The sequence below is a fragment of the Mucilaginibacter sp. L3T2-6 genome (assembly GCF_030519355.1).
In the GTDB taxonomy this organism is placed as follows: Bacteria; Bacteroidota; Bacteroidia; order Sphingobacteriales; family Sphingobacteriaceae; genus Mucilaginibacter.
Genome location: NZ_JAUMKC010000034.1, coordinates 1 through 44,800 on the forward strand (window position 1 = coordinate 1; position 44,800 = coordinate 44,800).

At 44.7% G+C, this 44,800-nt stretch carries 45 protein-coding genes; 36 read left to right on the forward strand and 9 right to left on the reverse strand.

Going from position 1 to position 44,800, the window contains the following annotated elements; all coding sequences use genetic code 11:
• Nucleotides 1-101 precede the first annotated feature (101 nt).
• Nucleotides 102-296 (reverse strand): cold-shock protein, encoded by a 195-nt coding sequence (locus Q3W13_RS24235; protein WP_302868470.1) that lies wholly within the window; start codon nt 294-296, stop codon nt 102-104.
• A gap of 390 nt (nt 297-686) precedes the next feature.
• Here Q3W13_RS24235 and Q3W13_RS24240 point away from each other — a divergent pair, with 390 nt between their 5' ends.
• From Q3W13_RS24240 to Q3W13_RS24265, 6 genes are all read left to right on the forward strand, one after another.
• Nucleotides 687-1,343 (forward strand): HAD family phosphatase, encoded by a 657-nt coding sequence (locus Q3W13_RS24240; protein ID WP_302868472.1) that lies wholly within the window; start codon nt 687-689, stop codon nt 1,341-1,343.
• Nucleotides 1,344-1,455: 112 nt separating this feature from the next.
• Nucleotides 1,456-2,223 (forward strand): hypothetical protein, encoded by a 768-nt coding sequence (locus tag Q3W13_RS24245; protein ID WP_302868473.1) that lies wholly within the window; start codon nt 1,456-1,458, stop codon nt 2,221-2,223.
• Between the two features lie 12 nt (nt 2,224-2,235).
• Nucleotides 2,236-3,285: an acyltransferase gene (locus tag Q3W13_RS24250; RefSeq protein WP_302868475.1), complete on the forward strand. Its 1,050-nt coding sequence runs from the start codon at nt 2,236-2,238 to the stop codon at nt 3,283-3,285.
• A gap of 521 nt (nt 3,286-3,806) precedes the next feature.
• Nucleotides 3,807-5,432 carry a glycosyltransferase family 39 protein gene (locus Q3W13_RS24255; protein ID WP_302868476.1) on the forward strand — a complete coding sequence of 542 codons (1,626 nt, stop codon included), beginning with the start codon at nt 3,807-3,809 and terminating at the stop codon, nt 5,430-5,432.
• A gap of 86 nt (nt 5,433-5,518) precedes the next feature.
• Nucleotides 5,519-7,309 (forward strand): beta-N-acetylhexosaminidase, encoded by a 1,791-nt coding sequence (locus Q3W13_RS24260; RefSeq protein WP_302868478.1) that lies wholly within the window; start codon nt 5,519-5,521, stop codon nt 7,307-7,309.
• 101 nt (nt 7,310-7,410) lie between these two features.
• Nucleotides 7,411-9,357 (forward strand): hypothetical protein, encoded by a 1,947-nt coding sequence (locus Q3W13_RS24265; RefSeq protein WP_302868480.1) that lies wholly within the window; start codon nt 7,411-7,413, stop codon nt 9,355-9,357.
• 60 nt (nt 9,358-9,417) lie between these two features.
• On the opposite strand, the gene Q3W13_RS24270 is transcribed toward Q3W13_RS24265, so the two are convergent.
• Both Q3W13_RS24270 and Q3W13_RS24275 read right to left on the reverse strand, forming a co-directional pair.
• Nucleotides 9,418-9,969 carry a ferritin gene (locus tag Q3W13_RS24270; RefSeq protein ID WP_302868482.1) on the reverse strand — a complete coding sequence of 184 codons (552 nt, stop codon included), beginning with the start codon at nt 9,967-9,969 and terminating at the stop codon, nt 9,418-9,420.
• Nucleotides 9,970-10,032: 63 nt separating this feature from the next.
• On the reverse strand, nt 10,033-10,380 hold the full coding sequence (locus Q3W13_RS24275) for a hypothetical protein (protein ID WP_302868483.1): 348 nt from the start codon (nt 10,378-10,380) through the stop codon (nt 10,033-10,035).
• Nucleotides 10,381-10,554: 174 nt separating this feature from the next.
• Here Q3W13_RS24275 and Q3W13_RS24280 point away from each other — a divergent pair, with 174 nt between their 5' ends.
• The 3 genes from Q3W13_RS24280 to Q3W13_RS24290 all read left to right on the forward strand — a co-directional run bounded on the left by Q3W13_RS24280 (nt 10,555) and on the right by Q3W13_RS24290 (nt 12,144).
• Nucleotides 10,555-10,857 (forward strand): RNA polymerase alpha subunit C-terminal domain-containing protein, encoded by a 303-nt coding sequence (locus tag Q3W13_RS24280; protein ID WP_302868485.1) that lies wholly within the window; start codon nt 10,555-10,557, stop codon nt 10,855-10,857.
• 30 nt (nt 10,858-10,887) lie between these two features.
• A complete protein-coding gene (locus Q3W13_RS24285) occupies nt 10,888-11,268 on the forward strand; it encodes a VOC family protein (RefSeq protein ID WP_302868486.1) in 381 nt (126 codons plus the stop codon).
• Nucleotides 11,269-11,358: 90 nt separating this feature from the next.
• Entirely contained in the window at nt 11,359-12,144 is a 786-nt protein-coding gene (locus tag Q3W13_RS24290; protein WP_302868487.1) for a class I SAM-dependent methyltransferase, read from the forward strand.
• A 7-nt stretch (nt 12,145-12,151) separates the two neighbouring features.
• On the opposite strand, the gene Q3W13_RS24295 is transcribed toward Q3W13_RS24290, so the two are convergent.
• From Q3W13_RS24295 to Q3W13_RS24305, 3 genes are all read right to left on the reverse strand, one after another.
• Nucleotides 12,152-12,925, reverse strand: coding sequence for a copper homeostasis protein CutC (locus Q3W13_RS24295; RefSeq protein ID WP_302868489.1), 774 nt, complete (start codon nt 12,923-12,925; stop codon nt 12,152-12,154).
• A gap of 202 nt (nt 12,926-13,127) precedes the next feature.
• The gene (locus Q3W13_RS24300) at nt 13,128-14,135 is read right to left on the reverse strand and encodes a N(4)-(beta-N-acetylglucosaminyl)-L-asparaginase (protein WP_302868491.1); all 1,008 of its coding nucleotides are present in this window, start codon (nt 14,133-14,135) and stop codon (nt 13,128-13,130) included.
• Nucleotides 14,136-14,274: 139 nt separating this feature from the next.
• Nucleotides 14,275-14,703: a DUF2007 domain-containing protein gene (locus Q3W13_RS24305; protein WP_302868493.1), complete on the reverse strand. Its 429-nt coding sequence runs from the start codon at nt 14,701-14,703 to the stop codon at nt 14,275-14,277.
• Nucleotides 14,704-14,760: 57 nt separating this feature from the next.
• Between Q3W13_RS24305 and Q3W13_RS24310 the strand changes: the two genes are divergently transcribed.
• The 5 genes from Q3W13_RS24310 to Q3W13_RS24330 all read left to right on the forward strand — a co-directional run bounded on the left by Q3W13_RS24310 (nt 14,761) and on the right by Q3W13_RS24330 (nt 17,620).
• The gene (locus Q3W13_RS24310; protein ID WP_302868495.1) at nt 14,761-15,723 is read left to right on the forward strand and encodes a YafY family protein; all 963 of its coding nucleotides are present in this window, start codon (nt 14,761-14,763) and stop codon (nt 15,721-15,723) included.
• Between the two features lie 51 nt (nt 15,724-15,774).
• Nucleotides 15,775-16,116 (forward strand): DoxX family protein, encoded by a 342-nt coding sequence (locus tag Q3W13_RS24315; RefSeq protein ID WP_302868497.1) that lies wholly within the window; start codon nt 15,775-15,777, stop codon nt 16,114-16,116.
• Between the two features lie 10 nt (nt 16,117-16,126).
• Nucleotides 16,127-16,540 (forward strand): EVE domain-containing protein, encoded by a 414-nt coding sequence (locus Q3W13_RS24320; RefSeq protein ID WP_302868499.1) that lies wholly within the window; start codon nt 16,127-16,129, stop codon nt 16,538-16,540.
• Between the two features lie 118 nt (nt 16,541-16,658).
• Entirely contained in the window at nt 16,659-17,075 is a 417-nt protein-coding gene (locus tag Q3W13_RS24325) for an SRPBCC family protein (RefSeq protein WP_302868501.1), read from the forward strand.
• A gap of 77 nt (nt 17,076-17,152) precedes the next feature.
• Nucleotides 17,153-17,620, forward strand: a complete 468-nt coding sequence (locus Q3W13_RS24330) for a GyrI-like domain-containing protein (protein ID WP_302868502.1) — start codon at nt 17,153-17,155, stop codon at nt 17,618-17,620.
• Between the two features lie 130 nt (nt 17,621-17,750).
• Here Q3W13_RS24330 and Q3W13_RS24335 read toward each other — a convergent pair whose 3' ends face one another.
• On the reverse strand, nt 17,751-19,085 hold the full coding sequence (locus Q3W13_RS24335; RefSeq protein WP_302868504.1) for a dihydroorotase: 1,335 nt from the start codon (nt 19,083-19,085) through the stop codon (nt 17,751-17,753).
• A gap of 150 nt (nt 19,086-19,235) precedes the next feature.
• Nucleotides 19,236-19,877: an outer membrane beta-barrel protein gene (locus tag Q3W13_RS24340; protein ID WP_302868506.1), complete on the reverse strand. Its 642-nt coding sequence runs from the start codon at nt 19,875-19,877 to the stop codon at nt 19,236-19,238.
• Between the two features lie 171 nt (nt 19,878-20,048).
• On the opposite strand from Q3W13_RS24340, the gene Q3W13_RS24345 reads away from it, so the two are divergent.
• The 7 genes from Q3W13_RS24345 to Q3W13_RS24375 all read left to right on the forward strand — a co-directional run bounded on the left by Q3W13_RS24345 (nt 20,049) and on the right by Q3W13_RS24375 (nt 27,562).
• Nucleotides 20,049-21,395, forward strand: a complete 1,347-nt coding sequence (locus Q3W13_RS24345) for a DEAD/DEAH box helicase (protein WP_302868550.1) — start codon at nt 20,049-20,051, stop codon at nt 21,393-21,395.
• Between the two features lie 100 nt (nt 21,396-21,495).
• A complete protein-coding gene (locus Q3W13_RS24350) occupies nt 21,496-21,762 on the forward strand; it encodes a hypothetical protein (protein WP_302868508.1) in 267 nt (88 codons plus the stop codon).
• A 5-nt stretch (nt 21,763-21,767) separates the two neighbouring features.
• Nucleotides 21,768-22,100: a gliding motility protein GldC gene (gene gldC, locus Q3W13_RS24355; protein WP_302868509.1), complete on the forward strand. Its 333-nt coding sequence runs from the start codon at nt 21,768-21,770 to the stop codon at nt 22,098-22,100.
• 94 nt (nt 22,101-22,194) lie between these two features.
• Complete coding sequence (locus Q3W13_RS24360; RefSeq protein WP_302868511.1) at nt 22,195-22,542, forward strand: hypothetical protein; 348 nt, start codon at nt 22,195-22,197, stop codon at nt 22,540-22,542.
• Nucleotides 22,543-22,707: 165 nt separating this feature from the next.
• Nucleotides 22,708-26,151 (forward strand): response regulator, encoded by a 3,444-nt coding sequence (locus Q3W13_RS24365; RefSeq protein ID WP_302868513.1) that lies wholly within the window; start codon nt 22,708-22,710, stop codon nt 26,149-26,151.
• A 3-nt stretch (nt 26,152-26,154) separates the two neighbouring features.
• Nucleotides 26,155-26,985: a protein-glutamate O-methyltransferase CheR gene (locus Q3W13_RS24370; protein WP_302868515.1), complete on the forward strand. Its 831-nt coding sequence runs from the start codon at nt 26,155-26,157 to the stop codon at nt 26,983-26,985.
• A gap of 37 nt (nt 26,986-27,022) precedes the next feature.
• On the forward strand, nt 27,023-27,562 hold the full coding sequence (locus Q3W13_RS24375) for a chemotaxis protein CheB (RefSeq protein WP_302868552.1): 540 nt from the start codon (nt 27,023-27,025) through the stop codon (nt 27,560-27,562).
• Nucleotides 27,563-27,574: 12 nt separating this feature from the next.
• Here Q3W13_RS24375 and Q3W13_RS24380 read toward each other — a convergent pair whose 3' ends face one another.
• A complete protein-coding gene (locus Q3W13_RS24380) occupies nt 27,575-28,057 on the reverse strand; it encodes a methylated-DNA--[protein]-cysteine S-methyltransferase (protein ID WP_302868518.1) in 483 nt (160 codons plus the stop codon).
• Between the two features lie 134 nt (nt 28,058-28,191).
• Here Q3W13_RS24380 and Q3W13_RS24385 point away from each other — a divergent pair, with 134 nt between their 5' ends.
• The 15 genes from Q3W13_RS24385 (at nt 28,192) to Q3W13_RS24455 (ending at nt 44,672) form a co-directional block, all read left to right on the forward strand.
• The gene (locus Q3W13_RS24385; RefSeq protein WP_302868519.1) at nt 28,192-29,028 is read left to right on the forward strand and encodes an ABC transporter ATP-binding protein; all 837 of its coding nucleotides are present in this window, start codon (nt 28,192-28,194) and stop codon (nt 29,026-29,028) included.
• A 1-nt stretch (nt 29,029) separates the two neighbouring features.
• Nucleotides 29,030-29,800 (forward strand): hypothetical protein, encoded by a 771-nt coding sequence (locus Q3W13_RS24390; RefSeq protein WP_302868521.1) that lies wholly within the window; start codon nt 29,030-29,032, stop codon nt 29,798-29,800.
• Between the two features lie 2 nt (nt 29,801-29,802).
• Nucleotides 29,803-30,204: a GntR family transcriptional regulator gene (locus Q3W13_RS24395; RefSeq protein WP_302868523.1), complete on the forward strand. Its 402-nt coding sequence runs from the start codon at nt 29,803-29,805 to the stop codon at nt 30,202-30,204.
• Nucleotides 30,182-30,928, forward strand: coding sequence for a hypothetical protein (locus Q3W13_RS24400; protein ID WP_302868525.1), 747 nt, complete (start codon nt 30,182-30,184; stop codon nt 30,926-30,928). Before Q3W13_RS24395 ends, Q3W13_RS24400 begins: the two co-directional genes overlap by 23 nt.
• 19 nt (nt 30,929-30,947) lie before the next feature.
• Nucleotides 30,948-31,835 carry an ABC transporter ATP-binding protein gene (locus Q3W13_RS24405; RefSeq protein ID WP_302868527.1) on the forward strand — a complete coding sequence of 296 codons (888 nt, stop codon included), beginning with the start codon at nt 30,948-30,950 and terminating at the stop codon, nt 31,833-31,835.
• Between the two features lie 21 nt (nt 31,836-31,856).
• Entirely contained in the window at nt 31,857-35,498 is a 3,642-nt protein-coding gene (locus Q3W13_RS24410; RefSeq protein WP_302868530.1) for a hypothetical protein, read from the forward strand.
• Between the two features lie 121 nt (nt 35,499-35,619).
• Nucleotides 35,620-36,303, forward strand: coding sequence for a heme exporter protein CcmB (locus tag Q3W13_RS24415; RefSeq protein WP_302868532.1), 684 nt, complete (start codon nt 35,620-35,622; stop codon nt 36,301-36,303).
• A 178-nt stretch (nt 36,304-36,481) separates the two neighbouring features.
• Nucleotides 36,482-37,705 carry a hypothetical protein gene (locus Q3W13_RS24420; RefSeq protein WP_302868533.1) on the forward strand — a complete coding sequence of 408 codons (1,224 nt, stop codon included), beginning with the start codon at nt 36,482-36,484 and terminating at the stop codon, nt 37,703-37,705.
• 4 nt (nt 37,706-37,709) lie between these two features.
• A complete protein-coding gene (locus tag Q3W13_RS24425; RefSeq protein WP_302868535.1) occupies nt 37,710-38,135 on the forward strand; it encodes a ubiquinol-cytochrome c reductase iron-sulfur subunit in 426 nt (141 codons plus the stop codon).
• A 3-nt stretch (nt 38,136-38,138) separates the two neighbouring features.
• Nucleotides 38,139-39,215: an imelysin family protein gene (locus Q3W13_RS24430; protein ID WP_302868537.1), complete on the forward strand. Its 1,077-nt coding sequence runs from the start codon at nt 38,139-38,141 to the stop codon at nt 39,213-39,215.
• A gap of 4 nt (nt 39,216-39,219) precedes the next feature.
• Nucleotides 39,220-40,593, forward strand: coding sequence for a di-heme oxidoredictase family protein (locus Q3W13_RS24435; RefSeq protein ID WP_302868539.1), 1,374 nt, complete (start codon nt 39,220-39,222; stop codon nt 40,591-40,593).
• A 229-nt stretch (nt 40,594-40,822) separates the two neighbouring features.
• Nucleotides 40,823-42,013, forward strand: coding sequence for a carboxypeptidase-like regulatory domain-containing protein (locus Q3W13_RS24440; protein WP_302868542.1), 1,191 nt, complete (start codon nt 40,823-40,825; stop codon nt 42,011-42,013).
• A gap of 144 nt (nt 42,014-42,157) precedes the next feature.
• On the forward strand, nt 42,158-42,874 hold the full coding sequence (gene ccsA, locus Q3W13_RS24445) for a cytochrome c biogenesis protein CcsA (protein WP_302868544.1): 717 nt from the start codon (nt 42,158-42,160) through the stop codon (nt 42,872-42,874).
• Nucleotides 42,875-42,878: 4 nt separating this feature from the next.
• Complete coding sequence (locus Q3W13_RS24450; RefSeq protein WP_302868546.1) at nt 42,879-43,088, forward strand: CcmD family protein; 210 nt, start codon at nt 42,879-42,881, stop codon at nt 43,086-43,088.
• Nucleotides 43,089-43,235: 147 nt separating this feature from the next.
• Nucleotides 43,236-44,672, forward strand: a complete 1,437-nt coding sequence (locus tag Q3W13_RS24455; RefSeq protein ID WP_302868548.1) for a Glu/Leu/Phe/Val dehydrogenase — start codon at nt 43,236-43,238, stop codon at nt 44,670-44,672.
• The last annotated feature ends 128 nt before the right edge of the window (nt 44,673-44,800 follow it).

The following is a 44,800-nucleotide window of genomic DNA, read 5'->3' on the forward strand; positions in this document are numbered from 1 at the left end:
AAAACGATAACTCGCCCAAACAAGAAAATATCCCTAAAATGAAAAAGACCGCATCACTTTATTTGTGATACGGCCTCTATACGTTTAATGATATATTATACTTATATAACTTTTACATTTACCGCGTTTAAGCCTTTTCTTCCATTTTCAACCTCAAATTCCACGCTGTCGTTTTCGCGGATCTGGTCGATAAGGCCTGATGAATGAACAAATACGTCCTGGCCACCTGCAGCAGGTGTAATAAAACCAAAACCTTTTGTTTCATTAAAAAATTTAACTGTTCCTTCTTTTTGCATTATTTAATTTATTAAAGGGGGCAAGGTAGGTATAATAATCGGTAAACCAAGCTTTTATTTTTTGTGTAAGCGTAAACTAAGGTTGCATTTAAAAGCAAAAACCCCGGTTAGTGTATAAATGAAAAAAAAAGCCGTTTGACAAACGCCAAACGGGCTTTGCTAAATATTAATTAATCACACAAATCGCCCCAGCGCGTAATCGTTAATTATTTAGCGACATTTTACTTATCTCAATAAAACCTATGTCTCTGTTTTAACTGACCTGTGTTGTTATAATAAATACGTGTAATGAGGCCGGGCGGATTTATGATGTGCGGTTTATTATTTTATTTTTGCCGCCTGTTGCCGTATTGATATATGTAACGCGGCGGCTGACGACAATTTTTACAAATGAAGGCTTTTATTTTCGACCTTAATGGCACCATGATAGATGATATGACCTATCATACCAAAGCATGGCAAACACTTTTAAATGATGAGCTTGGCGGCAATTTTACCTGGGAGGAAGTAAAACCGCAGATGTACGGCAAGAATCCGGAGGTACTGGTGCGGATGTTCGGTCCGGATCGTTTTACGTTGGATGAAATGAACCGGCTCTCGCTGGAAAAGGAAAGAAAATACCAGCTTGAATTTTTGCCCCATTTGAAATTATTGCCGGGTCTGGATGAATTTCTGCAAAGGGCACATCAGCAGGGCATACCAATGGCTATCGGCTCGGCAGCTATCCCCTTTAACATTGATTTTGTGCTGGATAACCTGAATATCCGTCATTATTTTAAGGCGATAGTAAGCGCCGATGATGTAGTGCTGAGCAAACCCCATCCCGAGACCTATTTAAAGGCAGCGGAAATATTGAGGGTAACACCAGCAGATTGCATCGTATTTGAGGATGTGCCCAAAGGAGCAGAGGCCGCCGCAAATGCAGGGATGAAGGCGGTGATACTTACCACTACTCACGAAAAGCATGAGTTTGGCTATCTGCACAATGTATTAACCTTTGCAGGTGATTTTGAGGATCCTACCGTAAAAGAATTGCTGGACCTCTAAAATTTATGTGAGCGTTAATACTGACAAACAATAAATCAGGTTATTAGTTAAACCAGTTGTCGGGTATTTTCTTTGCTATGCGTGACACTGCAAAAAGACCAATCATCCGCCTATGAACATCAAAAGATTTCTACCATTAGTTGCCTTCGCTTTTTCATTTGCATCCTGTTCGCATGTTTACACGCCGGCGCTTTATCACCAGGATATTGCTTATCAGCCTAAACCCGCGTCGTTCGACACCGCGAAAACATTGACTTATGTTTCAGCCGGAGTTGGCGGTTACAACAATACCAATTACAATGATTTTTTGGTAAGCGGGCAGTTAAACCTAAGCCAGGGCCACGTTTTTGATAACTTTAACATAGCCTATGGCGGATTTTTGGTTTTGGGCGATTACCAGAACGGCTCAAGCGATAAAACACAGCCTAACTATTTTAGCGACAAGTTTTTCGGTGCTGTTGGCGGACGGTTCTCTATGAATGCTTTCGTTACTTCGGGCAATGTCGATTTCAGGTTTATTGGTATGGAAATGGCCTACAGTCATGAGTTTGGCGATTACGCCACCTTCAGGAAGTCTATTGACAGGCAGGGCGGCTATTATGTTGACCCGCGTACCGATTTATTTTCTATCGGGCTAACTACCGAGGTGCTCTTTCACAACCGCAACGATAATACCTTTCAGCATGGCATACGCGGTTTTTTAGGCACAACGTTAGGTCACAATAAACTCGACGACACGTATTATACCGATAATACTGCGACGGACAAGATGTTCCGTAAGATATTCCCTAAGGCAAGTTATTTTATCACCTTTAAAAACTATTTCGGCACGTTTGAAGTGGGAAGCAATGTTTTTGTAAGGTTCGGGTATAAGTTTTAAATTTATTCCGTTTTGCCTCCCGCCAAACCCCATAATATCGATTGGATAAGTAACATCCGGCTGGTTGCGCTGTATGCCGTTATCATCCTGCATGTTACTTCCCAGCCATTGATGCAATATGGCAAGGTACCGATGAGCGATTGGTGGGTGGCCGACTTTTTCAATGCCATAGTCCGCTTTGCCGTACCTGTTTTTGTAATGGTTACCGGCGCCTTGCTATTACACCGTGAATACCAGATAGGTTCTTTCCTTAAAAAAAGACTGATAAGGGTTGTTATCCCGTTTATTTTCTGGAGCTTGGTTTATGTAGGCTATTCCTGGTATAACGAGGACATAACATTTACCGATGATGCATGGCGGAATATTGTCATGGTGCTTCGCTTGCTCAAAACGGGCAGCGCTTATCATCTGTGGTACGTTTATATGCTCATCGGGCTTTACTTCTTTATCCCGGTTATTGGCAAGTTTGTGCGTAATGCGTCTGAAAGAGAAATACTTTATTTTTTAGCGGTTTGGTTTGTGGTTATACTGTTATCACAACCTTATTTATTGCGATATAATCCATCTGTAGATATGCATTATTTTGCCGGGTTTGCAGGCTATCTGGTGTTGGGGCATTATCTTGCTTTTAAAGATTTCGCGGTCAAACGCCTGCAATTGTGGATGGTATTGCTTTTTGCGGCAAGCGTTGGGCTGATTGCCCTTGGTTCACGTCTTTTAGCCGGTGGCAGCGCATGGCCGGGGACTATGTTTTATGAGCCGGTTAGTCCGCTGGTAGTACTGTTATCGGGCAGCGCTTTTATGGCATTTAAGCTATCGAAGAGCACGCTGTCGCCGGGTATAAAGCGCGTTCGCGATTTTGCGGGGAATTTTAATTATGGTATTTATCTGGCTCATGCCCTGATACTTTTTTTGCTTGATGATTTACTGGGCATCAACTATAAACTCTGTACGCCGGTTGTTTCCATCCCTTTAACCGCGCTGATTTGTTTGTTAATTACCCTGGCCCTGGTTTGGGTGGTGAATAAGATTCCGCTTGTTGGGAGATGGATATCGGGATGATACGAACAAGCTGTAACTGTCACACTGTTTCAGTAAGAAGAATGGGACAGGCATGACAGGCGTGACAATTCCTAAAGCAGCGTATAATGATGTAATAAATAATGCAGGAATGGTACTATTTGTCACAGTTGTCACACTGTTTCAGTTCCGGTAATGTGACAGATGAGACAGGTCAACAAGACTATTCAATACATATTTTTTATTTAACAGTACAGTCCACTGTTACAAGTGTCACAGCTGTCACGGTGTTTCAGTATAAATAGTGTGACAGTGTGATAATGCCGTGGTTATTTAGGTAAAATATTAATATAAATTATAATATATATATATTAAATATAAATGATCTAAGCAATGTTATTCTTCTGAGAAAATCTTAGGAGCTTTTGTTGATTGTCACACTGTCACACAAAACATGTAGTGACAACTGTGACAGCCGTGACAAGCCGCTTTAAACAAAATCCCTGATAATTAGTATTTTTTTTGGAGATTTGCGCCTTGCAAACCCTGCTCATTTTATTTGGATGAAGAAACTTACCGAAGGCAATGCGGCGCGTTACACCGTTGCCATAATCATCATTACATTTTTTATCCGTTGCCTTATTGCCGCCTACACTGGCCTCGGTATCGGCGAATCGTACTATTATCGTGGCGCACTTAACTTTGATTTAAGCTATTTCGACCAGCCGCCTCTGTTCTTCTGGCTGAGTGGCATCAGCGTAAAAATATTCGGCTTAACCAATTTTGGATTGCGTTTTCCGGCAGTGCTGCTGTTTACAGGCACAAGCTGGCTGCTTTTTCTCATCACCAAAAGAATGTTTACAGCAAAGGGCGGCTTTTGGGCGGTCGCTTTGTTTAACCTGAGCGCTGTATTTACCATATCGGTTGGCTGCTGGTTCCAGCCCGACGCTCCCTTAATGTTCTTCTGGCTGCTGGCTACTTACTATATCGTACAACTAATGGTTGCGCCGGGCACAGAAAAATCCGAGGTGACCCGCAATACCCGCAGAACATGGCTCCTTTGGCTGGCAGTTGGCGTTAGCATGGGTTTTGCCACATTAAGTAAATACCATGTGCTGTTCTTGTTCGCCGGGGTATTTATGTATGTGGCTACCAATAAAAGCCAACGGCACTGGCTGCGCCACCCGGGGCCGTATATCGCGGTACTGATCACCATTATTATGGCATCGCCTATTCTTTGGTGGAATGCCCATAACGGATGGGTGTCATTCGTTTTCCAGGGCTCAAGGGCCGGGGCAGGCGAACATTTTAAATTACACCCTGATTGGTTTTTCCGCAGCATCGGCGGACAGGCAGCAGTAATATTGCCGTGGATATGGTTTCCCATCGTACGGCAGCTATTTATATCTTACAAACTGCGCAAACAGCTGCTGGCTTACAGTTTTAGCTTTTGGATGGCGGTATTGCCAATCGTGTTTTTTACGGTAGTTACTTTATGGTCGGATCTGCAGTTTCACTTCCACTGGCAGGCCCCAGGCTATATGATGCTGTTTATACCGCTGGGTTTCGCGACAGACAAATGCGTGAGCACTGAAGGAGCAGGATCGCGCCTGACAAGAAGGTGGGTACGGTTTTCTTTTTATTTTACCGTAATCACCATTGGCGTGCTCGGTACACACATGGTTACAGGCTTCTGGCAATCATACGGCCCGAAATGGATAGTCAATAAATTGCACGGCGATAATAACGACCCAACTATACAAGGTGTGGATTATACCGATATATTAAAAAGATTTGATAAAGAGGGCTGGACGAATAATCCGGTTGTTTTTGCCGGAAGCCCGCGCTGGTGGCTGATGGGTAAGGTGGATTGGGCCCTTAAAGGCAAAAAAGACATCGTGGTTTTCAATAGCGATCCGCGTAACCTCGCTTTCCTGGTCGACCCTAAAAAACTGCTTGGTAAGGATGCGGTGATCATTAGCGACCATGAGGAGCAGGATGTAAAGAAAGATGCGACACCGTTTTTCGACAGCATTAAGCAATTACCGGACATCTCCATCATTCGCAGTGGTATTGTAGAATACAAGCTGCAGGTATTTTATGGCAGGAATTTTCACCTGCCCGCAGAAAAGCGCATGGACTTACCCGTTTACAGGCAATTGTTAGGTTTGCCGCCGTTCGGGAATTAATAAGCGCTTTTTTAGCATCGGGCGTACTTCGCAAACAGCTGTTACAAAATTCACTACTAAAACAAAGATACTTGTTATAACCCCTGATGAATTTATTTAGGTACTGCACTTTTGAATTCCGGAAAACTCCTGTTAAAAATGCTTGTCATTCGTTTCGGTTCCTGAATTTGGTATTTTTTTTCTTTCTATTTCCATTTGCATCGTCAGCACAAAACCCCGGTATTATTCCGTTGCCTAAAACTTACACGCTAAGTGATGGCAAGTTTATGTTAGGCAACAACGCCATCATCGGCATGAATAATGCGTCGTTGCTCCCTCAGGCAAATTACCTGCAAACGGAACTGCAAAAGTCTGCCGGAATTGCTATTGCAGCCGACCAGGCTGAGGGAAAGGCGACGATTGACCTACAATTGGTTAAGCGGGATGAATTGCCCGGCTCCTACATTCTTAAAATAGCACCGGAAAGAATAACCATCGCTTCGGCAAGCAATGAGGGGATATTTTACGGGCTGGTATCGTTATTACAAATGGTACGGACGGCTTCGTCAGCAAGTGTTTTGCAACTACAGGCCTGTGAGATCACTGATAGTCCGCGGTTTCAATGGCGTGGTTTTATGCTGGATGAATCGAGACATTTTTTTGGTAAAGAAAAGGTAAAACAATTGTTGGATTGGATGGCTTTTTACAAGCTTAACAAATTTCACTGGCACCTTACGGACGTGGACGGCTGGCGGATAGAAATCAAAAAATATCCAAAGCTTACGACCGTTGGGGGCATCGGCAATAAAACGGACACGCTGGCCGAAGCGAAATTTTATACCCAGGCCGAAATAAAGGAAATTGTGGATTATGCCGCAGCCAGGTTTATCACCGTGATACCTGAAATTGACATGCCTGGCCATGCTACTGCCGCCAATAAAGCTTACCCCGAATACAGCGGCGGCAGTATAGCCAAATATCCAAATTTTACCTTCGATCCATCCAATGAAAATACTTATCAATTCCTGTCTGATATATTAAAGGAAACTAATTCTTTATTTCCATCGGGTATGATTCACCTGGGCGGTGATGAGGTTGCTTTAGGCATGCAGGCCTGGGCAGGCAGGCCGTCGATTATGGAGATGATGGCGAAGAATAATTTTACCTCGCTTGCCGACCTGGAACATTACTTTTTTCGCCGGATGACGGATTCTGTCCTTAGGATGGGTGATAAGATATTATGTTGGGACGAAGCTGCCGAGAGTGATCTGCCGGCTGGTAAAACCATCGTATTTTGGTGGAGACAGAATGTGCCATCACAATTAAAACTGGCGCTCGACAAAAAATACCAGGTGGTGCTATGCCCAAGGCTGCCATTTTATTTTGATTTTGTGGAGGACAAAAGCCATGTGTCGGGCCGGAGGTGGAGCGGCGGAACTTTCAACAGTGTGAGCAGCGTTTATAATTTTCCTTACCGGGAATTCCCCCGGGATGAGCTGAACTCTAAGCTGGTGCTGGGGATACAGGCCAATGTCTGGACGGAACTGATCGGTTCTCCCAGGCGGCTTGACTTTATGACGTTCCCCCGTATGGCAGCCCTTGCAGAGGCGGCGTGGACAGATTCGGCAAGAAAAGACGAGGCATCCTTCAACGAGCGGCTGAAGGCAAATTTCCCTTTGTACGATAAAGACAATATCTATTACTATAATCCTTTCGACCCGGGCGCGCACCCGGAGGCAATTGATTTTGCGCCAAAACCCGTCTTTAAGGCAGAGAGGTACAGCCGCCACAGCCGCATAAAGAAATCAAAGAGGCATCATAGCAAAGAGCATACAGGCAAAGCCCGTTCAAAAAAATCTCATGTAAAACCTGCACGAAAGAAACGAAAGCATGGCTGATAGGCAAATATCCGCTTACGATGTGCATAAATTTCATTAACCTTTTGGTGTGCAATACCGTTAAATTTAACCGCCGGTAAAAACAGGCCGGCCATGTTAATTTGAAAACCGTACTTCAATTCTTTTTTGCATCAATTGTTTGTCTGTTTGCGTTTATAGCTAACGTGCAAGGGCAGGCCGAACTTCAGCCATGGGGAAATATTACCGGTATTCGCAGCCATGGGCAGCTTTTTAATTTTGAGTCAAGCTTAAGAATTGTCAGCACCGACCGCAAGCATGTGACATCCACAGCTAAAGAAAAACAACAGCCGCATTACCGGCGTGTCAACGATGACGAGCAGGAGGTGACCAGCTGGATTGATAGCTTGTATTTTAAAGAGAATGTACGGGAAGATGGCAGCGGCAAGATAAAGATTACAGTAAATATAACATCCCATAAAGACACTACCCTGCAAGGTATTTACTTCTGCGTAGCGCTGCCGCACGAAATGCTGAATGCCGGATTGCGCTATAAAGATGGTGATAAGTCCGAATTTGAAAACTTTACTAAAGCCGCCGGCCCTGAATTTGACGATAATGCCAAAGAAATTGAATTTGAAACCAGCGATCGTAAGCTGAGTGTGAAGCCGGAGGAAAAGTCACTGATAATGGTACGGACGGATAGCACAGGGGGTGGGCCACGAATTATGCTGTTTATCCCCATAAACTTAGGCGGTGTAAAAACAGGTGAAATGATTGAAAAATCATTTGCTGTTAAGGTTTCCGGCGATATAGATAAATCTCCTGCGAATATCACGCTAAATACCAATACCCGGGGCAGGGCTTTTGAGGGCCTTGGCGGCAATTTTCGCCTGCAGAATCCCACGGCAGATCCGCAGGTTATCGACTATTCGCTAAAAAATCTTCGTCTCGCCTGGGGCAGGGTAGAAATGCCCTGGCGATTCTGGCAGCCAGGGATTAATATTGATCCTACTGCGGTTGCTGATTCCGGAAAAGCGCATCCTGCTGTTCTAAAAGCGATGGAAATGGCGCACCGGTTAGACAGTTTGGGAATCCCGGTTATCTTATCGGCCTGGTTTCCGCCGCAGTGGGCAGCCGAAGGTACGCTGAATATGCGCCCCGTGAATGGTATCTGGGGCAATAAACTCAATAAAGATAATATGGATGCGATCTACAAATCGATTGCTGATTACATCATCTACTTAAAAAATAAATATGGTGTACAGGTAAAGCTGTTTTCTTTCAATGAGTCTGATCTGGGAATTAACGTTAGAGTAACGGCCGAAGAGCACGATGAATTTATAAAAGGATGCGGCGCTTATTTTGCCGCACACGGCCTGCAGACTAAAATGCTGCTGGGCGATAATTCTGATGCCAATACCTATAAATTCATTTACCCTGCTTTGAATGACCCGGATGCGAAGCAATACATTGGGGCTATATCTTTCCACTCGTGGCGTGGCTGGGACACGGAAACGCTGAAAAAATGGGCCGATGCAGCAACAAAACTCAATGTGCCATTGCTGGTAGGAGAGGGGAGCATTGATGCAGCGGCCTGGGGCTATCCGGATATTTTCCAGGAGCAGACTTATGCCCTGGAAGAAATTAACCTATATACCCGGATATTAGCGATTTGTCAACCCGCATCTATCCTGCAATGGCAGTTGACGGCTGATTATTCTCCACTGATAGGCGGCGGTATTTTTGGCAACGACGAACCGTTGCATCCCGGTCAGCGGTTTTACAATTTAAAGCAATTATCCATCACACCTAAGGGATTGTACGCCATGCCGGTAAGCTGCGATAAGCCGGATCTATCCTGTGCCGCTATGGGCGACAACGGGAAAAACAGCTATGCGCTCCACATCGTTAACAATGGGGGTAAACGCAAAGTTGTTCTGCATGGCCTGCCTGCATCAGTAAAACGGATGGACGTTTACAGCACCAGTAAAGACGCCTACATGAAACAGTCTGAAATAAAAGTTAACGGAGGTATAGCAGCGTTTAACCTGCCGGAAACATGCTATACCACTTTGATAAGTAAATAAATTAAGCAGGGAGTCCGGGTCTGATTTTTCTGCGGCTTAAGACTCCCGGCCAAAGGCTGATCAAGGATTCTCGACACTCGTATCCTGGGCAAGGGTGGCATCGTCGGGTGTTCCGGCAAGCTCATTGTCAAGCACATATAAGGCGTCGTTATCCGCACTAGCTCCGCCGGCCTTTTTGATCTTCGCCAACAGGTCGAGCGCCATAGTTTCTTCTTCAGTCTGCTCTTTTACAAACCACTGCATGAAATTCCAGGTAGCCCAGTCTTTTTCGGCAAGGCTCATATCAACTATACCATATATCCTGGTAGTATTCTCCACTTCCGATTGAAATATGCGCTCAAAGCAATCGTTAACACTTAACGGGTCGGGGCCTGGCGCAGGTATTTCAGTAACAACCACTTTTCCGCCCCTTTTTAATATATACTCCAGGAACTTCATCATGTGGTTACGTTCCTCGTTTGAGTGCCGGAACAGGAAATTGGCAATACCATCGTAGCCCTTGTCGCTTGCCCAGGCTGCATAGCTCAAATATATCTGTGCGTTGTGGGCCTCGTTGGTCATCTGGTCGTTAAGGGCCCTGGCCAGGGTATCGGAAAGTCGGTTAGTATTCATAGGTTAAAATGTTTTATGCATAAAACCAATCCATCCCCAAAAAGTTTACTTATCCGGTTGATATTATTTGTAGGAAGAGATATGACCGGTTTTTATAGTAAGCATAAATGATGATCCCATGCTGATTTTTACACTCTTGTTTTGCAACATAGCTTTAACGGCATCATCAGCTTTCAGGGCGTCTACTAAATCCCGTGCTGCCCCTGTACCTGCTACATTGTTTACCACCTTACCATCTTCCAAAAGCACACTGAATGTGTTACCAGAAGCCTGACGGCCACCGGCCAATTCAAAATCAATGGCGTTTAACTTAAATTGCTGGTCTGCTCTTTCGGCAAGGCTCTTTTTTATATGCAGGCGAATTACCGGCATGTATTTTTTCCAGGTAGCTAAATATTTGCTGTTTTCCATAAGATGTCGCTGAATTGTTTAATAGTTAACAAATGTAAGGTTTATTTATGCCGATTGCCGGCTTCATTCAACAGAAAACAGATTATGGCGCAAATTGTATAGTATAATGGCGCGTTTACACCCGGCAATTGCGCTTAGTGCAGTTTATCTTTGATATAAAAACTGAAGAGATTAATGACAAGTCCAGCCAAGACTTTAAGGACCTGCAGCAACGGCCATAAATATTATAAAAGCACTGCTTGCCCAACATGCCCGATTTGCGAGCAGGCACAGAAACCTGAAAGTGGCTTTCTGTCATTATTAGGAGCGCCAGCCCGGCGTGCGCTGGAAAATCGGGGAATAACAGCTTTGCAGAAATTGTCGGAATTTACTGAAAAGGAAATCCTCTCGCTGCACGGAATGGGCCCTTCAACGATGCCTAAGTTAAGGGAGGCTTTGGCAGCGCAGGGATTATCCTTTAAGCCAAGAGGTAAATAATTACATCTGTTTATAAATCATCTATATATTATGAAATACGCAAAAACGTTCAGTAGCTTTTCTGTAAACGACTTACAAAAAGCAAAAGAGTTTTATACCAATACTCTCGGCGTCGAGGCGACGGAAAACGCAATGGGTATCCTGGACCTTAAGCTACCGGGAGGCAATGCCGTAATTATCTACCCAAAGCCAAACCACGAGCCTGCAAATTTTACAGTTCTCAATTTTGCTGTTGAGGATTTAGACAAGGCCGTAGATGAACTAACCGCGGCCGGTGTAAAATTTGAACAATATAATTTCGGCGAAATGAAAACCGACGAAAAGGGAATTATGCGCGGCAATGGACATGGCCCTGATATCGCCTGGTTTAAAGACCCTGCGGGGAATATATTATCGGTGCTGAAAGGGTGATAATTTATTTAATGTACCGTCTCCGGAACATCATATTTTACAATCGCTGACGATGTTAAGTAAAACATTGATACTTTGCATTAAGGTATTATGGAAGCGATTTACGATTCAATCGGCACAAATTATAACTCAACCCGGCGGGCTGACCCATATATCGTCAGTCGTCTGCTTCATTTTCTAAATTCCAATAAAAATGGTCACTATCTTGATATCGGTTGCGGAACAGGTAACTATACTATCGCATTAGCAGACACTGGCTTGCTTCTTGTGGGGATTGAGCCATCGGTTCAGATGCTTAGTGAGGGGAGAGCCAAGCGTAAAGAAATATGGTGGACGCAGGGATTTGCCGAACAAATACTTATCGATAATGAAAGTTTCGACGGCGTAATAGCTACACTAACTATCCATCATTGGACGGATATTTATAAAGGATTTAAGGAAGTTGCGCGGGTGTTAAAGCCGGGCAGACGGTTCGTGTTATTCACGGCTACTCCGGCGCAAATGAAAGGATACTGGCTTAATCATTATTTTCCGGAAATGCTTAGGGCGTCTATCGCCAAAATGCCGTCGCTTGAGTTGATAACCGATGCATTAAGCAGTGCTGGGTTCGGTGTTCCAATTACCGAAAAATATTTTATTCAAGATGATTTACAGGACAACTTTTTATACTCCGGTAAAAATAATCCGCGTATGTATTTGGATGAAACAACTAGAAAAGGGATATCATCGTTCGCGGCATTACCTAATGAGGCCGAAGTCATTAAAGGTTTGGAAACGTTACAGGATGACTTGAAATCTGGAAAATTTGAGTCGCTAAAAAACAGGTATGATAATTCAAATGGCGATTATCTGTTCATTATCGCTCAAAAGTTGTAATATCAGCCTATAACACCGAATTTGCCGCCTGGATGATGCTCTTAACCCTTTCCACGCCGGTTACATCAACAGCATACTCATCGCCTACGCTATCGCCCATCACAATATGATCGTTTTTATATTCCATTTTGCTGGACAAGTGCACGCGCGCTGATGAATGCACCTCGGTAACGCCGGTAAATCGCACCAGGTCTGCTACGTTGTTTTCATTCACACCGCTGCCCGGCATTATTTTTATACGGCCGGCTGCCTTGCTTACCAAACGGGCAATATTGCTGGCGCCTTCCATGGCAGTGCTTTTCCCGCCCGAAGTTAAAATTCGTTCGCAGCCCATGTCAATAATTTCTTCCATGGCGGTAAACAGGTCGGCGCACATATCAAAAGCCCTGTGAAAGGTGACGCCCAAACCCCATTGCCGGGCCAGGTTTATCATTTCGGCACAGCGTTTTCTGTCAATGGTGCCATCCGGGTTTAATATTCCTATTACAATACCGTCGCAGCCGGCCTCAATGCAGTAGCGGATATCGGCCATCATTACATTAAACTCAAGGTCGGTATACAGGAAATCACCCCCGCGCGGCCGGATTAAAACATACAATTTAATGTGAAGCAGCTTTCGCGCCATTAGTATCTCACCATAGGATGGGGTAGTGCCCCCTTCAAGCAGATTCTCGCAAAGCTCAACGCGCACAGCACCGCCATCCTGGGCTGCCACAGCCGAGGTTACCGAGTTTGCGCAAACTTCAAGAGAAACAATAGGACTGACCGTTTTATAGTTCATAGATATTTTTCATCGTTTATACCCGGCTCATGGTGAGAAAGAGCATGGGTATATCGAGTGGTAGATGTTAAATTTCCTTTTAACGGAATGTTGAAGAAAATAGTTTCAATTAGTTCCTGAAAGTCCATAGCCGATGGACCATAGCCGATAGTAGTGTTTTATTTTTTACCAAGGACCATGGTGTGTGGCACAATTATCTCTCTCAATAAAAACTTTTACCGGGAATGAGCAAATCCTGCTTTTCGGCATTACATACAGCAAATGAAAAACCTTTTTGGATAGCATAGGCGCCGTATTCGCCCTTTTTGTTGATGGCGAGAAAGCCAACCTGTATGTTTTTGGCAGTATCGGGTTTCTTTTTAATGATGCGATGAACAGCTTCTTTGCAGGCATCCTCGGGCGACATGCCTTGCCGCATCAGTTCCACTACCAGGAAACTGCCAACATTGCGGATCACCTCTTCGCCAACACCGGTTGATGTTGCGCCGCCTACTTCGTTATCAACATACAAGCCGGCGCCAATAATGGGACTGTCGCCAACGCGGCCATGCAGCTTGAACGCCATGCCACTGGTGGTACATGCTCCGGAGAGATTGCCCTTAGCGTCGATGGCCAGCATGCCGATAGTATCGTGATTGTATTGGTTTCCCGGCGCATGCTGTTTGTTTTCGATGTTGATAACCGGCGAGTATTTGGCCGTTTTAAGCCATTCCTTCCATGCCTTTTCGGATTCGGGCGTAAGCAGTTTTTCTTTTTTGAAGCCCTGTTCAACGGCAAATTGGGTAGCGCCGTCGCCAACCAGCATTACGTGCGGTGTTTTTTCCATTACGGCGCGGGCGACAGATATAGGATGTGCTATATATTCTATAGCCCCTACGGATCCACAGTTGCCGAATTCGTCCATTATACAGGCATCAAGAGTAACGTGCCCGTCACGGTCGGGATATCCTGCACGGCCAACAGTGTGATTGTTCATGTCGGCTTCCGGGATACGCACACCAGCCTCAACGGCATCGAGCGCGCGGCCGCCCTTTTCCAGCGTTTTCCAGGCCTCTTTGTTAGCAACAATTCCGAAGTCCCACGTGGATATTACTATGGGAAAACCTGCTGTTGCCGGGGGAGTGGCAGCTCTTGCAATTTTTGATGCAGACAAAGCCGCCAGCGAAGCTCCGGCAGCCGATAATTTTATAAACTTACGGCGGTTATACATAAGCGCTAATATATGAAATAGGTTTGCTTATAGGAATAAAATTACTCTCCGGGTGTTCAATTATTCTTTTATGTCCGGACGCAAATAAAAGATGGGCCAGCGATTAGGTCATACATACCCCTGGGAGGCTTTAAGATGATCATTCAAAATCCTGCAGACAATTGTTACAATGCCAGTTTTTTTGACTGGAGAAAGGATTTATTAAGTTCACAAAAGACTTCAGCATGCCCGTTTCATCTTCATCTTTCACGATGCTGCTTACATTGGTCGACGCACAAAAAGGACAAACCACATAGGTGTTTTCGTCATTATCTATTTCAAAATGGTCGTCCTCGTGCAAATCGCCTTCTGCGGCTAATATTTCACGGCAGCGTCCCAGGTCTTTTTCAAATACTTTCAGTTTAACGCCGCCTACTGCATTATTATAAAGGGGATTTGCACCAATGATATTTTCGTCGGCAATAAAACAGGGGATACCGTTTGCCTCGAGCCGGCTGCGGATAATGTGAGCCAGCATAGGGTCGTAGTAAGATTCAAAGGTTACTATTTTATCATCTCCGTCATCCATTAATGCAAAATAACAATAATAGTACAAAGGTACCACGTTTTTATTTAATTTGGGCCTATGAACCGTATCGACAGGGTTTCCGCCATATTGATCCAGCTGCAATCGCGCAGGGTGGTAAAGGCCAGCGATATTGCCGATAGATTTGGTATTAGTCTGCGCACCGTTTACCGCGATGTAAAAACGCTGGAGGAAGCCGGCATACCGATTATAGGGGAGGCCGGTGTCGGTTATTCTATTGTAGATGGGTATCGCCTTCCGCCGGTGATGTTCACCAGGGAGGAGGCCACCGCTTTTTTAACCGCCGAAAAATTTGTTGAAACGCTTACCGACGCTTCAACCAGGGAACATCACAAATCGGCGATGTACAAAATACGCGCAATATTAAAAACTGCTGAAAAAAATCTGCTGGAGGATATCGACGGTAAGATAGAGGTATTGCGCAGCCACGCCCAGTTAGAAGTAGATAATAAAGACCATATACAAAAGCTTTTGAACAGCATTGCGCAAAAAGCTGTTTTATGCCTTGAATATTTTGCCATTCACAGCCAGGAGCGCACCAGGCGTGAAATTGAGCCGGTTGGGATTTTTTATAAGTCTGGGTTTTGGCACCTTATAGCTTATTGCCATTTGAGGGGCGATTACCGTGATTTCAGAGTCGACCGAATAATCAGCATTGAGCCAACCGGCAAAATCTTCAACAGTAAGCACCCTACGTTAAAAGCATACATCGCCCAGATGGCTAAAGAGCAGGAGTTGGATATGGTTGTAATTCGTGTAAGCAAAAGCATTCACTCCTATTTAGAACATCAAAAGTATTATAGCGGCTTCGTATCAGAAAAAACGGTGGGCAACCAAATTGAAATGACATTCTTAACCGCTTCTATGGAGGGTTTTGCCCGGTGGTTTATGATGTACGGCGATGAGGCCGAAATCATCAGCCCGGAAAGCCTGAAGGACCGCGTAGGACAGATCGCTTCTGCTATAGCTCAAAAAAATCTTCAGTTAACAAATTCCTACTGACATAACGCTGTCATTCGGCCATGCTTGTTTTGTGTTACCAAACTAAACATCATGGAAATAAAAACAATCATTTTATGGGTACTCATTATAGCTTATATAATACCCGGCTTTTTGTTCGGATTTAAAAAGCTAAGCGGTAACGCCGAAGCCACCGGGCATTTTAAACGCTGGGGTTATCCGTTGTGGACTATGCACCTGCTCGGCTTTATAGAAATTGCCTGTGGTGTGCTGCTGCTTTTCGCACAGACGAGGATGTACGGGATCATTGCATACGCTATCATCCTGGCGGGCGCCTTATATACGCATATTAAAGCCCGCGATCCAAAGAATATAAGAATGAAGCCTGTTTTTGTCGGCATGATACTCCTGGGGATTTTCTTATTTACCATTTAACATTAATCTTATGAAATACTGGATCGTGGTGGTCTCGAAGGACCATATAGCCCGAGGCATAGCGGGCGGCTTTATGCAGGCTAATCATGGCAAGAAAGGCCCGCTGAAAAGAATGTCGGCTGATGACGGGCTGATAGTTTACTCACCTAAGCAAACTTATGCCGGTAAGGAAGTTTTGCAGGCATTTACGGCCATCGGACAAGTGGCCGACGACAAAATATACCAGCACAAAATGGCGGAAGATTTTGTGCCCTACCGGCGCAATATTAACTATCATCAATGTAAAGAAATACCGATTGCCCCGCTGATAAGACAGCTTGGTTTTATAACCAATAAAGCCTCATGGGGCTACCAGTTCCGATTCGGCTTTTTCGAGATACCTGAGGCGGATTTTAAATTAATTCATTCGGCAATGGTTGAATAGAAGTTTGGAAAGTCCGAAAGACATGCGTTGTGCTAAACAGGCAACATTACAACTTTTCAACCTTCCAACTAATACAACCACTGCAACATTTACAACTACTAAAACTGGAAACAAGAATATGACAACCGAAACAACAATAACATTCAAAGCCCCTTTGGCCGAAGTTTGGAAAGGGCTTACTGACCCGGCAATTGTAAAGCAATATTTTTTCGGCACTAATTTATCATCCGATTGGATGGTTGGCAGCCCGATTAAATTTACCGGAGAATGGGAGGGGATAAGTTATGAAGATGGCGGAATTATCCTCGATATTTACGTGCCGAAATTTTTAAAATACTCGTACTGGAGCAGTATGAACGGTACTGAGAACAGGCCGGAAAATTACAACAATATCACCTACGAACTTGATGAATGTTGTGATAAAACCATCCTGGTTATCACCCAGGAGGGTATAAAAAACCAGGAAGCAGCCGATCATTCGGAAGAAATGTGGATATCGGTTTTTAACGGGTTGAAAAAAATCATCGAAAAATAAGTATTAATCAATTTGTTTATACAATCTTTATAAATAATTCATTGATAATAAATTATACATCGATATAACTTTTGGTAATGATAGTCAAAGTCAAGGAATCTCATCAAAATCAATTTATTATTGCAGGAATTTCCGCTAGGACAACCAACCAAAACGGGCAATCTGCCCAGGACATCGGCGGACTATGGACAAGGTTCACGACCGAAAACCTGGGGCAGCAAATCAGCGGAAAACTTTCAGATGACATGTACTGTGCATATACCGACTACGAGTCGGACCACAACTGCCCTTACACTGCCGTACTTGGCTGTAAAGCGGACTCATCAACGAATATTCCTGATGGGTTTACCGGCATTACGGTACCGGGCGGTGATTACCAGGTTTATTATTTGCAAGGCCTTTTCCCGGCTAATATTGGGGCTGCCTGGCGGCAGATATGGGCCAGCGATATTGACAGAAAATATGCTTCAGATTATGATTGGTATAAGGCAGGCGCCGATAGTTTTGAAAAGACTGAGGCGACGATATATTTGGGTGTGAGGTAATTTTCTGTCTATTATAATTTGTTTTGTGATTGCTGTAAGAGAGGGACGAACGAAGCAATCTTGCCGGTATACATCGCGGATTATCCCGGGCAACGAGTTTGCTCCGTTCCTCAAAATGGTAATGGGATTATTAGCGGTTAAAGCTCAATCTTTGGCCATTCTCACCTTCAATCAAATTTCCATTAGCCCAGACAAGTTTACCCGATACAATGGTATAAGCAATTTTTGATTTGAAAGTGCTTCCCTCGAACGGGCTCCATTTGCATTGGTATAAAATATTGTCTTTGCTGACTGTCCACGGATCATTTAGATCAACCAGCGCTAAATCTGCCCAATAGCCTTCACGGATGTAGCCGCGCTTTTCTATTTGAAAGCAAATGGCTACGTTATGCGCCATTTTTTCGGCGATTTGTTCCAAGGTGACTTTTCCCTGGTGATACAGTTCCAGCATGGCCGGCAACGCATGCTGCACCAGCGGACCGCCTGACGGCGCTTGCAAATATGGCTGCGATTTTTCCTCGATGGTGTGTGGAGCATGGTCGGTAGCAATAACGTCGATTCGTCCGTTTAAAACGGCTTTTAAAATACCTTCCCGGTCTGCAGCTGTTTTTACAGCGGGGTTCCATTTAATCAGGTTGCCTTTGGTTTCGTAATCCTCGTCACTAAACCAGAGGTGGTGTATACAAGCCTCGGCGGTAATTCTTTTATCTTTTAGGGGGATGGAATTGTCAAACAAATAAGTTTCCTTTTCGGTAGAGATATGTAAAATATGCAGACGGGTATTATGCTTTTTAGCTAAATCAACAGCCATAGACGAAGAAAGGTAACAAGCTTCCTCGCTGCGGATCTTCGGGTGCAGTTTTACCGGGATGTTTTCGCCCAGCAATTGTTTGTAGTGAGCCAGATTGGCTTGTATGGTTGCTTCATCTTCACAATGCGTAGCTACCAAAATTGGTGATTGAGAAAATATCCGTTCAAGTGTTGCCGGATTATCCACCAGCATGTTACCTGTTGACGAACCCATAAAAACTTTAACCCCGCAGACACTGGCAGTATTGGTTTTGAGTACTTCCTCGATATTATCATTTGAGGCCCCCATGAAGAATGAATAGTTGGCAAGTGATGTACGTGCGCCTATGTCATACTTATCCTGTAAGAGTTCCTGGGTAAGGGTGTTGGGTACGGTGTTAGGCATCTCCATAAAGGATGTTATCCCCCCAGCTACTGCCGCACGCGATTCAGTGAATATTTTCGCCTTGTGAGTGAGGCCTGGCTCGCGAAAGTGTACCTGGTCGTCAATACAGCCGGGGAAAAGGTATAGACCCTCCGCATTGATTTCCTTATCGGCAGTGGAATTAATTTGCTTGTCGATACGGTCGATAAAGCCGTCTTTCACCAAAACATCAGCCACAAATTGCTGGCCTTCATTAACTACAGTTGCCGATTTTATAAGGATAGTGCTCATGGAAGCAAAGATAGGGTTTTGAGTCGGGAAAGTCCGGAAAGTCGGTAAAGTCCGAAAGTTAAAAAAACAAAAAAAGTCCGCTTAAAGAGCAGACTTCAATAATTGAATTAATAATTCCGAAATCGAAATTCCGACTTCCGAAATCTCCCTTTACTTCCTTCCCCAGAAATAATTCAAACCAAATGAAATGGCATCGTTTAAGCCAAGGTGAAAAGTGTTCTCTTTGGTGTGGTAGTCGAGATTATAAGACACGCCGCCGAAACCCAGGTTGACGCCAAGCTTTTGTGTTGGAAAGAACACAAAGTTCGGTGTGGCGCCAAGGCTGAATGTGCCATAATTAAAATATTTTGAGTTATTCAGCGTGCTGATGCCAAATTCCGGGAAAAAGCCAAATTTGTCGCTGATCATGGCATAGTAACGGGCATGAATGCCGATGCCGAGGATATCGGTGTGGTATTTGTCGCTGGCTACATAGTTTTTTGTGGGGTCTGCAGATGAATGAAAATCAGAAGTTTCAGTACCGCCGGTGCGCGAAAAAACGGGTTGAATGCCTATCGACCACTTATCACTTATAAAAAAGCCAAACTCCGGGCGGATGCTAAGCGAGTTGATTTTGCTGGTGGAATAATTGGTGTAACCGTCGGTGTAATTAATTACGCTTGACGACCCGTAGCTACTGTAATCATAAGTTAAGCTGCCGCCCAGGTAATACTGGCCTTTATGACCCTGTGCGAATGCAGAACCTATGCAGGCAAAAACGAAAAGAAAAAATGCAAGTAATGTTTGTTTCATGTGCGATTGAAATTTGTTGACCAAAGTACGTTGTTTACATTTAATTAATACGTAAAGCTTAACCGAATAGTAACAATGTACCGGCGAATTAGTCAGCAAAGTTGGCACATCAACTCATGCATCTTTCCCGACTTTACTCACTATCCCGACTCAAACAACTATCTTTGCCCCATGGGCGTACCTTTTGAAGATTTTAAATTTAACCGGCAGATTTTGAATGCCATTGCTGATGCCGGTTATACGGAAGCTACACCTATCCAGCAAAAGGCTATCCCGCCGATATTAAACGGGCAGGATGTAATGGGCATAGCGCAAACCGGCACCGGTAAAACTGCCGCCTATGTGCTGCCGCTTATCATGAAGCTTAAGTATGCACAGGGTGAGAATCCGCGTGCCCTGATAGTTTCGCCAACGCGCGAGCTGGCCATGCAGATAGAGGAAAACATCAAAACCTTTGCTAAGTACACCGACTTGCGCGTGGTGGTTTTATATGGCGGCCTTGGCCCTAAAACACAGATTGAGCAGGTTAATAGGGGAGTTGATATTATTGTGACGACCCCCGGCCGTTTTATGGATATTTACCTGGCGGGGCATATCGTTACCAAAACTTTGCAGGTGCTGGTTTTGGATGAAGCCGATAAAATGATGGATATGGGCTTTATGCCCCAGATCAACCGGATACTGGAAGTTGTGCCGGTAAAGCGGCAAAATCTGCTATTCTCGGCAACCATGTCTGATAAGGTGCATTCGCTTTCGGCGAATTTCCTGGAGTTTCCAACAGTTATCGAGGTTACCCCGCAGGCCACACCGGCGCAGACAGTGAACCAGCATTTGTATTTTGTCCCTAATGTTAAAACTAAAATAAACCTGCTGAAGAAACTGCTGGATGCTGAAGACGACGTGAAGAAGCTGATTATTTTTTGCAAAACCCGCACTTCAGCAGAAGATGTTTACAAGTTCCTGCTCAGAAAATACGGGGAAAACGGTGTAAAGGTATTACATGCCAATAAGGGGCAAAATACCCGCATTAACTCTATTAATGCTTTTAAAGCTGACGAGGTGAAGATACTGGTGGCGACTGATGTAGCCGCCCGCGGTATAGACGTAAGCGATGTAAGCCACGTAATAAATTTTGATGTTCCGGTAGTAATTGAGGATTACGTGCACCGCATCGGGCGTACGGGCAGGGCATATCAATCTGGCGAGGCGATCACTTTTTGCACGCCGGCTGAAGAATATTATTTGGACAAAATTCAAAAACTGATAAAGCAAACCATCCCGGTTAGCGATATCCCTGCCGACGTATTTGTAGAAGCCACCGGGTTTGATGAACGCCAGGAGCAGGCGAGGGAAATCGATCTTCAAAAGCGGAAAGAAAATCCCGATTTTAAAGGGGCCTTTCACGAAAAAAAAACCCTCACCCAGCGCAAAAAGTTTGATGCTGCCAAAGCGAAGAAGACGGGGCAGCAAACAGATAAAAGAAACAAATCACCAAAAGCATACAGGAAGAAAAGATAAAAAACTGGGTGTTATCCCCGGGGGCGCCCTAAGAGTAAGCTTAAAAGCCCTTACCCGCCAATACTTAGGCGCCCTCAGCATAATAGCCCGCATAAGATACATGAAACTACGAATCACCCCCTTAAACTTTGCCAGCGCATTTTTCCTGGTCGCGGCCGTTTACAGTTGGATATATGGCGTTAAAATTTCAGGAACGCATTTCAAAATGATGGACTCGGCGATAGGGTGGATTTTTATCCTGTTTGCAGTTGTAGTGTCATTTATGGATATAATGTTCCGTAATTTCTTCCCGCAAACCAAAAAGTTATGGATTGTAGAGCTAAGCTTTATAACTTTGGCGGCTATTTTGTTTTTACTTGTAAAATAATTTGAATGAAAACTGCTGAAATAAAGCTAACGATAGAACTTGACGACAATAACGTTCCGGAAAATATTATGTGGCAATCAACTGACGGCGAAAATAAGGAAGCCCTGCCGGTAAAATCGATGATGCTTGCACTATGGGACGGAAGCTACAAAAACTCGCTCCGCATCGACCTTTGGACAAAGGATATGCCCGTGGATGAAATGAAACGCTTTTTTTATGAAACCCTGCAAACTATGGGCGACAGCTTTTTACGCGCAACCGGCGAGAAGAACATTGTAGAGGACTTGCGCGACTACTGTGCTCATTTTGCCGATAAGATGGAAATCAGCCAGAAATAATATGCGTCTTAACACCTTAACCTCGTTTTGCGGCTTCGTTATCCTAATTGCTGCATTGTATTGCCCGATCTTGCGCCCCTTTCATTTATTTAACATGGACGCCTTCGGCGCTAACAGGCCATATGGCATGGTACTGCTTTTGATTGGGGTAGTAGGTATATTGGGTACTGTACTTAACCAGTTTAAACTAACCAGGTTTGTCGCATGGTTCTCACTGGTGCTGGTTGTGTTATTTTTTATCGGAGCCTTTTTAAAGGTGAATACTTCGTTCAGCTTTATACCCTTCCGCTCTATAGATGCCTTCCTGACACGGCAAATTAAGTTTAAATGGGGATGGTACCTGATTTTCGCCGGACCGTTGCTGGCGGTAGCCGGTGTTCTTTTTGAAAGAAAACGGAATTTTATTCCGCCTTCGTCTGAAAACAGTCAAACAAAAGCCTGAAAATTTTCTTTATATGTTTCAGCCCGGGTAAAATATCCGGCTGAAACGGTATTGGGGCAATTTTATAGCCAGACCAAGTTATCATAATTAATCATTTGCGTACTAATCAAATAAGTATATTAAAAATAAATTTTTAACATATTTGTATCTCATAAAATCGTCTGCATGTTAAATCTTTCCTTCCGCCAGCAGGTTTTTGCCGGTTTCGCTGTGTCAGTTTTTTTGGTATTGCTTGTTGGATTATTATCTTACAAAAGCATTAATAGCCTTGAAAATGATTCGAGCCAGGTTGAGCACACACAGAAAGTAATTAAAACCACCACTGATCTGCTCCAGTTATTAACTGACGCGGAAACCGGCATGCGCGGTTATGCCGCTACAAATAAGACAGGTTTGCTTGAACCTTATACCCAGGCGTTGCCTAAGATAAAAACCGATTTGGAACAGCTCAGGGAGTCTGTACAGGATAACCCTGTCCAGGTAAGGCGTGTGGACTCCTTGTCGAACCTGGTTAACGTCCAATTGAATATATTGAAGACGAATATCGAGGTAAGGCCTGTGCAGGGGCTTGATTATATGGTTAACAATAACATGTTTACCAATGGCAAGCATAATATGGATGACATACGCACGGTTATGAGCCATATGAAAAATACGGAAGATAACCTGCTGGCCGAAAGAAAAGCAAGTTCGGCAGCTGCGTCTTCTAAAGCTATCAACACTATAGTTGTTGGCTCGACTGTATTCCTGGTTATTATTATAGTACTGTTTTTTTATATCCAGGGAACCTTTGACCGTCAAAGAAAGATAGAAGCCGAAATAAAGGTTGCCAACACCGAGCTTGAAAAAGTATTGGATGAGAACCGCGCACAGAACTGGCTGCTTACTGGCACCGGAATTATCAATGAGCGCATGCAGGGGCAGCAAAGCGAACGGGAACTGGCGGGTAACATTCTGACCGAAATCTGCAATTATACCAAAGCGCTTACCGGTACGCTTTATTTGTTTGATGAAGAATTACAGGTGCTTAATTTGTATGCCTCGTATGCGTTCAACAATCCGGATATATTAAAAAAGACCATAAAAATCTCAGAAGGTTGGTTAGGCCAGGTAGCCAAAGACGAAAAGCCGGCGGTTGTAAAAGGTAAGCTGAACGATAAATTGGAACTCAGCTCTTCGCTGATACATCAGGACATCATCGAAAGCTTTATCGTGCCTTTCTTTTTTGATAAAAAATTGATAGGTGTAATAGAGATAGCGTTTTCGGAGGAAATTGAGGAGAAATGCAAGGACTATATGCTGGCTATTGCCGATGACATTGCCATTGCGATAAATACTGCACAGGCCCGTACAATAATGCACGAACTGCTTTCGCAGGTACAGCAGCAAGCTGAAGAGCTGGAAGCACAGCAGGAGGAAATGCGCGTTACCAACGAAGAGCTGATGACCAAAACAGAAATGCTGCAGGCATCGGAAGAGGAAATGCGCGTACAGCAGGAGGAGTTGCGTAATACCAACGCGGAACTGGAAGAAAAAGCCAGCCTGCTCGAAGAAAAAAACCAGGCGATAGAAGAAGCGCGTAAAGCCATCAATATAAAAGTGATGGAGCTGGAAACTACCGGCAGATATAAATCGGAGTTTTTGGCAAACATGAGCCATGAGCTGCGGACTCCGCTGAACAGTATATTGGTATTGGCACGTATACTTAAAGATAACAAGCCGGCTAACCTGTCGGAAGACCAGGTGAAATATGCCAGCGTAATTTTCAATGCCGGGAATGACTTGCTCACGCTGATAAACGATATTCTCGATCTGTCGAAGATCGAATCGGGAAAGATGGATATGCAGAACGATAACATTAAGGTTAGTGAAATCCTGCACGACATGGAGATGCTGTTTGCCGAGGTAGCAAGCTCTAAACAGATAAAATACAGTGTAAGCGCTGCAAAGGAGTTGCCAAAGAACATATTTACTGATAAGGTGCGCGTTGAGCAGGTGTTGAAAAACCTGTTAAGCAATGCTTTTAAATTTACGGGCGACGGCGGTACCATATCCGTAGACGCTGTTCCCGGCGAGGGAAGTAACACCATAGCGTTTAAGATAAAAGATACCGGCATCGGTATACCACTGGATAAACAGCAGATCATATTCGAAGCATTTCAGCAGGCCGATGGCTCAACCAGCCGCAGGTTTGGCGGTACCGGCCTTGGGTTATCTATCAGCAGGGAGTTGGTTAGCCTGCTCGGCGGCAAAATAACTGTGACGAGCGCGCCGGGAGAAGGAAGCGAGTTTGTTTTAACAATACCGTTGAAAGCTAAACCAGCAGGGCTTGAGGAAGAGCAGTTGCCAACTGCGGAAACTTTTGTACCTGAAAAGCAGTTTTTGAAACCCGCAGTACAGCTGGAAAAAGTTTCTGGCCGCGTGCCTTTGGTAGTAATCGTTGAGGACGACAAAAATTTTGCGGATATACTGCATGACTATGCCACGGAACATGGCTACAAATCAATAATGGTTAGCGAGGGTACAAATGCGGTGGAGATTGTGAGGGAAAATCAGCCCGATGCCGTTATACTGGATATTATGCTGCCCGGCAAAGATGGCTGGCAGATACTGAAAGAGCTGAAACAGGACGAAACCACCCTGCATATACCTGTGCACATGATGTCGGCAGGCGATGCTGCAGCTAACCGCGTAAGGCGCGAGGGTGCTATCAGTTTCCTGAAAAAGCCTATAGATACCGGTGCGCTGGATAAGCTTTTCACCGATATTATGGTGCAAACCGGCATACGTTTTACGCAGATATTATTAGTTGAAGACAACAAGACCCAAAGTGAAGCGCTGGTGGACATGTTGAAAAGCCAGGGTATTACGGTTGACCAGGCTTTCGATGGTGAATCGGCATTCCGGATGTTGCATGAAAAGGAATACCAGTGCGTGATATTGGACCTGAACCTGCCGGATATATCGGGTCTTGACTTCCTCGATAAAATAAAGGCCATTGAGAAATTCAGCAGCCTGCCGGTTATCATCAATACGGCTATGGAGCTTGACAAAACCTCGGTAAGCAGGCTGATGCAATATGCCAATGCCATGGTAGTTAAAACCAATAAGTCTGCCGACCGGTTGATTGATGAAGTTAACCTGTTCCTGAATAAGGTGCGGGCAGTAAAAGAACAGCCGGCCGAAATAAGCCAGTTGCCAAAGAATAAAATTGTAACAAACGGCAAAGACGTGATAAAGGGAAAGAAAGTATTGGTGGTAGATGACGACATGCGTAATATTTTTGCGTTAAGCAGCGCTTTGGAAGGGTATGAGATGACAGTGGAGGTAGCCGGAGATGGGCAGGAAGCGATTGATAAGCTTGAAGCCATCAACGACATCGACATTGTACTGATGGATATCATGATGCCGGTAATGGATGGATACGAGGCTACCCGTTATATCAGGAAACAAAACAAATGGGCGCGTTTGCCTGTAATAGCTTTAACAGCCAAAGCAATGATGGACGACCGCGAGAAATGTATAGCTGCCGGCGCAAACGACTATATTACTAAGCCGGTTGATATGGACAGGTTGATTTCGTTAATGCAGCTTTGGCTGGGCAGTTGATATATGAATGCATCCTTACCCGGATTAAGCACTGAACAGATTGCCGAGCTTATAGACCTGGTTAAAAAGGTCCACGGATTTGATTTTTCCAATTACTCAAAGGCCTCGTTAAAGCGAAGACTTAACAGGGTAATGATGATAAAAAAGCTCGAATTTTACGACCTCAAACATGCCCTGTTAAATCATCCGGATTTTTTCCAGGATTTTTTGGAAGAGATTACCGTGAACGTTACAGAAATGTTCCGCGATCCGTCGTTTTACAAAGCGCTGAACACGCAGGTAATCCCATACCTTTCAACTTATCAGCATATAAAAATGTGGTCCGCAGGCTGCTCCTCGGGCGAGGAAGTTTATTCGCTTGCAATTTTAATGGAACAAAACAAACTGCGCGAGAAATCATTTATCTATGGTACAGATATAAATACTGTGGTTTTAAAGGAGGCCCGGCTTGGGATTTACAGCTATCGTAATATAAAAAGTTACGCTGAGAATTATCAAATTGCCGGCCTGAAGGGCTCGCTAACGGACCATTTTACCATTATGTATGATGCTGCGACCGTTCACAGCGAATTAAAAACGAATACTTTATTTTCTGTACACAACCTGATATCGGACACTATTTTTAATGAATTTCAACTGATCAGCTGCCGCAACGTTTTTATTTATTTTGAGACGCAGCTTCAGGAAAAGATACTGGAACTTTTTTATAACAGCCTTTGCCCGCACGGTTTTTTATGCCTCGGCAGCAAAGAAACAATACGGTCTGATACGTTTAAAAAGAAGTTTAAAGCGATAAACGCAAAAGAAAATATTTACCAGAAAATTGGCACTTGATGAAAATATAATCAACCGCTGGCACAGCTCTGAAATATTGCTGATCGGTGGTTCTGCGGGGTCATTCAAACTAATGTTCAAGGTAGTACAGTTCCTGCCTGCAGATTTGAATAAATCTGTGATAATAGTTATGCACCGCAAGCGCAATTTTGCTAGTGAAATTGAAAGGCTGTTTGCCCGTAACAGCATGATGAAGCTGCGCGAGATAGGCGATAAGGATATCATCGACAAAAACACCATTTATGTAGCGCCTGCCAATTATCATGTTTTAATAGAAGGTACCGGCCATTTTGCGCTGGATGTTTCAGATCCTGTTTGGTTCTCAAAGCCTTCCATAGATATTACTTTTGAAAGCGCAGCTGAAGTATTTAAGAACAAGTGTACCGCCATCCTGCTTTCAGGCGCTAACCAGGATGGGGCGGCCGGGCTTCTGAAATTGCGCGACGCGGGTTCATTAACCATCGCCCAGGACCCTGATGATGCCGAGCTTCCGGAGATGCCCAGGGAAGCTATCAATATGAAAGCTGCGGATTATGTGTTGAATACAATAGAGATAATAGAGCTTTTAAGAAGTTAAAATGATACGGTGCTAAAATAGCGTAGTTTGCCCGACACCCATCACCCTTGCTTCATGTTCCAATAACCATTTCTTGCGCCATATACCCGCTCCGAAGCCGGTTAAGCTGCCATCTGAACCGATCACCCGGTGACAAGGCACCACAATCAATAAATGATTTTTGCCGTTTGCCGAGGCAATGGCCCGTATGCCGAGTGGATTTTTTAAAAACTTTGATTGTTGCTGGTAGCTAATGGTTTTGCCATAACCGATACGGCAAAGCTCATTCCAAACGCCTTGCTGAAAATCAGAACCCTCCTGTTTCAGCGGTAAATCGAAGACCTTTCTGGTGCCGGCAAAATATTCATCCAACTGCTGCACTCCTTTTTGCAACACGGGAGTTTCAGGCGCCGAAACCTCGTGATCTTCATCCAGCGCGTATATCGATGTAATGGATCCCTCTTCCTCGGTGATACGTAAAATTCCTATGGGACTATCATAATAGACAAAAATCATACGCTTGATATCGTGGTCGTTGCCAAAATTAAGCGCTGCAAATCAGCATTAAAAATAATTTGATGAATATTTTGAAAAGTGAAAAACCCATGTATATTTGTAGTGTACTATTATACTAATACACTATAGCAATTATGATTGCAATAAAAGGTTTAGGCTTTGGCTATCCGCGGCAACCCTTACTGTTTCATGAGCTCAACCTGGACTTAAGCGAAGGGCATATTTACGGCCTGCTTGGCAAAAATGGGGCTGGAAAGTCAACGCTTTTAAAAAACATGATTGGTCTGGCCTATCCGCAGCAGGGAAGCAGTTTATTCAAAGGGATTAGTGTTTCGGGCCGGCCGGTTTCTGTTTTGCAGGATGTTTACTTTTTGGCCGAGGAATTATACGTGCCGTCATTAACGCCGGAGCAATTTGTGAAGAATACAGCCGGCTTCTATCCCAAATTCAGCAACGCCGATTTCTATCAATATTTAAAAGCGCTGGATGTTGAGGCAAAAGCAGTGATGGACAAGCAATCATACGGTCAGCAAAAAAAAGCGATGATAGCTTTCGGTCTGGCCACGAACACCGGTCTTCTGGTTATGGATGAGCCAACTAACGGTCTCGATATCCCTTCAAAAGTCCAATTCCGCAAGCTGATTGCATCGGTATTGACTGAAGAGCGTTGTATCGTGATATCGACCCACCAGGTGCGGGATTTGGATAGCCTTATTGATACGTTGCTGGTGCTTCACGACAGGGAGATTGTAATTAACCATGCCATAGAGGAAATAACTGAAAAAATATCATTCGGCATTTATAATGACACCGCCGGCATGGAAGTTTTGTACGAGGAAGAAGGCATGCGCGGAAAATACGCCATTATTAAAAACACAACAGGCAAATTCAGTAAAATGGACCTCGAACTGTTCTTCAACGCCATAAGCAGCGACAGTAAATCAATAATTAAGGCGCTTAAAAAGGACTGATATGAATAATTTTTTCAATTTAAAGCGGTTTGGGCTGCTTTTTAAAAAGCATTGCGCCGAACATTATAAGACTTACCTGATGGCCTCGGCCGTATTGTTAGGCGTGTTTTTGCTGGGCGGATGTTTCATTGTGTACCTGATAGAAGTGCCGCTTGAAACGCGGCTGCAGTCGGTGTTGTTTGTACCTATTTACTTTTTAGCAGGCGCCATTTTTACCAGTATAATATTTACGGATATCAGCGATAAAAAGAAAGCGATTTCAGCGCTTACGCTGCCGGCCTCTCATTTTGAAAAATTCCTGGTTGGATGGCTGTTTTCGTATGCCATTTTTTCGCTAGTATTTTTAGGGAGTTTTTATCTGATCCTTAGCTTGTTATTAAACTTGCGGCACTTTCCCGTAACGCATATTAGTATGTTCAATGTTTTTTCGGGTCCGGCCACCCTGATTTTCATACTTTATACCTTTTTGCATAGCATCACCCTGTATGGTGCAGTTTTATTCGAGCGGCTTCATTTTATAAAAACGGCGTTTACTTTTTTTGTTGCAGTAGTTGTTTTAACCGGGCTGAATACATTATTCCTGGAAAAATTAACCGGGCGCGAAGTGCGGCCAACCACACCTTTTGCTAATCTTGCTATAGTTGATCATAACAGCTATGTGGCGGTAAGAAGCATCAGGGTAAGCGAGCCAATTGTAGGGTATATGATAATAGCGGCCGCTATTATTTTCTGGGTCGCGGCCTATTACAGGCTGAAAGAAAAACAGGTGTAACTATGGAATTTAAAGACAATGAAGCCATATACCTGCAAATAGCAGCCTATGTGTGCGACAACATATTAATGAACAAATGGCCGCCGGAGCAGAAAATTCCCTCGGTGCGCGATTTGGCTGTGGAGCTGGAGGTTAACCCAAATACGGTAATGCGTTCTTACGAGTTTTTACAGAAACAGGAGGTGGTTTATAATAAGCGTGGCCTGGGGCTGTTTGTAGCGCCCGACGGCTATGAAAGAGTTAAGAGCCTCAGGCGCGAAAACTTTATGCAGCAAAATCTGCCCGAATTATTCAAAAACATGTACCTGCTCGATATTTCGGCAGATGAAATCATTAAACGGTTCAGTCAATATAAATCTGAAAATTATGGCCAAACAGCTAATGAAAACGAAGATAAGGAATAGTAGCATACTGGTGATTGTTGCACTGGCCTTTATATTGACGTCGCTGGTTTTATACGATATATCCCTTAGGGATGCATTCCTCACGGGCGATTATAAAAAACCATTCAGGGATTATATTTCTTTAAAATTTAAAGACTTTAAATCGATCACGCTTAATGCCTCAACTGCAGCAAATGTAATTGTAGAGCCGGGGCCTTTCAGCGTAAAGATAGAGCCCACCGCCCGCGATTTTGTTAAAGTAAGCCAAAAAGGGGATATGCTTTACATTGATGCGGTATTTCCCGGCAGCTTTGAGGATAGCCGCGCAATGTATCCGCTGGTAATTACCTGCCCGGTGCTGGAAAAATTTAATACTGACGCCAGATATACCACTGACGGCGTGGCGGTAACCGATACCCTGGCCACCAGTAATTTTGACTGGCGCCCTTCCTTTATCAGCGGCTTCACACTGGATAGCCTCACCGTGAACGAGAGGCATGCCAGCGCTGTGATATTGAAAGCAAACAAAATAAAAAACTTTAAGGCAAGTATTGGATTGGACGAGCACAGCGGCTCAAACATGGTCATACTAAGGGATAACCAACTGGATGATGCAGACCTGGACGTCCTTAACAGGAGCAGGCTCAAACTGGAAGATGCTGCAATACCCAAGTTAAAACTTCGATTGGCCGACAGCGCCAGGCTGATACTTAACGGCGCTTCACGCAAGCTCTTAAAAAATTAACGTTTAAAATCAACAGAAAATGAACTTAGTAATTAATAACCTATCAAAAACATACGCAAACGGGGTACATGCCTTAAAGGAGGTGTCGTTAACCCTGAATAACGGCATGTTCGGTTTGCTGGGGCCGAACGGCGCTGGTAAATCATCATTAATGCGTACGATAGCAACCCTGCAGGAGGCTGATAGTGGCAGCGTTTTTTTGGATGACCTGGATGTATTAAAAAATAAAACGCGTGTACGGCAATTGCTCGGTTATCTGCCGCAGGAGTTTGGCGTTTATCCAAAAATATCGGCAGAGCGCATGCTCGATCATATTGCCCAGTTGAAAGGCATTGGCAATAGCGGTGAGCGCCGGGACCTGGTGCATTCGTTATTGGAGAATGTAAACCTGTCTAAAGATAAAAAGAAACACCTGGGCACCTATTCCGGCGGTATGAAGCAGCGCTTCGGCATCGCGCAGGCTTTAATAGGTAATCCGAAGCTGATTATTGTAGATGAGCCTACCGCCGGACTTGACCCTGCAGAGCGTAATCGTTTTTACAACCTGCTAAGCCAGTTGGGCGAAAATACCATCGTTATCCTGTCGACACACATTGTGGAGGATGTAAGCACGCTCTGCTCAAACTTTGCGATTATTTGCCAGGGCGAGGTATTGTATGCAGGTGAGCCGGAGACCGCCGTTACCGAAATGGAAGGTAAAATATTCAGCAAAGCCATCAGCAAAACGGAGTTGCCGCACTACCAGGACGATTTTACGGTAATATCTACCCAGCTTAAATCAGGTAAGCTGCATATCCGCGTTATAAGCGACACTGAACCTGGCAGCGGCTTTGTACCGGCACCGCCAAACCTCGAAGACGTGTACTTCAGCAACATTGCTGCACGTATGGATGTAAATACCATTTAACCTTCTTAAAATCATATAGATATGTTCTGGAAAATATTTCTGTTCGAGGTCCAAAACCGGACCCGCAGGCCTGCCGTTTATCTTTATTTTGCCGCTTCGCTCATCTTTACAATAGCCACTTTCGCTACCGGATCAGTGCCGTTAGGAGAAAAACAGCTCATCAACTCGCCGTATATCATTGCATTTTGGTGCGCGGCCATGACCCTGATGATGATGCTGATCAGCTCGTCCATAATGGGTACGGCATTGTACCGCGATATTGAATACAATACCAAGGATTACTACCTCACGTATCCAATAACAAAGCCAGGGTATTTCTGGGGGCGTTTCCTCGGCTCATTTCTATTTATGGTGTTGATTGCGACCTCGATATTCATTGGCGCTATTATCGGTACAAAGCTGGGTCCTGCTATGGGTTGGAAAGATGCCAAAGAGTACGGTCCCAACAATTTTATGTACTACTTTCAGCCCTTTGTTACCATAGCACTACCGAATTTGTTCTTTACATCCTCGCTGTTTTTCGGGCTGGTGGCATTCACAAGAAATGTGAAGGTTATTTATACTGGTGGCATATTGTTGTTCCTGGGCTATTTTATTTCAGTGTTTTTCTTAAATAACACTACCAATGGAACGGTTATCATACTGTCAGACCCTTTTGGGATAAGTGCCGTCCGTTTGATCTCGGGCAGCACGCCGTCGGTTATAAAAAACACTTCCTTATTCCCAGTTGAAGGGACTGTTCTGCTTAACCGCCTGATCTGGACAGGCGCAGGACTTATAATTTTATTGATCACCTATTTTAACTTCAGCTTCGGAAAATTTTTTAGCGGGAAACGAGATAAGGCGGCTATTGACGATGAACCCGCAAAAGCCAGGCATGCTATTAACCCAAATGCGAGTGTTAGCTTTTTAAAGCCATATAACCGCAAAACCCTGTTTAACTTAAGCAAACTGGAGCTTTTGAACATGCTGCGCGATAATTATTTCTGGATAATTGTTTCAGCGGGGATGATTTTCCTGGGCTTTGTATTTTGGTTGGGTAACCGGGAGTATGGCGTGCCTTACTATCCCAGGACGGTGATGCTGCTGGGGATTTTTAATGATGTTTTTCCGTTTTTCCTGTTTTTTATCATCATCTTTTATACCGGCGAAACACTGCACCGCGACAAGGTAACACGTTATGCATTTATAAATGATTCGTTACCGCCGCCTAACTGGGTACTTAACGGATCGAAGCTGCTGGCATTGCTGGCTATCGGTTTTGGGTTGTCATTATTGCCGGTAATTGTTGGCATGGCAGTGCAAACACTCAAAGGGTTCTTCCACTATAATCTGCAGGTATATTTCACCTTTGCTTTTTTAACCCTGCTGCCGCGATTGCTGGAGATGGTGGTGTTTAGCTATGTGGTACATGTGGTTATCAATAATAAATTTGTGGCGCATGGCGTGGGCGTAACCATCTGGGTTTTGGTTTATTTTTTAAATATTACCGGCACGTTTAATTATAACCTGCTTATTTATTCCTACACGCCGGGGTACGGTTTTTCGGATATGGATGGCCTGGGGCACATGCTTGGTCCGGTAATGTGGTTCAACATGTACTGGCTCCTCTGTGCAGGCCTGTTGATTATTATTGCGGCGTTATTTTATTACAGAGGCGTAAGCACGTCGTTTAAAGAGCGGCTGCATTTAGTCCGTGAGCGCTTTGATGGTAAAACACGGTTGATGACGGCAGCAGTATTAGTGGCCTTTTTAACAGTTGGCGCCTATAATTACTACAACATCAGTTACCTGAATAGCTTTCTGACCAAAGGCGAATCGGAGGACAGGGCGATCCTTTATGAAAAATCGTTAAAAAGGTATGAGAAGCTGCCGCTGCCAAAAGTTACTGCCTTTAAATATTTTATTGATTTATATCCAGGCGAACAACGGGAAAAAGTAAAAGCATTTGTTTCGGTAAAAAATAAAAATGCAGTGCCTATATCGGAACTGTTGCTTGATGCCGACGGACTTACAGAATACTCCATTAAGCTGAATGGCAGGTTAGTGCAATTCTCTAATCCGTTGCTTTATGACCGGGGGATGTTTAATTTTTTCAGGCCCGCGAAGGATTCGTCGGATTTTCGCCTGTATAAATTTGATAAACCGATTGCGCCCGGCGATTCAGCAGTAATAGAAGTGAATTCCGCGATATACTATAAGGGTTTTCAAAATGGCTTATATGCCGCCAATTTGTTAAGGAACGGTATATTTTTTACCGGAGGATTGCCCGGCATGGGCTATGACGAAGACGACGAGATAGGTAGCCCGTACGTTCGAAAAAAGGCGGGCTTGCCGCCTAAGAGGGAGGAGGAAATAGCACAAAATGATCCGGAGGGAATAAACAATCTGAAGGCTGGGGCAGCCGCTGATCTGTTTACCGCCGATATAACCGTGAGCACCGACGGTGATCAAACTGTTGTAGCACCGGGAGAACTGTTAAACAAGTGGCAACAAAACGCGCGGAACTATTTTCATTATGTGCAGGATAAGCCCGGTATGTATGCGCCATTGAGCATCTTATCGGCAAGGTATGCCGATCTGCATGAAAATGTAAACCTAAGCCACCCTGTTGATGTAGATATTTATTATCATCCGCAGCATAACATAAATACCCCCCGTTTTATGAATGCGTACCGGGATGGGCTCAAATATTTTGAGTCGGCGTTCGGCCCTTATCCCTTTAAAAATATGCGACTGGCGGAGACGTCGCATTATGGGCCGGGTGATGCATCACTGACCACGCTTGACACTTATGCTGAATATAATACCTGGAACGCAGATTTCGGGAATCCGGACAGGTTTGATTTTGCCTATTTCAATATCTCCCGGCAACTGGCTCGGCAATGGTGGCGGTTCCAGGTAGCGCCCAACAATACGGTAGGATCATTGGTAATTCCTGAAGGCTTGTCTACTTACAGCGCATTGGTGTTGTCGGAAAAAAAATACGGACCGAACAACATCAGGGCGATTTTACAGGACCAGGTAGGCTTCTACACTTTTATTCGCACCAGGCTGGAAGAGCGGGAACACCCGGTGATTACGGCTAACCAATGGTTTGAATGGGGCGGTAAGGCGGGTTTTGTAATGTACGGTTTAAAGGATTTGATTGGTGAGAATAATATGAATGCCGCTTTGCGTGAGTTTAAGGACGCTTACGCTTTTAAGAGAAATCCACCTTATGCAGGTGCAAACGACCTTTATCGCTACCTGCAAAAGCACACGCCCGATTCGGTGCAATACTATTTAACCGATACGTGGCAAAAGATAACCCTTTATGAAAACAGGGTAGATGAATTTAAAGCCGTCCCCACAGGTAAAAATGATGAATATAAAGTGACCCTAAAAGTAACAGCAGATAAGACCTGGGTTGATGATAAAGGGAATGAGATGCCCGCTAAACAAATGGACGATTATATTGACATCGGTGTATTCGCAGCTGACGGTAAAGATAAAAACGGCAGGCCGGTAACCACCCCGCTTTATGTTAAACGGATGAAGCTTAGCTACGGCAGCCATCAGTTTTCGTTTATTGTAAAGGGTAAACCCGTTCGTGCCGGAATTGACCCCTATGGCAAATTGATTGACAGGATGGGAGCGAATAACTTTAAGGATCTGGAATAAGCATTCGAGGCAGACTTCCGGAGTTTTTGAAACTCCGGAAGTCTTAACGGTACCATATAAGCGTCCGCATTATCCGTAATTTAGCACATCCGGGCATCAACCAAAACCTTATCTTTGCCAAATGCATATCTACAGCCAAACCATCAATCTTTTAAAAAAGGAAATCCTGCTGGAGTGGCGTTCCAAATATGCATTCAACGGTGTATTGCTGTATGTGGTATCAACGGTATTTATCTGCTATATATCGTTTAACCTTAATCCGGGGTTTAAAAGTATGCAGGGTTACCCGATAGTCTGGAACATTTTGTTCTGGATCATCATCCTGTTTGCATCAGTTAATGCCATAGCAAAAAGCTTTATGCAGGAGAGCAAGGCGCGGCTGTTGTATTATTATTCTATTGCAAGTCCGCAGGCTATTATCCTTTCAAAAACTATCTATAATATCGTCCTGATGTCGCTGCTAAGCGCATTGGCGCTGATAATTTACCTGCTATTTTTCCCCAATACCCTTGGCGACCCGCTTTTTTATTTTTTAGCGGTATGGATAGGAAGCGTCAGTTTTTCAACGGTTTTCACCATGATATCTGCCATCGCCTCTAAAGCCGGTAATAACGGTACATTAATGGCGATATTAAGCTTCCCGGTTATCATTCCAATTATCTTAGTACTTATCCGGCTCAGCAAAAGCGCAATGGACGGTCTTGAACGCGGGGCGGCTTACGGCGATATAGGGGTGCTAGCAGCTATTAACATAATCGTGATTACCACCTCTCTTATTTTGTTTCCCTTCTTGTGGCGGGATTGAACGCCGATCTTTATTAAAAGCAGGAACACAACCCTTATGTCTCTTTTGAGCAGGCAACCGAAACCATTTTGATTGCGCGCGGGGACGCAACTATTTTGCAGCGCAATTTGTAATTTTATATTTTATTTGGATTAAGTCTAAATAAAATGTTACTTTGCTGCCGTTTTAACCGGCATATATGCAAACAAAAATTTTTACTTTATCCGCAGCTTTCCTTTTTATTACCGGCGCACTATTCGCCCAAAAAGCGCCCCTTGTAACTTCCGAAGACTCTTTAAATAATGGCCTTTCCAAAAGCGCCACCACCATCGGAGGATACGGCAATGCATTTTACCAGCGCAATAATTTTCAGGGCACTTCGAAACTGAATCTTGAGCGGTTCGTGTTGTTTACCGGGCATAAGTTCAATGATAAGATTTCCGTTTTTACTGAGCTGGAAGTTGAGGACGCCAAAGTTACCGGCGGCGAAAGCGGAGGCGAAATAGCCATAGAGCAGGCTTACCTGAAATTTAATTTAAACCCTAATCAGTATATAGTTGCCGGTTTGTTTTTACCGCGTATTGGCATACTTAACGAAAATCATTTGCCCAATACCTTTAATGGCAACGAGCGCAATTATGTAGAAACCTTTATTCTGCCTTCAACTTGGCGCGAGATAGGCGTGGGCCTGTATGGCAATATTAACGGTGCTCCGTTAAACTACTCTGTAGGCCTGGTGAATGGATTAAGCTCGGGCATGTTTACGCATGGAACCGGCATCCGGGATGGCAGGTTTGAAGGGCGGAATGCCAGCAGTAACAGTCTTGCGGTAACAGCTTCGCTGCAATATTATGTAGGCGATTTTAAAGCACAGGTTTCCGGCTATTATGGCGGAACAGCCAACGTCAGCAGGCGCAAAGCGGATAGTCTGGGTTTAAGCTCAGGCATTTTTGGTACGCCAGCTGCGATAGGCGAAGGAGACATTCAATACTCGCGCGGCGGTTTCTCCATGCGTGCTTTGGGAACAATTGTTTCTATTCCGGATGCAGCAGCTATTAACCGTGCTTACGCCAACAATACCGCAAAAACAGCATACGGAGCATACCTTGAATTGGCTTACGACCTTTTATACAGAAACGGCAAAGCCAATGAGAAGCAATTTATTGTTTTTGTGCGCGATGAAAAATTTGACATTAACGCAAGCATTCCATCCAACGGTATTATTGACGGTACGCTGAACCAAAATCATGTGGTGGCAGGTTTTACCTACCTGCCTATGCGCAACGTTGCTTTAAAGGCCGATATAAGGCTGATACATACCGGTGCGCAAAACCCGGAACTGATAATTAACCCAAATCCTGTAGCATTGCCTTACCAGCAAAATAATAATCTGGTTAACGTTGGTATGGCATTTTCATTTTAAAAATATGGACAGAAGAAAATTCGTAAAGCAATCATGTTCCCTATGTGTGGCAGCAGGTGCAGGGATGCTTATGGGGTCGCTGGCATCGTGCGGCTCAGTATTGCCGGCTTACAAAACCCAGGTGGCTGATAACAAAATTTCGGTACCGGAAACACTATTTACAGCTACGGATTTTCAACTGATCCAACCTAAGGGCATGTATTACAACATAGGCCTTAAAAAGGAAAAGGACGGTACTTACACTGCCTTGCTATTGCGCTGCACACATGCGGATAACCAGCTTACGCCTGCCGGCAATGGTTTTAAGTGCACGTTGCATGGCAGCTCGTTCGATAATGAAGGACACGTAACCAATGGCCCCGCCCAACGCCCGCTTAAGAAATACCCCACACAGATAGAATCCAACCAGATCATCATACAATTAAGTTAATCTATGAAAGCTAAACTCATTACTCTTTTTGGCATTGTGGCCCTTGTTGCTGCGGGCTGTTCAAAAGGCACTAAAGTTACCCCGAACGCGGGTGCAACGCTTGAGGGCCAGATATTGACCGATTTCCCTGCTAACCTGGCCAATCCAAACTACCTGGATATTGAAACCAAAGCAGGTATTATGAAGGATGCGGCCGCTACACTGATTGCAACACCGACAGATGATAATTTGAAAGCAACCCAGGATGCCTGGAAAAATACACGCGCAGCATGGGAGTCATGCGAAGGATTTCTTTTCGGCCCCGTTGAGGACTTTAACTACGACCCGACTATGGACTCCTGGCCGGTTAACAAGGTTGACCTTGACGGTGTATTGGCGAGCAGCAATCCGCTGGGTGTATCAGATATCGATGCGCTTGAGACTACTTTAAAAGGTTTTCACGCTATAGAATATGTTATTTTTGGTGTAGGAGGTACTAAAAAAGCATCACAGATAACCGAACGGGAGAAAACTTACCTGGCATCGTTAACACAAAGCCTTTACAATACGACCAAACAACTGGTTAACAGCTGGGACCCTTCGCAATCAGGCAATTTTACGCTGCAGGTAACCAGTGCCGGAAAAGGCAGCGCAAGGTTTGCTACCCGAAAGGATTTCTTTAAAACCCTGGTGGGTTCGATGGCCGATATCTGCGGCGAGGTTGCTGACTCAAAGATGCAGGAGCCATTTGCCGCACAGGATTCGACGCTGGATGAATCGCAGTTCTCCCACAATTCTGTTGCCGACTTTACCAATAACATCAAAGGTATCTCGAACGCTTACTTAAGCACTTACAACGGTACAAGCGGTCATAGCTTAAGTGAGCTCGTCAAGTCGAAGAATGCCTCACTGGATGCTAAGCTGCAATCGCAAATGGCGGCTGCGGTATCAGTATTCTCGCTGTTGAATGGCACCACTTACGAAAAAGCTATCTACGATAACAAAGATAAAGTAACGCAGATACAAACCGCTATCCGCACTTTAAAGGCGACGCTTGAAGAGGACCTTACCACCTTTGTTGAGACCAATATAAAAGACTAAAAAATTGAGACAGTTAAAAGTAATTGGCGCAGTGGTTTTAGCGGTAATTGTATTAGTAAAGTGCCAGAAATCTACGGTACTGCCTGAAAACCAGTACGATGATCGCCTGTCTGGGGGGGGCCAAACCGTGTTTAGTGCCACTTCTACGGCTTTCGGTAACATGTTCCCGGGCTTAACTGGGTACGATATTTACGTGCATGAACTGGGTGATGCCGTCTTCGGCCAGACATTTGTTACAGCGCCTGCGCCAATTCACAGCGGTTTAGGTACAATATTCAATAATACATCGTGTACCAACTGCCATCACAACGATGGCATTGGTTTGCCTACGGCAGGTGAATTGCAGTCGTCGTTACTGATGCGTATCAGCTTGCCGGGGGAAGATGAGCACGGCGGCCCCATGCCGGTGCCAGGTTATGGGGTTCAATTGCAGGATAAGGCGGTCTTTGGCAAACAGCCGGAGTGTAAGGTAAATATCAATTACAGCTATAAAACTTATTCTTTCGCTAATGGAGAAACATACGAGCTGCGTACGCCAACCTATACTTTAAGCAATCTTTATACGCCAATATCCGGCAGCTATATGTTATCGCCGCGTTTGGCGCCGCCGATGTTTGGGCTTGGCTTATTGGAGGCTGTTCCGGAAAGTGAAATTATCGCCTTGCAGGATCCTAACGATGCGAATGGAGATGGCATAATGGGAAGGGCAAACTATGTTTGGGATGCCCCCACCAATAGCAAAAAATTGGGGCGCTTTGGCTGGAAGGCGAACACTGCCTCAGTATTGACACAGGTGGCCGGAGCATTTAACCAGGACATGGGTATTACCACCAGCATAATGCCCGTAGAAAACAGCTTTGGACAACCGCAATATGATAAGTTAAAAGATGACCCCGAGTTGCCTGACAGCTTGTTAAATGCCGTGAAATTTTACGCGCAAACGCTTGCGGTACCGGCACGCAGAAACACGACGGATGCAACAGTAAAACGCGGATTACAGCTATTTGTACTTGCAAAATGTGTTAATTGCCATAAACAAACGCTAACAACAGGTGTAAACCTGGCTCTACCTGCTATGTCTAACCAGGTGATTCATCCATATACTGATATGCTGGTGCATGACATGGGGCCTGGCCTTGCCGACAACCGGCCGGACTATTTGGCCGGTGGGCGCGATTGGCGGACGGCGGCATTATGGGGCGTGGGCCTCTTTGAAATGGTGAACAACCCCGGATATTATTTACACGACGGTCGCGCGCGCACGCTTACCGAGGCCATTATGTGGCATGGGGGAGAAGCAGCACAATCAACCGCGTATTTCTCTAACCTGCCGAAAGCCGACAGGGATGCAATACTGAAATTTTTAAAGTCACTATAAATGATGGCAGCCTTCCGAAGTTTTTAAACCCGGGAAGGCTTACCGATGGTTGTCCAGTGCAACAATGGATCTGTGAAACAAATACACCCGCTAAATAGAATTAGTCCATCTAAGCTTCTTTACCGCCTTTTCGGATTTTCCGGACTTTACTTGGCACCAAAGCCACTTTTTTCATTCTGCATTCATAATTTCGGCGTTTTTTAGCATCTTCAAAAAATATTTTTTAATAGTGCGTTTTCGCTGGGTCATCTTGTTTTTTTTATTGTTGCCTGCGGCGGTAATGGCCCAGGGTGGTTTTATAACGGGCAATGTTACCAACGCTGAAACAAAAAACGCTATCCCGGGGGCCAGCGTTTTTTTAAGCAATTCATCTTTCGGTACGTCGACAACTGAAAGCGGCAAATATGTGCTGAATGGTGTAAGACCGGGTCAATATACACTTACAGTTACCTTATTGGGCTACGAGGACTATGCATCAACCATCCTGGTTGGCAGGGAGCCGTTAAAACTGGATATTGCATTAAAACCGAAACCGTTGATGCTGAAGGAAGTGGTTATATCATCCGCTGCCGACTGGAAAAAGAACTATGAGGCCTTCAGGAAGGATTTTATAGGTACGGACGAGAACGCCAAAAACTGTGTGGTCACCAACCCGCATGTGCTTAATCTTGCCTTTAACCGTACCAAACAAACGCTTGAAGCCAATTCGGATGAGTTTTTGGTGGTCGACAACAAAGCCCTGGGTTATCGGGTAAAGTTTTTGCTGAAAGATTTTCAAAGCGACCATCTGGCAAACGTGATAGCCTATGGCGGCGAGCGTCTTTTTGAGGAACTGCCTGGCTCTGCTGCCCAAAAAAAGAAATGGCACCAAAAACGCGAAGAAGCTTATTACGGATCGGCGATGCATTTTTTCCGGTCATTGTACACCAATAAGCTAACGGAGGACGGCTTTGTGATGTATCACTTAACCCGGCAGCTTAACCCGAACAGGCCTCCCGAAGATGTGATAAGACAAAAGGCGAAAATGTTTTATGAACGGCGGATGAAAGATTCCCTCGATTACTGGAATAGCCTGGCGACATTATCTAAATATTATAAAGAATCTTTGAGCAAGATACCCGTTATGCCGTACGAGGTGTACCAGACAACCGATAAATCAGGGATTTTTGCGTTTAAACCGCTTAATTACCTTTATGTGGTTTACACCAAAAAACGCGACGAGGTGTACAATAAAGATCTGTACCGGCCACTGGATATGCCGAACTATGAAGTAAGTGTGGTGACGATGTTTGATCCCGGGTACTCGTTATTTGATATGAACGGTATTATAATTTCTCAGCCGCCGCTGCTGGAAGGCGCCTGGGCTAAATCGCGGCTATCTGACCTGTTACCGGTAGATTATGTTCCGGATGTGAAGTAGGACAGTGAGGAAAGTCAGCAAAGTGCGGAAGTCCGAAAGACGCTTCAGACACGCCGCATCTTGTTTATAATTTTTTTACTTCCGGACTTTTCTGACTTTCCCGACTTTCGGACTAATTTATCTACCTTTACGCGTTAAATCCTTATGAATACTATTCTATCCATAGCTTCCGCATTTTACAGGTTTTTGCAGCGGCAAATGACTAAAATGTGGTGGAAAGTACTTGCCGTTATTTTTATTATTTACACACTTATAGCCGGCTTTTTGATGGGGGTTCCGGACAAGTTTATCCTCAATGAGACGATCCGCAACCTGTATTTCCACGTGCCTATGTGGATGGCCATGTTGTCGGTTTTTGTGATGTCGGTTTTCTACAGTATTAAATACCTTGGCAGCGGGCAGGAAAAGGATGACCTTGCGGCGGTAGAATGTGTAAACACGGGCCTGCTGTTTTATACGCTGGGATTAATAACCGGCATGATGTGGGCTAAATATACCTGGGGCGCCTACTGGAGCGGCGACCCAAAGCAAAACAGTGCGGCTATAGCTTTTTTACTTTATTGCGCTTACCTTGTGTTGCGCAACTCCATAGACGAGGAGCAGAAGCGCGCCAAAATATCAGCCATTTACAACATCTTCGCCTTCCCGATAATGATCGTGCTGATATTTGTTTTGCCGCGCATGACAGATTCGCTGCATCCCGGCAGCGGCGGCAACCCGGCGTTCGGAAAATACGACCTGGATGGCCGAATGAGGGCAGTGTTTTACCCTGCCATGCTTGGCTGGAGTTTCCTGGCAGTTTGGATAGCTACTATACGCTACCGCATACGTTTGATTGAACACAAAAACAATTCACTATAAATTAATGAAAAGGTTACTGGCTTTTATTTTATTGACTTTAAATTGCGCTGCTGTTTTTGCGCAGGCAGCCGACAGGCCCGAAATGGCTGATACATTCCGTAGTTCGGGTAAGATATATGTCGTGGTTGCCGTAGTGGTGATAATTTTTGTGGGGCTGGCTATTTACCTGTTTTCGATTGACAGGCGGCTGAGGAAAATAGAGAAGGATAAATAATTTACCCGCATCCCGGCCGTGAAAATGCATCTGAATGTAATATTATGCATGCATAGTAAAATTGAGAAATAAAAAATTTGCGATATTGATAAAAAAAGTACCAAATTTGGGCACTTTTTTAACGATTTAATAATTATCAACTTATTTATGGCTACTACCAATCCGGCTGCCGATCAGGATACCCACTTTTTCGGCGACGTATGTAAGAACTTTGATTACGCTGCTCAATTTACCAAACACGATGCTGGTTTGCTGGACCAGATAAAATCTTGCAACAGTGTCTACCGTTTCCGCTTTCCCATCCGCAGGGGCAATGGCTTTGAAGTAATAGACGCATGGCGCGTTGAACACTCGCAGCACCAGTCGCCAACCAAGGGCGGTATCCGTTACAGCGAAATGGTTAACGAGGACGAGGTAATGGCGCTTGCCGCACTGATGACTTACAAGTGCGCCATTGTAAACGTACCTTTTGGCGGCGCTAAAGGCGGTATAAAAATAAACCCTAAAAACTATACGGTACAGGAGCTGGAGAATATTACCCGCCGTTATACGGTTGAGTTGATAAGAAAGAACTTTATAGGTCCCAGCATTGACGTCCCTGCTCCTGACTACGGTTCCGGCGAGCGCGAGATGAGCTGGATTGCCGATACGTATGCAACTATGAACCCCGGACAACTGGACGCCATGGGCGCCGTTACCGGTAAGCCGATTGCATTGCACGGTATCGCAGGCCGCAGGGAAGCTACCGGCAGGGGAGTGGCTATCGCCATTCGCGAATGCGTTGGAGTTGCTGAGGATATGGAAAAGATAGGCCTCACAACCGGCTTATCCGGCAAGAGAGTAATTGTGCAGGGTTTGGGTAATGTAGGTTACCACTCCGCAAAATTCCTGGCTGAGTTCGGTGCTGTAATAGTTGGCCTTTGCGAGTTTGAAGGCGCAATTTATAATGAAGACGGCCTTGATGTTGACGCCGTATTTCAGCACCGCAAAGCAACCGGCTCGATATTAGGCTATGCCGGTGCAAAAAAGGAGTTCAAAAATTCGATGGAAGGCCTGGAGCAGGATTGCGATATTTTGGTACCTGCCGCATTGGAGAACCAGATAACCAGTGCGAACGTTAAAAACATAAAAGCAAAAATTATTGCAGAGGGCGCTAACGGCCCTACCTCACCCGAAGCAGAAACTGTGTTTTACGAAAAAGGCGGCTTGATTATCCCTGATATGTATGCCAACGCCGGCGGTGTAACCGTATCGTACTTTGAGTGGTTGAAAAACCTTTCGCATGTGGCATTCGGCCGTATGAACCGCAGGTTTGAAGAAAACACCAACCTTAACCTGGTTAACATGGTTGAAGGCATAACCGGTGTGGCCTTAACGCCGATGCAGCGCGCAACTATCATTAAAGGCGCATCAGAACTTGAGCTGGTGAACAGCGGGTTGGAGGATACCATGATCCGCTCATACCACGAGATAAGAGAAACTTATAAAGCAACCCCCAAAATTGATACCCTGCGTACAGCAGCCTTTGTAGGCGCTATTAATAAAATAGCCGTATCGTACCAGAACCTGGGTGTTTGGCCATGAGAACTGACTGACCAATTATATATCTGGAAAGCCGGGCTAATTTTAGTCCGGTTTTTTTTGGTGCGCCCGGCAGGGCGCATTTACTTGGCGGTGCAAGTCCGCTATGGGCCCGTTAAGGGGAACCATTA

Bases quoted from the DNA above. Each gene is read 5' to 3' on its own strand.
- Q3W13_RS24325 (WP_302868501.1), top strand. From the start codon at position 16,659: ATGACAACCGAAACAACAATAACATTCAAAGCCCCTTTGGCCGAAGTT.
- Q3W13_RS24450 (WP_302868546.1), top strand. From the start codon at position 42,879: ATGAAAAGGTTACTGGCTTTTATTTTATTGACTTTAAATTGCGCTGCT.
- Q3W13_RS24345 (WP_302868550.1), top strand. From the start codon at position 20,049: ATGGGCGTACCTTTTGAAGATTTTAAATTTAACCGGCAGATTTTGAAT.
- ccsA (WP_302868544.1), top strand. From the start codon at position 42,158: ATGAATACTATTCTATCCATAGCTTCCGCATTTTACAGGTTTTTGCAG.
- Q3W13_RS24295 (WP_302868489.1), bottom strand. From the start codon at position 12,925: ATGAACTATAAAACGGTCAGTCCTATTGTTTCTCTTGAAGTTTGCGCA.
- Q3W13_RS24410 (WP_302868530.1), top strand. From the start codon at position 31,857: ATGTTCTGGAAAATATTTCTGTTCGAGGTCCAAAACCGGACCCGCAGG.
- Q3W13_RS24270 (WP_302868482.1), bottom strand. From the start codon at position 9,969: ATGAATACTAACCGACTTTCCGATACCCTGGCCAGGGCCCTTAACGAC.
- Q3W13_RS24235 (WP_302868470.1), bottom strand. From the start codon at position 296: ATGCAAAAAGAAGGAACAGTTAAATTTTTTAATGAAACAAAAGGTTTT.
- Q3W13_RS24340 (WP_302868506.1), bottom strand. From the start codon at position 19,877: ATGAAACAAACATTACTTGCATTTTTTCTTTTCGTTTTTGCCTGCATA.
- Q3W13_RS24430 (WP_302868537.1), top strand. From the start codon at position 38,139: ATGAAAGCTAAACTCATTACTCTTTTTGGCATTGTGGCCCTTGTTGCT.
- Q3W13_RS24395 (WP_302868523.1), top strand. From the start codon at position 29,803: ATGGAATTTAAAGACAATGAAGCCATATACCTGCAAATAGCAGCCTAT.
- Q3W13_RS24370 (WP_302868515.1), top strand. From the start codon at position 26,155: ATGAATGCATCCTTACCCGGATTAAGCACTGAACAGATTGCCGAGCTT.
- Q3W13_RS24335 (WP_302868504.1), bottom strand. From the start codon at position 19,085: ATGAGCACTATCCTTATAAAATCGGCAACTGTAGTTAATGAAGGCCAG.
- Q3W13_RS24255 (WP_302868476.1), top strand. From the start codon at position 3,807: ATGAAGAAACTTACCGAAGGCAATGCGGCGCGTTACACCGTTGCCATA.
- Q3W13_RS24240 (WP_302868472.1), top strand. From the start codon at position 687: ATGAAGGCTTTTATTTTCGACCTTAATGGCACCATGATAGATGATATG.
- Q3W13_RS24415 (WP_302868532.1), top strand. From the start codon at position 35,620: ATGCATATCTACAGCCAAACCATCAATCTTTTAAAAAAGGAAATCCTG.
- gldC (WP_302868509.1), top strand. From the start codon at position 21,768: ATGAAAACTGCTGAAATAAAGCTAACGATAGAACTTGACGACAATAAC.
- Q3W13_RS24260 (WP_302868478.1), top strand. From the start codon at position 5,519: ATGAATTTATTTAGGTACTGCACTTTTGAATTCCGGAAAACTCCTGTT.
- Q3W13_RS24275 (WP_302868483.1), bottom strand. From the start codon at position 10,380: ATGGAAAACAGCAAATATTTAGCTACCTGGAAAAAATACATGCCGGTA.
- Q3W13_RS24380 (WP_302868518.1), bottom strand. From the start codon at position 28,057: ATGATTTTTGTCTATTATGATAGTCCCATAGGAATTTTACGTATCACC.
- Q3W13_RS24285 (WP_302868486.1), top strand. From the start codon at position 10,888: ATGAAATACGCAAAAACGTTCAGTAGCTTTTCTGTAAACGACTTACAA.
- Q3W13_RS24245 (WP_302868473.1), top strand. From the start codon at position 1,456: ATGAACATCAAAAGATTTCTACCATTAGTTGCCTTCGCTTTTTCATTT.
- Q3W13_RS24385 (WP_302868519.1), top strand. From the start codon at position 28,192: ATGATTGCAATAAAAGGTTTAGGCTTTGGCTATCCGCGGCAACCCTTA.
- Q3W13_RS24365 (WP_302868513.1), top strand. From the start codon at position 22,708: ATGTTAAATCTTTCCTTCCGCCAGCAGGTTTTTGCCGGTTTCGCTGTG.
- Q3W13_RS24330 (WP_302868502.1), top strand. From the start codon at position 17,153: ATGATAGTCAAAGTCAAGGAATCTCATCAAAATCAATTTATTATTGCA.
- Q3W13_RS24420 (WP_302868533.1), top strand. From the start codon at position 36,482: ATGCAAACAAAAATTTTTACTTTATCCGCAGCTTTCCTTTTTATTACC.
- Q3W13_RS24290 (WP_302868487.1), top strand. From the start codon at position 11,359: ATGGAAGCGATTTACGATTCAATCGGCACAAATTATAACTCAACCCGG.
- Q3W13_RS24425 (WP_302868535.1), top strand. From the start codon at position 37,710: ATGGACAGAAGAAAATTCGTAAAGCAATCATGTTCCCTATGTGTGGCA.
- Q3W13_RS24310 (WP_302868495.1), top strand. From the start codon at position 14,761: ATGAACCGTATCGACAGGGTTTCCGCCATATTGATCCAGCTGCAATCG.
- Q3W13_RS24305 (WP_302868493.1), bottom strand. From the start codon at position 14,703: ATGGATGACGGAGATGATAAAATAGTAACCTTTGAATCTTACTACGAC.
- Q3W13_RS24400 (WP_302868525.1), top strand. From the start codon at position 30,182: ATGAAAACGAAGATAAGGAATAGTAGCATACTGGTGATTGTTGCACTG.
- Q3W13_RS24455 (WP_302868548.1), top strand. From the start codon at position 43,236: ATGGCTACTACCAATCCGGCTGCCGATCAGGATACCCACTTTTTCGGC.
- Q3W13_RS24390 (WP_302868521.1), top strand. From the start codon at position 29,030: ATGAATAATTTTTTCAATTTAAAGCGGTTTGGGCTGCTTTTTAAAAAG.
- Q3W13_RS24405 (WP_302868527.1), top strand. From the start codon at position 30,948: ATGAACTTAGTAATTAATAACCTATCAAAAACATACGCAAACGGGGTA.
- Q3W13_RS24350 (WP_302868508.1), top strand. From the start codon at position 21,496: ATGAAACTACGAATCACCCCCTTAAACTTTGCCAGCGCATTTTTCCTG.
- Q3W13_RS24300 (WP_302868491.1), bottom strand. From the start codon at position 14,135: ATGTATAACCGCCGTAAGTTTATAAAATTATCGGCTGCCGGAGCTTCG.
- Q3W13_RS24360 (WP_302868511.1), top strand. From the start codon at position 22,195: ATGGACGCCTTCGGCGCTAACAGGCCATATGGCATGGTACTGCTTTTG.
- Q3W13_RS24280 (WP_302868485.1), top strand. From the start codon at position 10,555: ATGACAAGTCCAGCCAAGACTTTAAGGACCTGCAGCAACGGCCATAAA.
- Q3W13_RS24315 (WP_302868497.1), top strand. From the start codon at position 15,775: ATGGAAATAAAAACAATCATTTTATGGGTACTCATTATAGCTTATATA.
- Q3W13_RS24320 (WP_302868499.1), top strand. From the start codon at position 16,127: ATGAAATACTGGATCGTGGTGGTCTCGAAGGACCATATAGCCCGAGGC.